This is a genomic window from Streptomyces marianii (assembly GCF_005795905.1).
Lineage (GTDB): Bacteria > Actinomycetota > Actinomycetes > Streptomycetales > Streptomycetaceae > Streptomyces > Streptomyces marianii.
Map to the genome: position 1 here is coordinate 2,713,124 of NZ_VAWE01000001.1, position 57,671 is coordinate 2,770,794.

Below are 57,671 nucleotides of genomic sequence, written 5' to 3' on the forward strand. Positions count from 1 at the left end.
GCCCGCCTGGCATGCCGAAGCAGACCTGCTTGCCGGGCCCGGTGAGGGCGGGGCCGACGATCACGTTGCCCTTGCCCCATGCCTTCTCGGCCAGTACGGCGTCGGCGGGCGTGTTGGTGTAGCCCATGGCGACCTGCTGCTTGCCGAGCGCCTGGTCGGTGAAGAGGTTGGCGTTGTTCATGGCGGACCTCGGCACGGCCCCGCTCCTGTACAGGTCGACGAGGAAGGACAGCGCCTCGACGCCCTCGGGACCGTTGAAGGCGGCCTTCTTGCCGCCGTCGTCGAAGACCCTGCCGCCCGCCTGCCAGAGCAGCGGGTAGAAGCTCATGTTGAGCGAGGCCTCGTTGCTCGCGGAGTAGTCGAGCGTGGACGCGCCGGCCTGCTTCAGCTTCGGGGCCGCGGCCCTGATGGCGTCCCAGGTCGCGGGCGGCTCGGCGATGCCCGCCTTCTCCAGCAGCTTCTTGTTGTAGAGAGTGCTGGTGACGGTGTGATAGATCGGTGCAGCGTACACCTTGCCGTCCTGGCTCATCGCCTCCAGGGCGTTCGGGCGGAAGGCGCTCCTGGCCTTCTCGATGGCCCGGTCGACCGGGCGGATCGCGCCGTTCGCCTGGTACTGCGGAATCTGGTCGGGCCCGAGCAGGACCACGTCCGGGCCCTTGCCGCTGCCGAAGGCGGTGGCGAGCTTCTGGTCGCGGTTCTCCCAGGGCAGCTGTTCGATGCGGAGGTCGACGCCCTTCTCCTTCGTTTCGAACCCTCTCTCGATCCCGTCCCAGTACGCCGCATTGGCCTTCGGATCCATGATCACCGGGTACATCCACACGGTGACCTTCTTGGACTCGGCGCCGCTGTCGCCGCCGCATCCGGCGACCGTGAGCGTGGTGAGCGTGAGCAGTGCGAGAGGAGCGGTGGCGCGCTTGAACCCTGTCTTCATGGGGGCCTCCGGAAGCCCTGGGGACCTGGGGAAACGAGCGAAGAGCCCGGCACTTTCGGCCTGGGCCGAAAGTAACCGGGCAGTTTTGGGCTGTCAATGCTCCCTCAACACCTGCTCCGCGTGCAGGTGTTACGGCATCGGCCGAAAGGCGTAGTGCGAACGCCGCGGCAGGGGCGGCCGTGCCCGAGCACGTTCTCCCGGAGCGGCTGCGCACCGACGGGCGGGAGTGGGGGCGGGGGCGGGGGCGGGGCAGGCAGGACCGGGGAGCGGGGGCGGGAGGGCGCACGGTCCGGGCGGCCGCGCCGGGGCCCCCTGCGCCGGCGGGAGTCCGTACCCGGGCGGCGGCACCTCGGCGCCAGCACCCGGGACGAGCACCGGCCCCGACGCCCGTGACCCGAACGGCACCCCGGGCGACCGCCCGCCACGGAGCTTTCAGGACGCGCGCTTCCTGGCGGCGGCCTTCTTCGCCGCCGTCTTCTTGGCCGAGGACTTCGAGGACGCCGCCTTCGACGAGCCGGCCGCGGCCGTCTTCTTCGCCGCCGCCTTCTTGGCCGCCGGTCCGGCGGCCGTCTTCTTCGCCGCCTCCTTCGACGCGGTCTTCTTCGCCGCCGCCTTCTTGCGCGACTTCAGCTCCGTGACCGGTGCGGAGACCTCCGCCGCCTCGTCACCGCGGGCCTCCTTCGCCGCCCGCACGCTGCTCTCCAGTGCGGCCATCAGGTCGATGACCCTGCCGCCGCCCGTCGGCGCGGGCTGGGGCTCCAGTTCGACGCCCTCCGCCTTCGCGGCGATCAGCTCCTCCACCGCCTGCCGGTAGTCGTCGTGGAGCGAGTCGAGGTCGACGTCGCCGAGCGTGTCCATCAGCGCGTCGGCCAGGTCGAGTTCCGCGTCGCGGATCGTGACGTCCGTCTCGGGTGCGACCCCCTCCGGCCGGCGGACCTCGTCGGGCCAGAGCAGGCCGTGCATCGCGATCACGTCGTCGACGACGCGGAGCATGCCCAGCCGCTCCCGCCCCCGAAGGGCGAACTTGGCCAGTCCGACCTTCTTGCTCCGTTTGAGGGCTTCCCGCAGCAGCGTGTACGGCTTGGCCGCGGGCACGCCGTTCGCCGCGAGGTAGTACGCGCCGTCGATCTGGAGCGGATCGATCTCCGAGGCCGGGACGAAGGCGACGATGTCGATCGTCTTCGTGGTCGGCAGCGGCAGCGAGGCCAGGTCCTCGTCGGTGATGGGGATCATCGTCCCGTCCGCGTCCTCGTACGCCTTCCCGATCTCCGCCTGCGGTACTTCCTGGTCGTCCAGCTCACAGACCTTGCGGTACCGGATGCGCCCGCCGTCCTGGGTGTGGATCTGACGGAAGGAGACCGAGCGGCTCTCCGTGGCGTTCACGAGCTTGATCGGAATGCTGACCAGCCCGAAGGAGATCGCGCCGTTCCAGATGGATCGCACCGTTCCATCCCTTTCATCCGATACATAGGGATTCATGGGATTCTCATCGTATGACGCCCATCACCGAGGTGGAGGGGCGGCGTCTGGCCCTCAGCAATCTGGAGAAGGTGCTCCATCCGGCCACCGGGACCACCAAGGGCGAGGTGCTGCACTACTACGCCACCATCGCGGATGCGATCCTCACGCATCTGCGGGACCGGCCGCTGTCCTTCCTCCGCTATCCCGACGGCCCGGACGGCCAGCTGTTCTTCACCAAGAACCCGCCACCCGGCACCCCCGACTGGGTGGAGGTCGCCGAGGTGCCGCGCTCCTCCCGCGAGACCGGCGAGCAGGTGGTCGTCCAGGACCTGCCGTCCCTGATGTGGGCGGCGAACCTGGTCGTGGAGTTCCACACGCCCCAGTGGAAGGCGGACCGGCCGGCCTGGGCCGACCGGATGGTCCTCGATCTCGACCCCGGGGCTCCCGCCACCGTCGTGGAGTGCTGCGACGTGGCGCTGTGGCTGCGGGAGCGGCTGGCGGCCGACGGCCTGGGCGCGTACGCGAAGACCTCCGGCTCGAAGGGTCTGCACCTTCTGGTGCCGCTGGAGCCGACCCCGTCCGATGAGGTCTCGACGTATGCCAAGGGCCTGGCCGTGGAGGCCGAGGCGGCGCTGGGGGAACTGGTCGTGCACCGGATGGCGCGCGCCCTGCGACCGGGCAAGGTCTTCGTCGACCACAGCCAGAACTCCGCGGCCAAGACCACCGCCACGCCCTACACCCTGCGCGCCCGCACCGAGCCGACCGCGTCCGCGCCCGTCACCTGGGACGAGGTCGAGGGCTGCGGGTCGCCCGACGATCTGGTCCTCCGTCTGGGCGACATCCCGGCGAGGCTCGACCGGTACGGGGATCTGCTCGCGCCGCTGGCCGACCCCGCCGCGGCGGGCACGCTGCCGTGACCCCCGCCCCGGGGGGACTGCGGCCCCGATGAAGCCCGCGCTCGCCCTCGCTACGCGGCGACACCAGCCGTGACCTGCGCGTTCGACACGACGACTCTCCGCCTTGCGATGCACCGCATCTGACGCCGCGCGCTGGTCCCCCAGGATTGCGGGACGGCCCTTTGCCCAGGTCACACTCCCGCCGGAGGCAGCGACACCCGGCATGCCTCGCTATGACCTCGAACGGGTCACCCAGGCCGGTTTCACCATCACGCCAGTTACGGAATCACGTGGCACTCCAGCCTGATGCACCCGCCGGTACACGGTTGCGCGAAGGTCCGCGAGGAGGGTGAAGCACTCGAAAACCCTTGGATGAAACAGCCATTGACTCACCTCGGGTCATGAGGTCCACCCCTCAGTACAGCTCACCCACACACCAACAGTCGAAATCATCCGCTCAACTATCGACCGACCTCCGGCTCCCAAGCGATCAATATCGCTCATGGGTTACCAATTCCTCATGTTCATTGACGAGAACGCCGAGCCACCGGTCGTCGAATGGTATTCAGAGCCGAATGTCTGACTCGATATGACACCTGTGAGGGGGAGTCCAGATGGTGAATCCACTACACGCGAACGACCCATCCGAACTGCACGGATACATCCTGCGGGGCAGAATTGGACAGGGTGGAATGGGTGTGGTCTACCTGGCGCGGGATTCGACAGGCAATGAGGTCGCGGTGAAGACCATTCTGCCGTCGCGGGAGGTTGACGAAGAGTTTCAGAAGCGCTTCGCTCGCGAGACCCGAATCCTGCAGACACTTCGGGACCCCCGCATCGTCTCGGTTCTCGCCGCATTCTCCGGGCCGGGAAAACCGTGCCTGGTCACCGAATACGTTCCCGGCCCAACTCTTGCGGACCGGCTCCGTGAGGGTCCTCTGCCCCCGGACGCGGTACGGAAGCTGGCGCTCGATCTGGCTGGAGCGCTCGAGGCCGCCCACTCGCGCGGCGTGGTGCACCGCGACCTCAAGCCGTCCAACGTGTTGCTCGGTCCGCACGGCACCAAGGTCATCGACTTCGGCATCGCCCGGTTCGTCGACGGCGGGCAGCTTACCGAGGAGCAGCTCACAAAGGCAGGGCACGTCCTGGGCACCCTGCCGTATCTGGCCCCTGAACAGCTCAGGCGGGACAGCCCTCCGGCCGGCCCTCCGGCCGATGTCTGGGCCTGGGCGCTGACCGTCGGCTGCGCTGCACGCGGGCGAGGCTGCTTCGTGTTGCCGGACGGAACGGAGCATCCGTATCCCGGCCCGGACGAGTCGCCTGATCTCAGCGGCCTGTCGGACGACCTCCTCCCGCTGCTCGGTGCCGCGCTGGACAGGGACCCGGCGAAGAGGCCCACGAGCAGGGACTTGGTGAACGCCTTGCGTCCCACGGTCGAGCCACCGCCCCTACGGGCCCCGCGAGTACGGCGGGTGCGGAAGTGGCGGGCGGTGAGCGCGGGAGCGGCAGCGGCGGTACTGGTCCCTGCCCTGATCGTGATCAGCCAGGTTGACATCCCAGGCGCGCCACCGCCGAGCACCGACTGTGTCAGCGAACTGACGCTGAAAGGTTCCGAATGCGTCGGTGTCGCCGACCCGATCATCCGCTCCGACGCCTTCGGCCCCGAACTCAGGACGATTGTGGGGAAGATTGCACAGGAGAACCAGCGAGTTGCCGAGGCAGCGGCCTCGGACAAGCGGAAGCCGTTTGTCCGAGTCGCGCTCGTGATGCCGTACTCGGCGAACGACAACAGTCCGCTGTCGTGGACTGCCATCCGCGAGAGCCTGGCCGGCGCCTATACCGCCCAGTGCCGCGCCAACGCCTGCCCCGGACTGAAGGAACGGAGTACGACAGGCCTGCCCGGCACGGTCCCCGGTGTGCAACTTCTTCTGGCCAACGAGGGAAGCAGACAGCAGCACTGGGAAACGGTCGCGGATCAGCTGGCCGGAATGAGGTCGGGCAACCATCCGGTCGTCGGGGCCGTCGGCCTCGGAGTCAGCCTTCCGGAGACGCAGCGACTGGCGGACCGGCTGTCCGAACTGAAGATCCCGGCGGTCGGCGGACCCCTGACGGCCACGAGTCTCCAATCGCCCTACCTCTTCAAGACGTCTCCCTCGAACCTCGAGCACATCACCGCAGTGCGAAAACACCTCGGGCGCCTGGGGGACGAGCAACAAGGATTCCTCGTCTACGACAACAACGACGACCTCTACGTGAAGACCCTCCGAGAAGCTTTCGACCAAGAATTCAAGAAGATCATCGGTACACGCCGCACCGGATACTCGGGGACGAACGCGGGGAAAGATGTGGTTCCAAATCTCTTCGGGCAGTCCGTGCAGAACATCTGCTACTCGAACTCGGACCTGGTCTTCTACGCGGGCCGGGACAACGACTTCCCCGAGTTCATCAAGGCCCTGGCCAATCGCGGACTCTGCGACCAAGCAGGCGTCCTGAGCCCGATCACGATCGTGACATGCTGGTCGGGGCGCTCGGCCCTCAGCGGGAACCCACAGCGCGTGAAGAAACTTGCCCGCGACAAGATCACAGTGGTCGACGTGTCCGTACTCAGCCCGGAGAGCTGGAAGACGAGCGGCAGCAACCCGCCCGGCTTCACCTCATTCCGGACGAGTTTCAAGGAACTCGGACACACCGACAATGAACTCGGTGACGGGTACGCCATCATGAACCACGATGCCGTACTGACAGTGGCGTGGGCCGCAGAGTCCTTCGCCAATCAGACCGGAGGCTCCGTACCCAGTTCCCAGGACGTGTACAACCAGATCATCAATCTGCACGGGGCCAACTGGGTGGCCGCCGCCAGCGGCAACCTTGAGTTCTTCGACCCGCAGTACCCGCCGTACGGCTGGGCAAAGGGAGCGCAGCTCACCATCAGCGAATTCGGATAGCAGCCACCTGCCGGAACTCCGGCCCACGGCCTCGCCGGCCCTGGCCCGGACGAAGGCTTCCCAAGGAGCCACGCCAACGTCATCCGGTGGGACACCCTGGTGCCGGTCTCCAGACAAGCTGCTGAGTCCTGACGTGAGGGCTACTGGCCGGAGGGGAATGGTGCACGGTTGAAACAACCCCCTCCCGCCAGTCGTTCGAGACATCGTCAAAGGCTCGGCGAGGCGCGCCGCAAGCTCCGTACGAACCGTCAGGAACGCCGCCGGTTCCAGGACCGGTTCGACGCGGCGGCCACGGTGATCACGGCTGTGCCGGCGGAGAACGCCGTTCTTCGCGAACAGCTTGCCGAGACCAGCCGTCGTCGTACCCCCCTCGATCGCGCGCACGCCGTCCGCGAACGATGCTCGCGTGGCCCATGAGGCCGTCCCGGTGACGGGCCAACGAGGGTGGCGAGCCCCTCCCAGCCCTGAGAACCGCACGGGTTGAACCTGGCTGCATGGATCAGAGCTCGCCGAGAGTGGCCCTTCTCCCGCCAGTCGACGTCATGCGCCCCCGGCCGGCGGACGAGATCCCCGAGCACGACAGCACGCCCGGGGGCTATCAGTACTCCCTCAAGCTCGATGGATTCCGCGCCCTCGCCTTCGTCCTGGACGGCGGACGGGTCTTCCTGCAGTCACGCTCACGAAGGGATCTCTCCGGGGAGTTCCCCGAGATTGCCGCATACCTGCGAGACCATCTGCCACCCGGAATCGTGTTGGACGGTGAATTGTGCGCCTACCGGGAGGGGCGACTGAGCTTCACCGACCTGCTCCGGTCCCACAGCGATCGCGAGCGGATGGGAGTCCCGGTGTCCTACATCGCGTTCGACATTCTCGCCATTCCGGGCCGGGACGTCAGGGCTCTGCCTCTGAGGGACCGGTGGGAGCTGCTCGGAGCGGCGCTGCGGGACGTCGGCCCACCACTTCAGCGTGTGCTGGTAACGCTGGATGAGGAAACAGCCCACGGCTGGTTCCGTGACATGAGGGCCCTGGGCGTCGAAGGGACCGTGGCGAAAGCGCTGAACTCGCCCTATCGGGCAGGAGCTACCTGGGCCTGGAGGAAGATCCGGCATTCCGATACGCGAGACGGCGCACTGCTCGGCGTCTTCGGCCCGGTGGATCGGCCGCGGGCACTTCTTGTCCGGCTCCCCGATGATCGAACCGTGAAGACGTCGCCTCAGCTGACCTCGACGCAGTCACGGCAGGTTGGCGAACTGGTACGCGGTCATCTGGGAGAGCTGACGGAGCACCCGGACCACGGGCCCGTGCGGATGCTCACCGAGCCTCTCGCCGTTGAACTGCGCCAGGCGACCGGACGCCACGAGGCCGCCCGGTTCGTGCGCGTACGGCCCGAGGGGTGAGCAGCGGGCTTGGCCCTCAGGCTACGTCGACCTCACCGCCGATGGACGCTTCGGAGGTCAGGCCTTCGACGGATGAAGGGAAGTCCGGGGCAAGTCGCAGCCCCACAGCAGGCTCGTCCGTGAGCACCGCCCGGTGCAGTTCGGCGCCAAGCGGGTCGGCTGGTCCCGGTCAGGCGGCCGGGGCGGCTGGGGCGGTCAGGACGGCCTTGGCCGCGAGCCGGAGATTCCTGATCATCGGATTCGGGTCGCCCTTGCGGCTGAGCAGGACGACCTGGCTGGCGGGAGCGCCCTCGATCGGGACGGTGACGAGGTCGGGACGCAGTGAGCTACGCCGATCGCCGACCGGAAGCACGGCGATCGCCCTGCCGTCCGCGACGGGTTCGAGCTTGTCCTCGTAGCTCTCGATCGGCGGCACGCCGGCCCCGAGGATCCGGTAGGACGTCCAGTCCACGGTCTCGAACGGGCACGGCGCCGCCTCCTCTCCGGCCAGTTCTTCCGCGGTCACCGACGCGCGGTCGGCCAAGGGATGGCCGCGCGGGACCACGAGCATCCGGGACTCCTCGTACAGCGCGGTGGAGCCCGGGCTGGTGGCCGAGGTAGAGCGGGGCACCGCCCGGCACGCCGTCGTCACGGTCCACCGGCTCCGGAGCGACCTCATTAATCAAGTTTGACTAAATGCATCGGCGGGAATACGGTCTCCATTAGTCAAGTTTGACGAGCCTCTCACGTCTGCGCGAAGGAGCGTGTGTGCCCCAGCTTCCCGACACCGGGTACCTCCCGACCCCCGACGAACTCGCCTCGATCCAGGCGTGGTTCACCGAGTACGACGCGGCGGCAGCGCGCCGTGACATCGAGCGGATGGCCGACATGGCCGTCTTCCCGCTCAATCTGGTCAGCGACGACTCCGCGGGCAGCGGTGCCTCCGCCCAGTGGGACCGCGAGCAGTACGTCCGGACCATGGCCCAGGTCATGGGGGACGGGTCCGACGACATCGCCTTCGAGTCGGTGCGTACGCCCGTCTTCCTCGGCCCGGCGATGGCGGTCGTCTTCACCGACTCCACCATGACGGCGGGCGGCACGACCCAGCAGCTGCGGTACGCGGACGTCCTGATCAGACGGGACGGGCGGTGGGCCTTCCAGACCATGCTGCAGAGCGGCTGGGGCGACAACCTGCGCTGAGCCCCGCCCGCACCGTGCGGTCCCGCGCCCGCAGCCGTGTCGACGGCTGCGGGCGCTCATGCGTCCGGGTACGACCGGGGCGCGCTCCCGCGCCGTAGGCGGCCGCGGGCCGTACGCGCCCCCGGAGTCCGAGGGCGCCGGCACCCGCCGGACTGCCGGCGGAGAGACCAAGAGGCGTGAACGCCGGTACGCACTTTCCGGTGTGACGCGCAGTCCGGTCGTCGCCCCCTCCCACCGCTCCCCACCCCACCGGCCACCTTGCCGCTCACCTCGCCGGTCACCGGTGACCGGCGGCGCCCGGCAAGGCCGGCACAGCCCGCTGCCCGTCCGGCGAACGCGTTCATCCGGCTCAGTTGCGCGGGGTGGGTTTCCGCCGTCCTGGTGCACACTCTCCCCAGGCATCCGGCTCACGGAAGGGAACGGCGTGTTCACGGGGATGGACGAGGTCGACTGGGCCTCGATGGGGCATGCGTACGGTCCGGCTGACGACGTACCGGGGCTGCTGAGGTCGCTCGCCTCCGCGGATCCGGCCGAGCGGGAGACCGCGCTCGACGGGATGTACACCGCGGTACACCACCAAGGCGACGTGTACGACTCCACGCTGGCCTGCATCCCCTTCCTCCTGGAACTCGTCGCCAGCCCCGAGGTGCAGGACCGCGGCGCCATCGTGGAGTTGCTGACCAGCATCGGCGGCATCGACCTCGACGACGACGAACTCGACCCGGAGGACGAGGAGTTCGAGGACGCCGCGAACTACGCGATGGCCGCCGCCGCGGTGGCCGCAGGGGCTGACGTGTTCGTCGGGTTGCTGGGCGACCCGGACGCCGGGGTCCGGCTCGCGGCGCCGTGCGCCCTCGCGATGCTCCACGGCGACCCGGCGCGGGTACTGGCCCTCCTGAGGACCCGGCTGGAGGGGGAACGGGACACGGAGGTACGGCTCGCACTCGTCGAGGCGGTCGGGCGGATCGCGCTGCGCCACGAGCCGCTCCGCGCCGAGTCGGTGAGCTGGCTGACCACGCTGCTCGCCCCGGACCGGCCGCCCGGGTTGCGGCTTTCCGCACTGACCCAGCTGGCACGCTGCGCACCCGGCCTCCTGCCCGACGACGTGGCGTCGACGGCGACCGCGCTGCTGCGGGCCACGGACGAGGCCGCGGCGGGCGCCGGGCCGGGGGCCAGGTCCGGGCCGGGGGCCAGGTCCGGGGCGGAGGCCAGGTCCGGCCCGGGGGCCGGGTCCGGGGCGGAGGCCAGGTCCGGGGCGGAGGCCAGGTCCGGGGCGGAGGCCAGGTCCGGGCCGGGGGCCGGGTCCGGGCCGGGGGCCGGGTCCGGGGCGGAGGCCGGGTCCGGGGCGGAGGCCAGGTCCGGGGCGGAGGCCAGGTCCGGGGCGGAGGCCAGGTCCGGGGCGGAGGCCGGGTCCGGGCCGGGGGCCGGGTCCGGGCCGGGGGCCGGGTCCGGGGCGGAGGCCGGGTCCGGCCCGGGGGCCGGGTCCGGGGCGGAGGCCGGGTCCGGGGCGGAGGCCGGGTCCGGGGCGGAGGCGGCGGGGGACGACCGCCGGCCGGGCGCGCCCTGGGCGGATGACCTGCTGCGGACGCTCCACTCCGCTCTCGGTGACCGCGTCGACGACCGGATCGCGCTGCTCACCGGCCAGCTGACCAGCGCCGATCCTGACCAGCGCACGGACGCCGTGTGGATGTGCCACGGGCTGATCCGGGCCTGGCGCGGGCCGTACGACGAGGTGGTGCGACTCGTCGGCACGCAGCTCGGCGACCCCGATCCGCTGCTGCACGGCGCGGCGGTCAGCCTCCTGGAGAGCCTCTTCGGGCTGGCGCTGCCCGCGGCCGACGCGCTCGCGGAGCGGGTGAGGAGCGCCGGCGGGGAACGGCCGGCGGACCGTCGCGCGCTCGTCGCCCTCGCCCGGCTCGGTGACGCGCGTGCCGTCCCGGCGCTCGCCCGCGCACTGGAGCAGCCGGATCTGCCGCGCGACGCGGCGTTCGCCGTTCCGTACCTCGGCGACCGGGCCGCTCCTCTCGTGCCGGTGCTGCGGCGGCGACTCGGCGAGGTGGGCCTGGACGAGCAGCTCTACGACCGGGCGGTACCACTGCTGACCGGACTCGCCGGCGTACGGGCGGCCGAGGCGCTGCCCGAGGTGCTGCGGGTGCTGCGGGTGCTGCGCGGCGCGCCGGCGCGGGGCGGCGAGTGGGTGACCGAGGCGGCGCTGCGGGCCCTCACGACGTTCGGGGCCGCCGCCCTTCCGGCGGCACCGGAGCTCCGCGCACTGCTCGGCGGCGCGTCCTCGCACCCGTCCTCGTCGGTCGTCGCAGCCGCGGCGCGGGCGCTGTGGGCGGCGACGGGGGACGTGGCCGAGGTGGTGCCGGTGCTCCGCGAGCTGCTCACGGCGGACGGTCCGGACGAGCGCCGCGCCGCCGCCGCGGCCCTCGGCGCGGTCGGCCGGGCGGCGGCCGACGCGGCGCCCGCGCTGCGTGGCCTGCTCGCCTCGCCGGAACGCTGGCTCCGGATGGACGCGGCGGTCGCCCTGTGGCGGGTCACGGGTGAGGCCCGGGAATCCCTGCCGGTGCTGCGGACCGCGTGGGAGGAGAACCGCTACGGACGGGTCGAGATCGCCGAGTGCCTCGCCGAGATGGGCCCGTCGGCGGGTCCGGCCGCGCCCCTGCTGCGTGCGGAGCTCGCGCGGCCCCGGCGGCACAACGTGCTGGACGGGGGGTCCGGAAGCCACGACATCGAGCAGGACGAACGCCTGCTCACTCTCTGCCGCGCGGCACTGCGCCCGCACGCGTGACGCCCCGCCCCGGCGGCCGTCCCGCTCCGGTGGTGCGTGGCGCCGTCCATCCCTGCGGACCTCCCGCGGTCGGGCCCGGAACCCGTGCGGCCTCGCCGCGATCGCGATCGCCGCCGAGGCCGGCGCGGGCACCGGTGCGGAGCCTCCCGTCCGCCGCGGCGAAGCCCTGCGGCAACAGGGGCCGGGCACACGGCAGGTGCGGTGTACGGCGCCCCCCGCCGTGGGGCGTGTTCCGAGAGCCCCGTCCGGCCGGGAACGTCCGGCCCCACGGACAGGCAATCCCAAAACATCCAGAGACCCACCGCAAGGGGCAAAAAGGACTTCCGTACCCTGGAGGGCGGCCCGCATTCGAATCGACCCCTCCCAGGACTCCCGTTGCCACGCCATCGCGCCCCCCGCCCCGCGCTCGCCGCCGTCGCCGCCGCACTGCTGCTCGCCGGCTGCGACGACGCGGGCGGGCTGGAGAGCGCCGGGGCGACGCCGACCGCCGTCGGCCCGGTGCGGCTGTGGCCGGAACTGCCGGAGATATCCGCACCCCCGGTCGACTACGGCGAGAGCGACACCGAACACATCCGCGGGATCGCGGTTCCCGGCGGCGACGTCCACGCCGTGGACCCGGTCGCCGTCGTCCAGGCGGAGGTGGCCGCCCACCCGGGCCGGGTCACCGGCCCCGACGGGCTCTACGAGCAGACGGCCCGGCAGATCCGCGAGTGCCGGACGAAGCCGGCGAAGTGCCCGGTGCTGAAGCCGTACTACCGCGATCTCACCGGCGACGGGAAGGACGAGCTGATCGTCGGCATCACGATGCCCGAGCAGCAGACGGCGATCCGGGTGTACATGCCGGAGAAGGGCGGGCTGACGCGCATCATGTCCGACGCGGAGGCGATCGTCAGCGTCGAGCTCGCCGGCCGGGACCTGATCCTGCGGGCCGTGTCCGCGGGCATTCCCGGCTACGAGTACCGCACGGCATGGTCCTGGGACGAGCGGCAGCGGGCGATGCTCCCCGCGCGCGACGAGATCGTCCGGGTCAAGCCGTCCCGGCCCGCACCCGAGTCGTCGGCGGACGCACGATGACCGGCAGCACGCCGTTCCGCCGTGGCCGGCCGCGGCTGCGCCGGCCGGCCTGGACCGCCACGCTCACCTGGAAGGCCGCGGTCTTCATCACCGTGATGTGCTGCGCGCTGGCGGCGCTGCTCGGTGCGCTGGTGCATGTGTCGGTGACCCGCCAGACCGTGGAACAGGCCCGCGAGAAGGCGCTGTCGAGGCTGGAGGACGCGACCGAGGCGTACGAGGCGGGCGAGCCGATGGGGCGGTACGGCGCCCTGGACCCGCAGGCGCTGCCGTCCGGGCTGCGGGCGCTGGCGCTGCGCGGGCAGCGCGGCACGGTGGTCTCGGACGTCGACGGCCGGCCGACGATGTGGGCCGCGGGCCCGGCGGACGGCCGCGCCCTGGCGGTGCGGATCGACTACACGCTGAGCGCGCAGACCATCGTGGGCCTCGACCGGGCCATCGTCGGCTCCTCCGCACTGGCGATCGGCGCGACGCTGCTGGCGGGAGCCTTCTCGGTGACCCGGGTGACCCGCCGGCTGCATCTGACCGCGCAGGTGGCGCGACGGATCAGCGCGGGCGATCTGGACGCGCGCGTCAACGACCCCCGCACGAAGGACCCGGCGCGCTGCGAGGACGAGGTGGCCACGGTCTCCGGCGCGCTGGACACCATGGCCTCCACCCTCCAGGGCAAGCTGCTGAGCGAGCAGCGCTTCACCGCCGATGTGGCGCACGAGCTGCGCACCCCCTTGACGGGCCTGTCCGCGGCGGCCGAGCTGTTGCCGCCGGGGCGCCCGTCGGAGCTGGTGCAGGACCGGGTGCGCAGGATGCGGACGCTGACGGAGGACCTGCTGGAGATATCGCGGCTCGACGCGGGCCGGGAGAAGGTCGACCTCGACATCCGTGAACTGGCGCCGTTGGCCGAGCGGGTGGTGCGGATGGCGCGTTCCACCGGCTCGGAGACGGAACTGCTGGTCGTCCGAGGCACGAGCGTCGAGACGGACAAGCGGCGGCTGGAACGTGTGCTCGGCAATCTGATCGCCAACGCGCACAGGCACGGTGCGGGGCCGGTGGTGGTGACCGTGGACGGGCCGGTGGTGTCGGTCCGGGACCACGGGGAGGGGTATCCGGAGTACCTGCTGGAGCACGGGCCGCAGCGGTTCCGTACCGAGTCGGGCGGCAAGGGCCACGGTCTCGGTCTGACGATCGCGGTGGGCCAGGCCGCGGTGATGGGCGCGCGGCTGGAGTTCGGGAACGCTCCGGGGGGCGGGGCGCTCGCCCGGCTGACGCTGCCCGAGTACGTGCATCTCGCCGACCGCCCGGACGGGGGTGGCGCGGCCTCGCCGGACACGGCCGGCGGATACCCGGCGGCGCCCGGCCCGGACGCCGGACCTCGGACCGCGCCCGATACGGACGGCGGGTCCCCGGCGGCGCCCGGCCCGGATGCCGCTCCCGGCACCGACATGCTGCACACGAAGCCCACAGATAAGCGGACGTAAGACCCCTGCTTGCTACGTTGCGTCGCATGACCGCAACGGCAGCGGAGTCCCTCCCACCCGAACGGCCTCCTACGGCGCGACGGCGGGGCGTCGAGCTCTCGCTCCTCGTGTGCGCCGTCCTCATCTCCGTGTACGGCTATGCCGACGTGGGTCTGGCCAGGAGCGGAGCCGTTCCGCCCGACGCCCTCGCCTACGGTGCGGGCCTCGGTCTGCTCGCACTGCTCGCCCATCTCGCCGTGCGACTGCGGGCGCCCTACGCGGACCCGCTGCTGCTGCCGATCGCGGTCCTCCTCAACGGGGTGGGCCTCGTCCTCATCTACCGCCTCGACCTCGAGACCCCGGCCGACCGCGCCGCCCCGGCCCAGCTGATCTGGTCCACCCTGGGCGTCGCGCTGTTCATCGCGGTCGTCGTACTGCTGCGTGACCACCGCGTGCTGCAGCGCTACGGATACCTCTCGGTCGTCACCGCGCTCGCCCTGATGATCGTGCCGATCCTCTTCCCCGCGGTGAACGGCGCCCGGATCTGGATCCGGATCGGAGGTCTCTCGTTCCAGCCGGGCGAGTTCGCCAAGATCCTGCTGGCGGTGTTCTTCGCCGCGTACCTGGCCGCGAACCGCCATGCACTCGCCCACACGGGCCGCCGGATCGGGCCCCTGCAACTGCCCGCCGGCCGGGTGCTCGGCCCGGTCGTGGCCATCTGGCTGATCAGTGTGGTCGTACTGGTGCTGGAGCGGGACCTCGGCACCTCGCTGCTGTTCTTCGGGCTCTTCGTGGTCATGCTCTACGTCGCCACGGGCCGGACCGGCTGGATCGTGGTGGGGCTGCTGCTCGCGGGCGTCGGTGCGTTCGCCGTCGGCACCCTGGAGCCGCACGTGCACAGCCGGGTCGAGTCCTGGATCGACCCGTACGCGTCCATCACGGCCGGCGACGGGCCGAGCCAGCTCGCCCAGTCGCTGTTCGCCTTCGCGTCGGGAGGGGTCCTGGGCACCGGCCTCGGCGCGGGGCACTCGATCCTGATCGGCTTCGCCGCCAAGTCCGACTTCATCCTGGCGACGGCCGGCGAGGAACTGGGGCTGGCCGGGCTGACGGCGCTCTTCCTGCTCTACACACTGCTGGTGGCGCGGGGCTACCGCGCGGGACTCGACCTGCGCGACCCCTTCGGGGGGCTGCTCTCCGTGGGCCTCGCCGCGATCGTCGCCGTACAGGTCTTCGTCATCGCGGGCGGGGTGACGGGCCTCATCCCGCTGACCGGTATGGCCATGCCCTTCCTGGCGCAGGGGGGTTCGTCCGTCGTCACCAACTGGATCATCGTGGCGCTGCTGATCCGGCTGAGCGACTCGGCCCGTGAGCCGCACCCGGAGCCGGTGGAGGCGGGGGTGATCGCACCCGCCGCGCCCCCGGCGGCCCGGACAGTACGGACGGACACGGGACCGGCGGAACCCGCGGTCCCGACGGAGGCGGCAGCGCGGACGGATCCGCCGGGACCGGCCGCGGAGGGGACGCGGTGACGCGGTACATCCGGCGCGCCGCCGCGCTGAGCCTGTTCCTCCTCGCCGCGTTGTTCGTGAACGCCGTTCGCATCCAGGTGCTGCAGGCCGACGGCCTCAACGGCAGCCCCGCGAACCGTCGTGCGGCCATCGCGCGCTACGACGAACCGCGCGGGACCATCGTCGTCGGCGGCCGGCCGGTCACGGGCTCGAAGGACACCGGCGAGCAGCTGCGGTACGAACGCACCTATCCGGACGGTCCCCTCTACGCGCCGGTCACCGGCTACTCCTCGCAGACGTACGGCACGACCCTGCTCGAGCACGCGGAGGACGGGGTGCTGTCGGGCACCGACCCGAGGCTCGCCCCGCTGCCGTTCTGGAACGAGTTCACCCGCTCCGAGCGGCCCGGCGGCAAGGTCCTGACCACGATCCGGCCGTCCGTGCAGCAGGCGGCGTACCGAGGGCTCGACGGCAGGCGCGGGGCGGTCGCGGCGATCGAGCCGTCGACGGGGAGGATCCTGGCGCTCGTCAGCAGCCCCTCGTACGACCCCGGGCTGCTGTCCGGCAACAGCCCCGAGGTCACCGCGGCATGGCGGCGGCTCAACGGTGCGGAGACCCGTCCGATGCTCAACCGGGCCATCCGGCAGACGTATCCGCCCGGCTCCACGTTCAAGATCGTGACGGCCGCGGCCGCGCTGGAGGCGCGGGTCGTCACGGACGCGGACGCCCCCACGGACACACCGGACCCGTTCGTCATCCCGGGCACCAGGACGACGCTGCCCAACCCCGTGCCGGGCTGCCGCAACGCGTCCCTGGTGTACGCGATCAAGTGGTCGTGCAACACGGTGCTGGCGAACCTGGGCGCGAAGGTGGGGCTGAAGGGGATGCTGGAGACGGCGGGCCGCTTCGGCTTCAACGACGCGTCGCTGCGGATCCCGTCCGGCGTGGCGGTGTCCAACTTCGACCGCCGCATGAGCGTGGACCAGCTGGCGCTGTCGTCCATCGGCCAGTTCGACACCACGGCCACGCCCCTGCAGATGGCGATGGTGGCCGCGGCCGTCGCCAACGGCGGCGAGCTGGCCCACCCGTACCTGGTGGACCGCACGACCACCCGGGACGGGGACACGGTGAGGGAGACACCGCGCCGGTCCTACCGTCGCGCGATGTTCCCGGCGACCGCGCTGGAACTGCGGCGGATGATGGTGGAGGCGGCGGAGAAGGGCACGGGAACGCGGGCGCTCATCGACGGGGTGACCGTGGGCGGCAAGACCGGCACGGCGCAGCACGGCGTCGGCAACGCGGGTACGCCGTACGCCTGGTTCATCGCCTGGGCGCAGCTCCCTGAGGCGCCGCGGCCCGCCGTGGCGGTCGCGGTGGTCGTCGAGGACCCGGAGGCGGCGGGCGGCGAGATCAGCGGCGGCGGCGATGCGGCGCCGATCGCACGGGCGGTGATGGTCGAGGCGCTGAAGGCGGCGAAGCCCTGAGCGACGGGCCCGGCGCCCTGACCGGTGCGGGACCGCTCAGGCTCGGGACCCCCGCTGGTTGATCGCGGTCAGGTCGATTGATCGACGGCTCGTGGCACGAGCGGCCGCGCTCAGTTCGCCCCGTCCGCGATCGCCTCCTCGACCTCGGCCACCCGCTCCGCCTCCTCCGCCGCGAAGCGCTCCCGGTCCAGGCGCTCCGCGAGTTCCTCGTCCTGGGTCATCAGCAGATCGAGGTTGGAGTCGCCGAGTTCGAAGACGCCCATGTCGACGTACGCCTTCTGGAGCCGTTCGCCCCAGAGCCCGATGTCCTTGACGCAGGGCACGATCCGGCTGAAGAGCAGCTTGCGGAAGAGGTGCAGGAACTCGGACTGCTCGGTGTACTCCTCGGCCTCCCGGCGCGGGATGCCGAAGTCCTCCAGGACCTCCAGCCCGCGGATCCGGTCCCGCATGAGGTAGCAGCCCTCGATGACGAACTCCTCGCGCTCGCGCAGCTCCGCGTCCGTGAGCTGCTTGTAGTAGTCGCGGAGCGCCATGCGCCCGAAGGCGACGTGCCGGGCCTCGTCCTGCATCACGTACGCCAGGATCTGCTTGGGGAGCGGCTTGTCGGTGGTGTCGCGGATCATGCCGAACGCGGCGAGCGCCAGGCCCTCGATGAGCACCTGCATACCGAGGTACGGCATGTCCCAGCGGGAGTCGCGGAGGGTGTCGCCGAGCAGGCCCTGGAGGTTGTCGTTGATCGGGTACAGCATCCCGATCTTCTCGTGCAGGAAGCGGCCGTAGATCTCGGCGTGCCGGGCCTCGTCCATGACCTGGGTGGCGGAGTAGAACTTCGCGTCGAGGTCGGGAACGGACTCGACGATCCGCGCCGCGCACACCATCGCGCCCTGCTCCCCGTGCAGGAACTGGCTGAACTGCCAGGAGGAGTAGTGCCGGCGCAGATCGCCCTTGTCCTTCTCGGTCATCCTGGCCCAGTGGCGCGTCCCGTAGAGGCTGAGGGCCTCGTCGGGGGTGCCGAGGGGGTCGTACGGGTCGACCTCGAGATCCCAGTCGATGCGCTTGGCGCCGTCCCACTGCTTGTCCTTGCCCTTCTGGTAGAGGGCGAGCAGCCGGTCTCGGCCGGAGCCGTACTCCCAGCTGAAGCGGGCCGCGCCGGTGGCCGGGACGGCCCAGACGGGTTGCCGGGGCGGGCTGGTGTAGTGGTCATACGTCGACACGAAAGGCTCCCTCGCCTCGCACTGACGAACTGACGGTCTGTTGGCAGGCTCACACGTTGGTAGACGCGTAGTCAACAAGTGCCGCACAGGGGATTGACGGGCTTACTGACGCACAGTCTCATCATTGACATGACGACTGTGTCCGAACGCGATCTCACGCTCCTCCGCGATGCCCTCGGGCCCCTGCGGGACCGCGAGCAGGTCGCCGCGCGCCTGCTCGAGTCCTCGGCCAAGCACTCCTTCGACCCCGACGAGGAGCTCGACTGGGACGCCCCGGTCGAGGAGGGCAAGTGGTTCTGGCCGCCGGAGCTGGTGTCCCTCTACGACACCCCGCTGTGGCGGCGGATGTCCGAGGAGCAGCGGATGGACCTGGCCCGGCACGAGGCGGCGTCCCTCGCCTCGCTCGGCATCTGGTTCGAGATCATCCTGATGCAACTGCTGGTGCGGCATATCTACGACAAGCCCGTGACCAGCAATCATGTGCGCTACGCCCTCACCGAGATAGCGGACGAGTGCCGCCACTCGATGATGTTCGCGAAGATGATCCAGAAGGGCGGCGCCCCCGCGTACCCGGTGCCGCGGGTGTACCACAACCTCGCCCGCGTCCTGAAGACCGTCTCCACGACTCCGGGCTCCTTCGCGGCCACGCTGCTCGGCGAGGAGATCCTCGACTGGATGCAGCGCCTGACCTTCCCGGACGAGCGCGTCCAGACGCTGGTCCGCGGAGTGACGCGGATCCACGTGGTGGAGGAGGCGCGGCACGTACGCTACGCGCGTGAGGAGCTGCGCCGCCAGATGGTGACCGCGCCGCGCTGGGAGCAGGAGTTCACCCGGCTCGGCTGCGGCGAGGCGGCCCGGGTCTTCTCCGTGTGCTTCATCAACCCCGACGTCTACGAGAACGTCGGCCTGGACCGGCGCGAGGCCGTCGCCCAGGTGAAGGCGAGCGGACACCGCCGTGAGGTGATGCAGTCGGGCGCCAGGCGCCTCACGGACTTCCTCGACGACATCGGCGTCCTCCGGGGCCCGGGCCGCCGGCTGTGGAAGAGCTCGGGACTCCTCGCCTGAGGGTGGCCGGGTACCGGGGCACGGTGCGCCGCGGGAGGCGGAAGCGGGCGCGTTCCGGCCGGGCGCGCCTCCCTCGCCCGGGACCGGCACACCCGTCCGGCGCAGGCGGCCCTCCCAGGCCACACACGTCCGGACTCCGGCCACCGGTCCGGACGGCATCCCGGCTCCGGGAGGCGGCGGTTAGGCTGCCCGTATGACCTCGAGTGCTCCCGCGACGCGCGCGTACCGGCGCCTGAGTGTGGAGGAGCGGCGTGACCAGCTCCTCCGCGCCGCCCTCACGCTGTTCGCACACCGGGCGCCGGAGGACGTGTCGCTCGACGACGTGGCCGAGACCGCCGGGGTGTCCAGGCCGCTCGTGTACCGGTACTTCCCGGGCGGCAAGCAGCAGTTGTACGAGGCCGCGCTGCGCAGCTCCGCAGACGCGCTCGTGCTGTGCTTCGCGGAAGCTCCCGCCGGACCGCCGACCGAACGGCTGGGCCGGGTCCTGGACCGCTACCTCGACTTCGTCGACGAGCACGACGCCGGGTTCAGCGCGCTGATGCGCGGCGGCAGCGTCGCCGAGACGTCCCGGACCTGCGCGATCGTGGACGAGGTGCGACGTGCGGCCGCCGAGCAGATCCTGGTCCACCTCGGCGTACCGGAACCCGGGGCGCGCGTGCGCATGATGGTGCGCACCTGGATCGCCGCGGTGGAGGCGGCCTCGCTGATCTGGCTGGACGAGGACAAGCGCCCGTCCGCCGGGGAGCTCCGGGACTGGCTCGTCGACCATCTCGTCGCCCTGCTCGCGGCGACCGCGGCCACGGACGAGGAGACCGCGGGCGTCGTCCGGGAACTGCTCGCCCTGGAGACCCCGTCCGGCCCGGTGGGGACGCTCGCCCGGCGGGTACTGCCCCTCGCGGGCGACGCCGGGCACCTGCTCCAGGACGTGTCGCGAAAGTAGTCCGTCCGCCCGCAGGGCGGGCCTGCGGCGTCCGGTGCGTGCCATCGCACGGCGGAGGACCGCCCTCGTACGGGACGCGCCCCGGTGTGATGCGGAACGCAGCGGGACGCCGTTCGGGGCGTCGCGAGCCGGTGGACCCGGCACGGGTGTCCGGCACCCTCGGGCACGGGTTTCCGGGCCGTCCGGTGCGCGTCGCGTGCCGTCCGGTACGGGGCCCGGGACCGCCCCGGGAAGGACGGGGCGGCGCCGCTGCGCGAGACTGGAAGGGTGAGAAGCGAGAACACCCCCTTCGTCGGCGGTCCGCTCGACGGGCGGGTCCTGCCCGTCCTGGTCGGCCCCACCGGCAACCCGCCGCTCTGGTACGAGGTACCGGTGCCGGACGAGGACGGTGGCCCGCACACCGTGTACGCCTACCGCCGGGTCACCGCCGGACACTCCAGGCGGCTCGGGCTGCCCCGCGGCTGGAAGTACGAGTACGCGCCGGAGGGGCGGGAGCGCCGCAGGCTCAACTGGCCCTGGTCGAAGCCGAAGCGGGCCGAATAGGATCAACGGCGTTCGACGACCCACGGGGGGGGAGCTTCGCCGATGGAGGCACTGCGGGAGGCGCTGCAGGACGGGGATCCGCGCCGAATCGGCCCGTACACGACGCTGGCTCGGCTCCGCGCGACCGCGAGCGCCGTCCAGTACGTGGGGCGCGACGAGGCGGCCGGCGGCGAACCGGTGGTCCTCTCCCTCGCCCGGGAGGAGCTCGCGGCGCTGCCGGCGTTCCGCTCGCGATTCTCGGCGGAGGCGCGCACCGCGGAGGGGCTGGCGGGAGGATGGGTCACCGCCCCTCTCGACCTGTCCACGGACGGTTCCGAGCTGTGGACCGCGTACGCCTACGTGCCCGCTGTGACCCTCAGCGAGGCGATCGCCCTCGCCGGGCCGCTCCCGGAGCGTGCCGTACGGACGCTGGGCGCGGGGCTCGCCGAGACCCTGTCCCGCGTCCACGCGGCGGGCACGGTACTGCACGGTCTCGCCCCGGCGACCGTGCTGCTGGTCTCCGACGGGCCCCGGCTGTCGGCCTTCGGCGCCCTGGGCGCGGCCGCGCACGCCGAACCCGCCCCCGGCGGCGGGCTGTCCGTACGGCTGGGCTACCTCACCCCCGAGCAACTGGCCGGCGAGCCGCCCGGCACGGCCTCCGACCTCTTCGTCCTCGGCCTCCTCCTCGCCTATGCCGCCACCGGCACCACGCCGTTCCCGGACGGCCGGGCCATCGCCGGCGCCGCACCCGAACTGGACGGCGTTCCTGACCGGTTGCGGGACGTGGTGGCGTCCTGCCTCGCCAAGTCCCCCGCCGACCGGCCGACCGCGGGCGGCGCCGCGGCGGCGCTCGCCCTGGAAGGCGCGGCGGCGCTGGCGAAGGAGGGCTGGCTGCCGGAGCCGGTGCTGACGGCCCTGTCCGGTCAGGCCGACGCGGTGGCCCGGCTCGCCCGGGGCGACCGAGCGGCCGTCCCCCGGGACGCGTCGCCCGTCGCGCAGGCGCTGTCACCCGGCGGCACGGCGGGCGCGGAAGCTCCCCCGCAGGACGCCGACGCGAGCGGGCAGACATCCGCCACGGCCGTCATCCGCGAGGGCGGGCAGGCAACCGCCACGGCCGCCACCGACGCGAGCGGGCAGACAACCGCCACGGCACCGGGCGACGCGAGCGGGCAGGCAACCGCCACGGCACCGGGCGACGCGAGCGGGCAGGCAACCGCCACGGCACCGGGCGACGCGAGCGGGCAGGCAACCGCCACGGCACCGGGCGACGCGAGCGGGCAGGCAACCGCCACGGCACCGGGCGACGCGAGCGGGCAGGCAACCGCCACGGCACCGGGCGACGCGAGCCGCACCGCGCTGCCCGCGCAGGACGCGACCGGGCAGACAACCGCCACGGCACCGGGCGACGCGACCGGGCAGACAACCGCCACGGCACCGGGCGACGCGACCGGGCAGACAACCGCCACGGCACCGGGCGACGCGAGCCGCACCGCGCTGCCCGCGCAGGACGCGGGTGGGGGCCGCCCCGCGCCGCTCGCCGCCCCGTCCGGCGACGCGACCGGCGCCGGCCTTCCCCCGCAGGACGCCCCGGGCACGGGGCCTGAGGACGGACGCGGCCGGGACACCCCGGCCCTCTCCCCCGCCGACGTGCGCCGCGTCGACAGGGTGACTGCGGCGCTGGGCATTCCCCGGGTCCGGAGCGCCCCGGAGGACGCCACGGCAGGCCGGGCACGCTCGGCCGCGCCGGGTGTCCTGCCGGTAGGCGGGTCCCATGCTGCGACCATCGCGCCGGACGCCCCACCGGCCCACGGAGCCGAGCCGGTCACCGCCGCGCAGGGGGCCCTCCCTGCCGCGGCCCCCGACCCGGTGCCTCCGGCACCGGAGGCACCCGCCGGACAGGCGGTCCGGCTCACGGACACGGCCCCCGCCGCGCCGGACGGCGGCGACGCGCCCAAGTCCGCCCTCACCGCATCGGTGCTCGCGGCCAAGGCGGGCGCTGAGCGGCGGGCGTTGGTGCTAGGAGCCGCCGCGGGCACCGTCGGACTGCTGGTCGGGGGTGGCGTCGGCGCGGCGCTCGCGGGCGGGGACGAGGACGAGACGACGCCCGCCGCCCCGCCCGGGCCGGCTCCGGCCGCGAAGCCGCTGCCCGGTGTGCCGCCGGCGCCGCTGTGGGCGTACCGCCACGCCGGCGACGGCTCGGCACAGGCCACCGCCTGGCGCGACCGGGTGCTGGTCGTGTCGGACGACAAGGGCTGCACGGGTGTGGATCTGCGCACGGGCCGCCGGCTGTGGAACCAGCCCGCGGCCGCGAGCGCGGGACACCGCCCCGTGGTCGCGGGCGACGGCCTCTTCGTGATCGGTGCCACGCACTTCCTCTGGCTGTCGCCGCAGGACGGTACGGTCCGCCATCGGATCGCGGCGCCCGCGCATGTCAGCGCGGTGACGGGCACCGAGGGACCGGTGGTCTGGTTCACGGGGACTGCGGGCGCCGGGACGTTCCTCGTCGCCTACGACGCCGTCGCCCGGAAGGAGTTGTGGCGCGCCCAGGTCCCGAACGGCCGCGCCCGGAACGCCGTACCCCGGTACCAGGGTGTCGCGGTCCGCCCCGACGGACTCCTCGTACGGCAGGACGGCGGCTCGCTCACCCCCCAGCAGCAGAAGGCGAACAAGGGCCGCGGACTGTTCGCCCTCTACGACAGAACCGGCGGCAAGCGTCTGTGGGGCAAGCACTTCGGCACCGTCCACCAGAGCGCACCCGTCTTCGGCGATGCCGCGGGCCGGCTGTTCGCCCTCGCGGGACCGGATCTGCACGCCTACGACACCCGCAGCGGCAGGCAACTGTGGCGGGCCGCCGGCGCGGCGGGCGAGGGGAGCGTCCACGGCGGCACCCTCTTCGTGCCGACGGCCGGGCACCGGCTGTTCGCACTCGACGCGGCGTCCGGCGCCACGCGGTGGACGCGGTCGACGGAGGCCGGCAGCGGGGGCGGTCAGCCGCGCGTGCTGCTGACCACCGGCGGGCGTACCGCGCTGGTACTGGAGTCCACCCAGGTCACAGCGTTCTCCACGGCCGACGGCAGCCGGCTGTGGAAGTTCCAGGACGCAGGCGGCCCCGATCCGGTGACCGGCTACCGGGGCGTGGTGGCCGGTCGCACCGCCGTCGTGTGGCGCGGCCGGGCCTTCTACGGGCTGCCCCTCGGGCGCTGACGGACCTCGGGCCGCCAGTCGACACGCCGCACGGCGGGCGGGGCCGCCCGCAACGGGTGACGGTGTTGGTCCGGACCGACCCCTCGGGCGGCCTTCATACGGGCCGCGCCGCATCATCGCCGACGGAGTCCGTGGGCAACCGGAGGTGATGACGTGTCAGGCAGCACACTGCGAGCTCTCCGCGCGACGGCACTGGTCGCGGTGGCGGCGCTCGGGGCCACAGGGTTCGAGCCGACCGCAGCCGGACCGACGGCGGCCGGGGCAGCGCTCGCCGGAGGTTCGGCCGCCGCATCCGCCGTCGCACCGGAGTCGTCCCGGGGACCGACCGCGGGACCGGGTACCGGACCGAGTACCGGACCGAGTACCGAGCACGACGGCGACGGCACGGAGCCCGGCGGCGCCGCGCCCCTGCCCGGGACAGCGGGGAAACCCGCCCGAGCGCCAGGAAGACCGGCCGCGGCACCCGGGAGGCCCGCCGCGGCTCCGGGGAGACCGGCGATCGGGCCGGTGGTCGGTGCGGTACCCGCGAGGGTGTCCCAGGCCCTCACCCGGCTACAGGATCTGTTCCGGCAGGCGGCGGAAGCGAGCGAGGCGTACAGCGCCTCCCGGGACATGCTCGTCGAGCAGGCCGCCGAGACCGGACGGCTCAACACCGCCCTCGCCGATGCGCGCAGCGCCCTCGCCCGCAGCCGGGACGAGGCGGGACGGCTGGCCCGGCGGCAGTACCAGGGCAGGACCGAACTGTCCCCGTACCTCCGGCTCCTACTCGCCCGCGACCCTCGGAGCGCTCTGGAGCAGGGCCGTCTCCTGTCGCGCGCGGCGGACAGCAGTCGCGCGACGATCGCACGGCTGGAGACGCGAGCGCGCCGGGCGGACACACTGGCGGCGGCCTCCCGCCGGGCCTTCGACGAGCAGCGTGCCCTCGCCGAGCGGCAGCGCGCGCAACGGGACACGCTGCGGGACCGCCTGAACGACGTGGAGGAGGTGCTGGCCTCGCTCTCACCGGAGGAACTCTCCGTTCTGGCTCCGGAGTCCTAGCCTGCGCCGGAAGTTCCTAGGTCGTTCCAGCGCAGGCTCGAACGGCCAACGCGCTTGATCGGCGTCCGGAACCCCGGTCGCAGAGGCGCGGCAGATCTACCGACGGATTACTGGCGCGACACGCAAGACGAACAGCGCTACGCGTGTCAGACGTCCTGTCCAGAACGGCTGGTGCGGAGGCGTTCCCGGAGGCCGACCACGTACACGTGCAGGGCCTCCTCGGCCGCCTCGGCGGTCAGGTGCCCTACGAGCACATGGCCGGTCAGGCCGTCCGAGAGGGCGAGCAGGGCCCGGGCCTCACGCTGCGGATCGAGCATCGCCGCACCGTCGCCGACCGGGCCGCTCTCACCGGCTTCCGCGATGAGGCCGCCGAGGAGGTCCTGGAGAGCCGCGTAACCGACTCTGAGTCTGGCGGCGAGTGGCTCGCTGACGGCGGCCTGGGCGACCTGTGCCTGGACGCAGCCCAGCATGTCGAGGACCGCCTCGGAGTGCTCACGCCGATCGACCCCCGCCCGGAAGTCCCGGCGGTCGCGCGGTAGGCGGTGCTGCGACAGGGACGGCGCCTCCCTCCTGGCCGAAGTGTCGGCGGACGGGCGTCTGCCGACCGGCACCCGCCGGGAGGTCCGAACGGGCCCCGGACAGGGCTCCGCCCCGGTCCCGGGCGTCCGGGGCCGGGGCTGGGCGTCCGGAGCCGGGGCTGGGGCCGGGGCGGAGCCGTTGGGCGTCAGGCCGTCGCACCGCCGACCGAGGCCAGGTACGCCGACGTCCTCTCGGGGTCGAAGAAGAAGTTCTCGAAGTCCGACGGGTCGTCGAAGCCGTTCGCGAAGCGGTCGGCGACCGGCTGGAGCTGCCCCGCCGCGCCGATCAGGTTGAGCACGTGCTCCGGCGGAACGCCCAGCATCGCGTTGGTCCACTTGGTGACGTGCTGAGCCGTCTCCCAGTAGCCGTCGAACGTCGTCCGCATCCACTCCTCGTCGAACGGCCTGTCGCCGTGCCCCACGATCGAGTCGAGGTAGGAAGCTGCGCACTTCGAGGCCGAGTTGGAGCCCTGGCCGGTGATCGGGTCGTTCGCGACGACCACGTCCGCGACGCCGAGCACCAGGCCGCCGCCGGGCAGTCGGCCGATCGGGTTGCGCACGGTCGGGGCGTAGCGGCCGGCCAGTGTGCCGTTGGCGTCCGTCAGCTCCACCTTCGTCGCGCGGGCGTACTCCCACGGCGTGTACTTCTCCATCAGTTCCAACGTGAGGGAGAGGTGTTCGGCCGGGTCCTTCACGCCCTGGAAGACGTCGAGCGGGCCGCCCGGAACCCCTTCCCAGAACAGGATGTCCGCACGGCCCGAGAGGGTCAGGGTCGGCATGATGAACAGCTCGCCGACACCCGGGACCAGGTTGCAGCGGACCGCGTCGTACTCGGGGTGCTCGGGGCGCGGGCCGAGACCGTGGACATAAGAGACGGCGAGGGCGCGCTGGGGCTCGCTGTACGGGGAGCGCGAGGCGTCGCGGCCGAACATGGAGACGAGTTCGCCCTTGCCCGCCGAGACGAGCACCAGGTCGTAGGCGCGGGCGAAGTAGTCGAGGTCGGAGACGGCCGCGCCGTGGATCACGAGCTGGCCGCCGCGCTGGGCGAAGGTCTCCATCCAGCCGGCCATCTTCAGCCGCTGGTCGACGGACTGGGCGTAGCCGTCGAGCTTGCCGACCCAGTCGATCAGCCGCTGGGACTCGGGACCGGCCACCGAGACGCCCAGGCCCTCGATCCTCGGGGCCTGCGACTCCCAGAAGTTGATCTGAAGATCGCGCTCGTGCTGGAGCGCGGTGTGGAACATGCACTGCGTGGACATGACCCGGCCGGACCGGATCTCGTCCGCCGTGCGGTTGGACATCAGGGTGACTTCGTAGCCCTGGGCCTGGAGTCCGAGGGCGAGCTGGAGTCCGGACTGACCGGCGCCGACAATGAGGATCTTCCGCATGGCGCGTCTCTTTCTGGACGTACGGGGATGGAGACGTACGGGAATCGGGGGACGACGGGAGGCTATTCGGGAGTGACGTCGAGCGCGTGGCCCACGAGTGCGAGCAGTGACTCGATCACCGTGATCCGGTGGCGTGCGTCCATGACCACAACCGGGACGTGCCGGGGTACGGTCAGGGCCTCCCGTACGTCCTCGGCCTCGTAGGACGGGGTCCCCTCGAAGTGGTTGACGGCGACGACGTACGGGATCCCGCAGCTCTCGAAGTAGTCGAGTGCCGGGAAGCAGTCCTTCAGCCGCCGGGTGTCGGCCATCACGATCGCGCCGATCGCGCCGCGCACCAGGTCGTCCCACATGAACCAGAATCTCTGCTGGCCCGGGGTGCCGAAGAGGTACAGCACGAGGTCGTCGTCGAGGGTGATCCGTCCGAAGTCCATCGCGACGGTCGTGGTGAGCTTCTCGGGCGTGGCGGTGAGATCGTCGGTCCCCTCGCTCGCCTGCGTCATCAGCGCCTCGGTCTGCAGGGGCGTGATCTCGGAGACCGATCCGACGAAGGTCGTCTTGCCCACGCCGAAGCCCCCCGCGACAACGATCTTGGTGGCGATCGGTGCGCGGGTGTGGTCGTTCTGCCAGGCCTGTACGTTCTCGTCATCCGGGGCGGTGGGGAGGTCAGAGACGGCGGAGTCCACTCAGCACCCTTTCGAGCAGCGCGCGGTCCGGGCGGCCGTCGCCGTGCCCGGTGCCGTACACGCGTATTCTTCCCTGGTCCGCGAGGTCGCTGAGCAGCACCCGGACCACGCCCAAGGGCATCTTCAGCAGCGCGGAGATCTCGGCGACCGTCCGCATCCGGCGGCAGAGTTCGACGATGGCCCGCATCTCCGGCATCACACGGGTCGTGAGGTTGCCGTTCGTCAGCTCCCTGCTTCCCCTGCCTCCGGCGGGGAGACCCCATTCCTCGCCCGCCTCCAGGGCCGCGACGAACGTCTCGACGAGGAGCACGTGGCCGAAGCGGGTGCGGCCTCCGGTGAGCGAGTAAGGGCGGACGCGGGCGGTGCGTTTGCCCTCACCCCGGACAGGAAGCCTGGGGGCGGGTTGGGCGGCGGACGTCACTTGGCGCTCTCCAACGATTTGCGCAGCTCACTGCGGACTTCGGGGGTGAGTACGTGTCCGGCGCGGCCCACGAAGAGCGCCATGTGGTACGCGACGACACTCATGTCGCAGTCCGCGGTGGCGTCCACGCCGAGCAGCGAGCCGTCGCTGATCGACATCACGAAGAGGCTGCCCTCCTCCATCGCGACCATGGTCTGCTTGACGCCGCCGCCGTCCATGAGCTTGGCCGCACCGATGGTGAGGCTGCCGATGCCCGAGACGATGGTGGCGAGGTCGGCACTGGAACCGCGCGGGCCGTCCTGGCGGGGTGCCGTGACGGGGGCGGCGTTCCGGGCCGGGTCGGAGGAGAGCAGGAGCAGCCCGTCGGACGAGACGACGGCGACGGCGCGCACCCCCGGTACCTCCTCGACGAGGTTGCCCAACAGCCAGTGAAGGTTACGGGCCTCACTGCTCAGCCCGAAGGTTCCTGTCGCGGTCAACTGTGTGCCTCCTCGACGGTGTCCCCCGATTCCTCGCTCTGCGACTTCTGTTCCGTGCCGTGTGTCCGGGCGGTGTCGGCGAGCTCCGCCGCCACGTCGCGGCGGCCGTCCTTGGCGCCCTGGTGGAAGCCGCCGAGCCGACGGCGCAGTTCCTCTGCGTCGACGGACCTGCGCCGCTCCTTCTGGCCACCGAGCGGGGCGACGGCCTTGGGCGTCCGCTTGGGCAGCCCCTTGTCGGTGACGGGCTCGGGTGTCACCGCGGGGTCGGCGGGCGCGGTGGTCTCCGTGACGGCGCCGGTGTCCGGCGTCTCGTGTGCGGCGGCGTCCGCGCCGTCGGCGGCGCTCCCGCCGTGCCTGCGGCCGGGGGCCGCCCCCGCCTCGTCGCGCTCGTGGGCGTCGGGCTCCGGCATGGGGTGGGGCAGCCGGACCTGGAGCGTGGTCTCCGGGGTGGAGGTGACGGGCTCGTCGGTGTGGGCGTCCTCCTCGGCGTGCCCGTACGGGTTCTCGTCGGCGGCACGGGAACCGGCCTCGGGCCGGAAGCCGCTCGGAGCGTCCGTGGGCCCGGGCGCGAAGGGCGAGCGCTCGGGCGCGGCGTCATGGGCGTCGGGGGCGGAGGCGCCCACGCCGGACGGGGCCGTGAAGCCCTCGGGACCGGGAAGGGGGTCGGCCCCGGAAGCGCCCGGCGCGTACGCACCGGCGGCCGCCTCTGGCGCGAAGGGCGAGCGCTCGGGCACGGCCTCGGCGGCGCCGCCCACCGGCGGCGCCCCGGACTCCGGCTCGAAGGCCCCGGTGCCGGACGTGGTCGCCCCGGTGCCGACGCCCGCCCCGGTGCCGGACGTGGTCGCCCCGGTGCCGACGCCCGCCCCGGTCTCCGCCTCCGGTGACTGCCGGGGGCCCGGCACGACGGGCGTGGTCCGCGGTGCGACGGCCGCGGCCTCCGGCTCGCCGGCACCGGCGTCCCGGACGGCCTTCTCCGCGGCGGCGACCAGCGGATCGCCGGCTGCGGGGCGACGGCCGGGCAGCGCGTTGGAGTTGGCCTCCGCGACCGAGCCGGGAAGGTTGACCGCCGGACCGGCTCCCGGCACCGGAGCCGTCTGCCTCGTGGCGGTCGCCGCCCCCTCGGGCAGCAGCCCCTGTGGGAGGACCACGACGGCGGCGATCCCGCCGCCCTTCTGCTCGCGCAGCTGGACGCGCGCACCGTGGCGGCGGGCGAGCAGACCGGCCACCCTCAGACCCAGTCCCTCGCCGCCCTCACCGGGGTCGAGGTCGTCGGCCCGCTCGGTGGACGCCAGCCGCGCGTTGAGCTCCTTGAGCCGGTCGGGGGACATTCCTATGCCCTCGTCCTGGACGGAGAGCATGATCTCGCCGCTCTCCAGCAGCCATCCGGAGAGCTGGACCTGGGCGTCCGGGGGCGAGAAGGAGGCGGCGTTCTCCAGCAGTTCCGCCACGAGGTGGCTCAGGTCGTCGGCGGCGAACCCCGCGACATGGGCGTGTGGCGGCAGCGACTGGATGGTGACGCGCTCGTACCGTTCGATCTCGCTGACCGCGGCCCGCATGACGTCGACCAGCGGGACCGGGCCGGGGTGGCTGTGGCCGTGCTCGGCACCGGCGAGGACCAGCAGGTTCTCACTGTGCCGGCGCATCACCGTGGCCATGTGGTCGAGCTTGAAGAGGGTGGCGAGCCGGTCCGGGTCCTGCTCGCGCTCCTCCAGGCTCTCGATGACGCCCAGCTGACGCTCGACGAGACCGAGGGTGCGCAGGGAGAGGTTGACGAAGGTGTGGCCCACGGTGCGGCGCAGCCTGTCCAGCTGCTCGGTGACCTCGGCGGTGCGCTCACGGAGTTCCGCGCGCTGGGCGGCGAACTCCTCCCGGGCGGCCGCCAGTTCCCCGTGTTCGGCGTCCAGGTGCCGGCCTCGGGCCGCGAGGTCCACCAGTCTGCCGTGCAGGGTGTTGAGGGACCGTACGACCTGGGCGAACTCGTCGTTGCGGCCGGTGAAGCGGATCGGTTCCTCGCCCTCGGGCGCGCCGGCGAGGCGGGCGGCGCCGATACGGAGCACGGCGAGCGGGCGCGTGAGGGAGCGGGCGACGGCGGCGGAGATGCCGACCACAACGAGGAGGCAGCCGCCGAGCAGGGCGATGCGCAGTTCCAGGGCGGTGACGTCGTCGTCGCGGAGCTGCTCAAGACGCTCGACCTGGGCGGAGGCGAGCGCCGACTCGACGCCGCGCATCTGCTCGATCCTGGCGGACAGCGAGGAGTCGACCTTCTCGCGGTCCGACTTGAGGTCCTTCTCGGAGAGTTCGGGCTGGTCGGTGAGCCGGGCGAGATAGGACTCGGCCGTCCTGACGTCGGGCCCGGTGACGGTGCCGGTCAGCTGTCCGCGGGCCGAGGCGCTCGCGGCCTGGTCGAAGTCGGCGAGTGCGGCGAGCTCGCGGACGCGGGCCTGCTGCGCTGCGGAGCTCAGGACGGTCCGTGCGGCCTCGGACTCGGCGCGGTCCTCGTCCTCCACGGGCAGTCCCGTGACCGGGTCGAAGGAGGGACCGTCGCTCGCGGGGCCGGGCACGGACAGTGCGGCGAGCAGCAGACCCCGGGTGGCGGACGCCTGCTCGACGGCGTGGCCGAGGGCGGCGGGTGCGCGGGTGGCGTCGGCGGCGCGGGCCGGGGTCTTCTCGGCGAGCTCGTCGGCGAGTGCGTGCAGCCCCTCGACGATGGCGTTGTACGCCTTGTGTGCCTCGAGTGCGGTGCCCTTGCCGGTGAGAGCGGTGCGCCGGACGGAGTTCACGGCGCCGAGGTCGCGGCGCAGGTCCGCGTGGGCGGCCGGGACGTTTCCGCGGATCTCGTCTATCTGCCGGTCGACGCGGGCGCTGAGGTTGGCGGAGACCTCGCGGCGGTCCTTCTTGCCGCCCTGCTGGTCCTCGCGACCGGCCGCGATGTACGCGGTGACCTCGTCGCGCTCGTCGGCGAGGGAGTGGGCCAGGGTCACGGCCTGCCGGTTGAGCTCGGCGAGGGTGACGAGCCGCTGGGACTCGGTCAGGTCGCCGGAGGCGAGGAGGATCGCCGGAGCACCGGCCGCCGCGACCGTGAGGGTCACCGCGGCGACGCCCGCGACCAGCCGGCGGCGCACCCGCACGGGCCGTCCGCCGGGGAGGAGCGCGGGGTCGGAGGCCGCACGGGCCTCGGCCGACGGCTCCGTGAACGCCGGGGGCACGGGGTTGGCAGGGCCTTCCGACGTCGCCGAGGGGATCGCGGGCGCCGGAGGCACCTGAGGTGCCACGGGCCCCGAAGAGGCCGTACTGCCCATGCTGCCCTTGCCCCGAGGCCGCTTCTTCTGCACCGGTGCTCGCATTCCTGACTCGTCCGCCCATGAAGCAGAGGTGACGGCTGGTCATCATGAGAGTCCCCCACCCCTGGCACGGTCCACGACCATTCCAGCGGCTTCAAGAGGGGGACGCGCATCGGCCGCTCCGCCACACGAACGAGTGAACATCACTCCGGAGTTGGCAAACAACTCATTCGCGATCGCACTTCCCACCCTCACGGAGGGTCGGTTGGACCTTGGGCCCAGGCTTTGGCAGGATGCCCGCCCGCAGCTCGGCGGGAAGTCGATTCCACGGAGAAGTCCCAGGTCGAGCCGGTGGTGGAGACCAATTGGAGGCACTGGCAGGCTTCGTGAAGGAATCGTGTCGGCTCATGCAGACTGGGATCATGCGCTTCGAACTCGTCACCGTGCCCGGCACCGCCGAACGCCCGAACGAGGACTGGGCGTCACTCGCCCTCCCCGCTTCGGGCCAGGGCGGATCGCTGGTCGTCCTGGACGGGGTGACGCCGCCCCGCGGCGACGACGGTTGTGTGCACGGCGTCCCCTGGTTCACCTCGCGCCTGGGCGGAGCGCTGCTCGAACTGTCCGGTTCGCGGAGGGATATGCCCCTGACCGAGGTTCTGGCCCTGTCCATTCGGCGTACCGCCGACACACATCGCGACACGTGTGACCTTTCTCACGTCCGCACGCCTCAAGCAACCGTCGTCGTCGTGCGCTGGGACGCGGAAGCGGTCGAGCACCTGGTCCTCTCGGACTCGACGCTGCTGACGGAATCGCCGGACGGCCTCGTGCGCGCCGTGCTGGACGACCGGCTGGACCGCATCCCGCGGGAGGTCCTTCGCTCGGTCAGCGCGACGGACGCCCTGCGCAACCAGGACGGCGGCTTCTTCACGGCGGCCGCGGACCCGGGGGTGGCGGTGCACGCGGTCACCGGCACGACCCCGCGCACCGAGGTGCGGGCGGTGGCGGCGCTCACCGACGGGGCGTCCCGCTGGACCGACCTCTTCGAGGAGGGGAGCTGGGCCGACCTCATGGCGCTGCTGCGCAAGGAGGGGCCGAACGGGCTGGTCGGCCGTGTTCGGGCGCTGGAGTCCGCGGACGCGCTGCGGGGCGGGGCGGGGCGCTGGAAGACCCACGACGACGCGACGGTGGTGTACGCGGAGCTTCAGGACCCGGCCGCCGAAGGCCCGCGGGCCTGACCGTCGCCCCGGCCGGCCGGCGACCGGCCGGGAACCGCGGGACGACCCTCAGCCCTCCTCGGAGCGGGCGTTGAGCTGGTGCAGCAGACGGGCCAACTCGGCCACCTCTCCGCGGTCCCAACCGGCCAGCTTCCGTACGTACCGGTCGCGCCGGGCCTTCCGTACGGCCCGGAACCTGGTGAGTCCCTCGTCGGTCAGGGCGACGAGGGAGGCACGCCCGTCGGCCGGATCGGGCTCGCGGGTGACCAGTCCCAGCTCCTCCAGCGCGCGGAGTTGCCGGCTCATGGTGGCCTTGCCGACCCCGAAGTAGCCGGCGAGATCGGTCGCGCGCTGGGCTCCGGACTCCTCCAGCCGTACGAGCAGTCCGTACGCGGCGGGCTCCAGTTCGGGATGGACCTCGCGGGCCATCTCGCCGGAGCTCGCCCGGGCCCGGCGCAGGAAGACAGCCAACTCCCTTTCCAGAGCGAGGAATACCGAGACCCCCTGGTCCACGCCGTTCCCTCCCCTCGGCTCGGGTCCGTTCCCCGTACCGCTTCCGTGCACGTCAGCACCCTTCGCGCGCTTTCCCGGCGATGAAAGTTTCCTTCGGCGGCCGCCGTCGCCGCAGCTCGTCCAGTATTTCGCAGGCGTGGGCCAACGGCAGGCGCGGGCTCCCGGGCCGCCCCGTCCCTCCGACCCGGGGCTTGCTTCTGCCATGTTCACATCGTGCCGCTTTCCGCCCCTCGACCGCGGTTCGCACGGCACCGGAGCACCGGACCGCGTCGGGGCACGCACCGACGGCCCGACCCCGGACCCGCCGGCCCCCGGAGCGTGTTCCGAGAGTCCCGTCCGGCCGGGAAGCCGCGGTCCGCGTGCGGAGCCCCCGGTGCGGCAGCGCCGCACCGGGGGCTCCGGTCAACGGGATCGATCAGCCGCAGCGGCCCGCGGGGCGGGTGCGGGTGACCAGGTCGGTGAAGCCGGTCGTGCCGTCCAGCCACACGACCTGCCTGCCGGACACCGCGGCGGGCGAGATCTGCTCACCGCGGTTGCAGGAGACGCGCTCCAGCCGGCTGCCGTCCGTGGTCAGCTGCCACAGCTTCGACAGCGTCTCGTTGCGCCACTGGGTGTCGGGCGTCTGGCTGCTGACGGTGACGGCGTCCTCGGACACGGTCAGGTCGACGCCGTGCAGTGCCCGCGGCTTCGCCTCGGGAGCGATGTCGAAGACGCTGCCCCCGTCGAGATCCGCGCGGCGCACACCCATCTGGCCGGTGTCGTTGAGGTTCTCGTCGGTCAGCCAGAAGACGTGCTTGCCGTTGATGCCGGTCTGGCCGAGGCTCTGGGGCTCGCCGAGCTGCCCCGTCAGCGTCTTGGTGCCGGTCTTCAGGTCCAGGACCTCGACGCCGAGCAGGTAGCCGGTCTCACCCGGGTAGAGCTTGGCGTAGGCGATCCTGCCCTGCGAGATCGACGGGAGCGCCGTGGCCAGGAAGAAGCTGCCGCCGTCGGCGTAGGTGGGCCGGGTGTCGCCGGGCCGGAGGTAGGCGACGTGCCGATCGCCGAAGAAGCCGAAGCTCTCGAAGACCACGACGCCGTTCTCGACCCGCAGCCCCGAGATGTCGCCGGTCGAGGTGTACAGCTTCTTGATCGGGCCGCCGGCGAGCGGACGGGAGAGGATGTCCAGGCTCGTGGTGCCGTAGGCCACCCAGACGACGTTCCTGCCGTCCGTCGCCGGGTACACGTGGAAGCGCCCGTCGTTCGGGCTGATCAGCTTCGGATGGCCGGAGCCGTCCGCCCGGCCCGCGTAGACCGAGTAGGGCTCGGAGCCGTCGTCGTTGGACTGCGACGCGGTCCACCAGCCGCCGCCGGCCTGGGCTCCCGTGCCGCTGATGTTCAGCTTGCCGAGGAGCCGGTCGGTGTCGACGCCGAGCGCGTCCTCCCAGCCGGGCACGATGCCGTGGGCACTGAAGGACCGTTTCACCACGTTCCGCTGCTTCGCGGTGACGCCGAGGTCCTTCGCCGCGGCCAGCACCGCGTTGCGGCCCTCGGTGAAGCCGTCGAGCGGCGTCATGTACTCGGACAGCGCCTTGTACACGATCCGGTCGGCGAGTTCTCCTCCGAGGTCCTGGCGCATGTCCCACAGTGCGCCCGAGAAGATGGTGGAGTTGAGGTGGACGCCGCCGTTGTCGGTGCCGAACGTCACCCCGAGGAAGTTCTTGGAGGTGGTCGCGCCGTCGTCGAGGTCGCGCAGGGCGCAGTCCCGCGCGCTCTTGGTGCGGCACAGGTCCTCGCCGATGAGGCCCGCGTCCGGGTCGTCCATGGACCGCCCGGAGGCGGTGACGTCGATCGCGTTGCCGAAGTAGTCGGCGACGGCCTCGTTCAGCGCGCCGGACTGGCCGGCGTAGACGAGGTTGGCCGTGTTCTCCACAACTCCGTGGGTCATCTCGTGGCCCACGACGTCCAGATCGGCGGAGAGCGGCTTGAACTCCTCGTCGCCCGAGCCGTACACCATCTTCTGACCGTCCCAGAAGGCGTTGACGTACGAGCCTCCGAAGAGGGTCACGCCGACCAGCGAGTTCACGGTGGAACCCCGGCCGTCGAGTCCGTTCCGGCCGTGCTGCTTCCTGTAGTAGTCGTAGACCTGTCCGGCCGCCCAGTGCGCGTCGACGGCGCCCGCTTCGGTGGCCGCCTTGCCGAACTCGGCGGTCGCGGACTCGAACACCTTGATGCCGCTGGGCCACTGGCCGGAGACGTCGCCGACGTCCTGGCTGGAGGCGTCCCAGGTGCTGAGGGTGTTCTTGCTGGTGTCGGCCATGCGGGCGTGGTCGATCATGCCGTACCGGCCGGTCGCCGCGTCGAGGCTGAGCTCCAGGTCGACCCTGGCGCCGTCCAGGCGCAGACCGCTGCCCTTGGCGGCGGGGGCCGCGGGCTCGTCGGCCGCAGCCGGCGCGGTACCCGCCCGGGCCGGGCGGGCGGCCGCGGCCATCGGCCCGGTGACGGACTTGATGCCGCTGTACTGCAGCACCGGGAAGCCGGACCGCGCGTCGACGTACACCTCCTCCAGCACCGGCTCGCCGGTCACCGGGTTCGTGCCGCGCACCGTCACATGGCGGGCCAGGACTCCGTCTCCCCGCGGGATGACGACGAGGCCGCCCGCGGTGCCGGTGAGCGCCTGCGCCTTCTGCGACTTCTCGCCCTCCTTGCGGATGGCGTCGGCCTCGGTGAGCCGGGAGTTGCCGAGCCGGGCCGCGGTGGCGCTCACCGCGCGGCGCACCGCCACGTCCTCGGTGACCGCGGCTTCGGTGCCGGTGGTCAGCCCCGTGAAGTACTTGCCGGAGGTGCCGGTGACGACGCGCTTGCCGCCGGAGGTCTCCATCCGCACCACGTACTGGCCGCCGAGGACCGGTACCCCCCGGTGCTTCTGCTGGAGCCGTACGGCTTCGTCCGCGCCCCGCTTCAGCGTGCGGACGGGTGCGAGGTCCCGTCCCGGTTCGGCGATGCGGTAGCGGCCCTCCTTGGCCGCGAGGTGCCCGCGGGCCGCGTCCGCCGGAGCGGCCTTGGCGTCCACGGGCTCGCGCAGCCCCTCGACGAGAGCGGGTGTCGCGGTGTCCTCCCCGGGGACGACCTCGACGGGCGGTGCCGGCGGCGGGGTCGCCGCCTGGGCCGGGACCGCGGTGATCAGGAGACCGGCAGCGGCCAGGAGCGCCGCGGCCCCTGTCCCCCTGGTGACGCCGAGTGCCGGTCTTGCCTGGTTGTGCCTGGGCTTGCGCACAGTACGTACCCCTCCCACGTGCTGGTAAGCCGGTTCAGGTGGTCATGGCCATGCAACCCGTGAGGCGTCAACCGATCAATGCGGCGGGTGCGTTGAGAAGTGGACATGCCCACTTGTGTGTCCTGTGAAGGCGGAGTGAGAATCCCCGCATGATCGAGGCGGAGTTGCACTACCTCGGTTTGGGGGCGACCGAGGAGCGCGCGTACGAAGCCCTGCTGGAGGAACGGGCGGAGGGGGCCGAGGACCTGGCCCTGCACCTCCGGCTGCCGAGGGACGAGGTGGACGCGGCGCTCCACCGGCTCGTGGAGCACGGGCTCGCACTGCCGCCGCTCGGGGGCGGGACGCTGCCCCGTCCGACCGCGCCGGCCGCCGCGATCCGCACCCTCATCCACCGCCGTCAGGCCGAACTGCACATGAAATCGGCCGAACTGGAGCGATTACGGATGACCGCCGATCAGCTGGCGGGACGTCTGACGGCGGGATCGCCGGCCGTTCCGGGGAGCGGCATCGAAGTGATCACGGGGCAGCGCGCGATCGGGGAGCGGGCCGACGACCTGCTCGCGTCCGCGGAACGCGAAGTGGTCGTCCTGGACCGCCCGCCTTACGTCAGGGGCCGACCGGGATACGGGATCTTCCGTATGCCGGGGTCCGGCATCGGGGGACTGCTGGACCGGGGGGTGAGCGTACGGGCCGTCCTGGACCGGGACGGTCTCGCCGCGCCGGAGCGCGTCCGGACGCTCAACGCGCTGGTGGCGCGGGGGCTTCGGGCCCGGGTCGCCCCGTCCGTACCGACCCGGCTGATCGCCGTCGACCGGCGGACCGCACTGCTGCCCCCGGGGGACGCGGCGGACCCCCGGGCATCCGCACTGGTGGTCGGGGACGCGCTGCTGCGCCACGCGCTCGTGCCGCTCTTCGAGACGGTGTGGGACCGGGCGGCCCCGGCGGGCGGGGCGCTGCCCCCGGAGCCTCCACCGGCGGGCGGGGCGCTGCCCGCCGAGCAGAGGGAACTGCTGGCCCTGCTGGCGGCCGGGCTCAAGGACGAGGCGATCGCACGCCGGCTGGGCGTCCATGTGCACACCGCGCGGCGGCGGATCAGCAGGCTGCTGGAGTCGCTCGGCGCCGAGACCCGCTTCCAGGCCGGGGCCCGGGCGAGCCTGCGGGGCTGGCTCGACGGCTCGTGACGGTGTGCCGGAAGCCACGCGGAACCGGTGCTGCTGCGACCCGCCGTGCCGTCGGCCCGGAGCACCGGGGACGAGGCGCCGTTCGGCGCGGCAATGCGTACCGGCCGCCCTCTCCCCGTTCCCCCTTGTTCCTCCCTTCCGGCACCCGGCGGCATGACTGCCGTCCCCGTGGCGCTCCGGGCATCCTGACGTGGTGCCGGTCGGGCACGGCTCGGTGCGGGGGACCCTGGCCGGCGGACCACGTCGATCCGGCCCGGCCCGGGCGGGTGATCGGCGTGCTGAGCGGGGGCGACACGGACACGGAGTCGACGGCGGTGCTGTTCGGCGCACGGGCCAGGGCCCTCTACGACGAGGCGGTCCGCGTGCGGGTGCCGGCGGGCACCGCCCGTTGAACGGAGGGAGCGGGCCCCGCCCGTGGAAACGGAGGGAGCGGCGGCCGGGCCGGACACTGATGCCCACTCAACGAGCCGAACCGGCCCACGGGGCGGACAGCCCGCCCGCTGCACGGGCCGCACCGCCCCGACGCGCACGCCCGCCCCGCCCGCTCAAGAGCCCAGACCTCCGGTCCCGGTGCGGAGGGCCCGGAAAGGCGGTCGCCGTACACGGCCCGCGGGAGCGGGCCCGTGTACGGCGACCCCGTGAAGGGCCGTGCCCCGCGGCTCACGCCGCGGCCGGCACCTGCACCTCTGCCGGGGACAGGGCGATCCCCAGAACCTGGCGGACGTCCGTCACGGGGTGGACCTCCAGCTTCTCCAGGACCTCGGCGGGGACGTCGTCCAGATCGGCCTCGTTGCGCTTGGGGATCACGACGGTGGTGATCCCGGCACGGTGCGCGGCGAGGAGCTTCTGCTTCACGCCGCCGATGGGCAGTACCCGTCCGGTCAGCGACACCTCACCGGTCATCGCCACGTCCGTGCGGACCAGCCGCCCGGAGAGCAGCGACGCCAGCGCGGTCGTCATCGTGATGCCCGCGCTCGGCCCGTCCTTCGGGACCGCACCCGCCGGGAAGTGGATGTGCACGCCGCGGTCCTTCAGATCTCCGACGGGCAGCTCCAGTTCCGCGCCGTGCGAGCGGAGGAAGCTGAGCGCGATCTGTGCGGACTCCTTCATGACGTCGCCGAGCTGACCGGTCAGGGTCAGTCCGGAGGCGCCGGTCTCCGGGTCGGCCAGCGACGCCTCGACGTACAGGACGTCGCCCCCGGCGCCGGTGACCGCGAGCCCCGTGGCCACGCCCGGCACCGCGGTGCGGCGCTCGGCCGGGTCCTGGGCGGACTCGGGCACGTGGTGCGGGCGGCCGATCAGCGCGCGGAGTTCACCGTCGGTGACCGTGAACGGGAGTGCGCGCTCGCCCAGTTCGTGCTGGGCCGCGACCTTCCGCAGCAGCCTGGCGACCGCGCGCTCGAGGTTGCGTACGCCCGCCTCGCGGGTGTACTCGCCCGCCAGCCTCCGCAGCGCGGACTCGTCGAGGGTCACCTCGCCCGGTTCCAGACCGGCCCGCTCCAGCTGGCGCGGGAGCAGGTGGTCGCGGGCGATGACGACCTTCTCGTCCTCGGTGTAGCCGTCGAGCCTGACCAGCTCCATCCGGTCGAGCAGTGCCTCCGGGATGGACTCCAGGACGTTGGCCGTGGCCAGGAAGACCACGTCCGACAGGTCGAGCTCGACCTCCAGGTAGTGGTCGCGGAACGTGTGGTTCTGCGCCGGGTCCAGGACCTCGAGCAGCGCCGCCGCCGGGTCCCCGCGGAAATCGGAGCCCACCTTGTCGATCTCGTCGAGGAGGACCACCGGGTTCATGGACCCGGCCTCCTTGACGGCACGGACGATCCGGCCGGGCAGCGCGCCGACGTAGGTGCGCCGGTGGCCGCGGATCTCGGCCTCGTCCCGGACGCCGCCGAGCGCGACGCGGACGAACTCGCGTCCCATCGCACGGGCGACGGACTCGCCGAGCGAGGTCTTCCCGACGCCGGGCGGGCCGACGAGCGCGAGGACCGCGCCGCCGCGCCGGCCGCCGACCACGCCGAGCCCGCGGTCGGAGCGCCGTTTGCGAACCGCCAGGTACTCGATGATCCGTTCCTTCACGTCGTCCAGGCCGGCGTGCTCGGCGTCCAGGACCGCCTTGGCGCCCAGGATGTCGTACGCGTCCTCCGTACGTTCGTTCCACGGCAGTTCGAGGACGGTGTCGAGCCAGGTGCGGATCCAGGAGCCCTCGGGGCTCTGGTCGCTGGACCGCTCGAGCTTCTCGACCTCCTTGAGGGCGGCCTCGCGGACGTTCTCGGGGAGTTCGGCGGCCTCGACGCGCGCACGGTAGTCGTCGGGCTCGTCGCCGTCGGACTCGCCCCCCAGCTCGCGCAGCTCCCTGCGCACGGCGTCCAGCTGGCGGCGCAGCAGGAACTCGCGCTGTTGCTTGTCGACGCCCTCCTGGACGTCCTTGGCGATGGACTCGGCCACGTCCTGTTCGGCGAGGTGCTCGCGGAGCTGCTCGGTGGCGAGCCCGAGCCGGGCGACCGGGTCGCTGGTCTCCAGCAGCTCGACCTTCTGCGCGATGCTCAGGAAGGGCGAGTAGCCGGCGTTGTCGGCGAGTGCGGGAACGTCGTCGATCTGCTGGACGCGGTCCACGACCTGCCAGGCTCCGCGCTTGCGCAGCCAGCTGGTGGCGAGGGCCTTGTACTCCTTCACGAGCTCGGTGACCGAGCCCGGCAGCGGGTCGGGCAGGCTCTCGTCGATGAGGGTGCCGTGGATCCAGAGGGCGGCACCGGGGCCGGTCGTGCCGGCCCCGACGCGTACCCGGCGGTGGCCCCTGATCAGGGCGCCCGGGTCTCCGTCGGAAAGCCGTCCCACCTGCTCGACGGTGCCGAGCACACCGGTCGCGGCGTAGGTGCCGTCGATCCGGGGCACGAGCAGCACCCGCGGCTTCCCGGGCTCCGCCCGGGCTGCCGCCTGGGCGGCCTCCACCGCGGCCCGTACGTCGTTGTCCGACAGGTCGAGCGGTACCACCATCCCCGGCAGCACGACCTCGTCGTCGAGTGGCAGCACGGGCAGGGTGAGCGGTGCGGACGTCGAAGCCATGATCTCCCCTTCGGCAGTCAAGTTGAGTTACACGGACTCAATGCAAAGGGACTCACCGATGTTCCCCCGGGGGCGTTCGCCGTGAGCGATACCACCTGCCGCCCACGGCGCCCGACCGGACGCGATAGGCACGATGTAATAGGCATTTGAGATATGCACCTATTACATAGGCTGTATCTATGACACAGGCCGGCCAGGCCTGGGGGGACGGCTGGGTCGCTCCTCCGGAGCGGCGAAGCCGGTCGCCGAGCCCTGAGGCCTCCGCCCCGCCTTCCCCACGGGCGGACGGAGCCCCGGCCCCCGTACGCCGGGCTCAGCGGGCCTCACCTCCCCCGGGGGGCGGCGCTCCCTGCGGCAGTGTCACGAGCACGTGCCCACCGGCGCACCGCCGGGCGGCTCGCCGGACCGGAGAGCACGGCCGGGGGATGGCCCAGTTGCCCAGCGGGGCCTCGTAGGCGAGCAGGTCCAGCACCAGGAGCAGCGACACGCCCGCGAGCAGGGAGGCCCCGGACCCGGCGGGCGCGCGGCGACGGCCACGGCGCCTCGCCGCGTTGTCGAATCGCCCGAACGCACCCGGCACGAGGGCGACTCTCCGCCCTGCGACGCACCGCATCCGACGCCGCGCCCCGGTTCCGCAGGGATTGCGGGGCAGCCCTTAGCCTGGGGGTCCATGGAGCCTCTCAGCCAAGACGCCGCCCCACGGACCCTCGACCGGCGCTCAGGACCGTTCGGCGAAGTCGTCCTGCGCGAACGCGGCGGCCCCGACGGGGAGATCCACGAGATCATCGCCAACGGCTGCTTCCTGATGGACACATCGGACGGCCGCTCCGAGCGGCTCCTCATGGACGCCGCGTACGAGGCCCTCGACGGCCGACCGGACCCGTCCGTGCTGATCGGCGGACTGGGGGTCGGCTTCTCCCTGGCCCGCGCGGCCGCCGAGCCCGGCTGGTCGCGGATCGCCGTCGCCGAGCGGGAACAGGCGATCATCGAATGGCACACGTCGGGCCCGCTGAAGCGCATCTCCGCCGCGGCACTGGCCGATCCGCGCACCACCGTCCTGCACACGGACCTGGTGGGGTACCTCCATAACACTTCGGACACGTATGACGCGCTCTGCCTCGACATCGACAACGGCCCGGACTGGACCGTCACCGAGGACAACGGCAGCCTCTACTCGCCGGTCGGACTGGCCGCCTGTGCACGGTGTTTGAGCCCCGGAGGCGTCCTCGCCGTCTGGTCGGCGCAGCCTTCCCGAAATTTCGAGGACTCATTGCGGAATGCCGGATTCAGCGGGGTAAGAACCGAAGAGATCCGGGTTGCCCGAGGCGTACCTGACGTGGTCCACCTGGCAGTTCGCCCTGCGTAGCCGGGACCTGGTCGGTGCCTTTACGCTGCCTACCTGACACACCGATCTACACGCAGCTCGCAGTGCGCGACAGGGGCGGGGCGATGGAGCAGACACACACCAGCAGCAACGGCGCGGCGGCGCAGCCGACCGGAAGTGCCCAGCGCCGGGTGCTGGTGGTCGAGGACGACACCACCATCGTCGACGCCATCTCGGCCCGTCTGCGCGCCGAGGGCTTCCTCGTCCAGACCGCGAACGACGGCCCCGCGGCGGTCGACGCCGCGGAGGCCTGGCAGCCGGACCTGATGATCCTCGACGTGATGCTGCCCGGCTTCGACGGCCTCGAGGTGTGCCGCCGCGTGCAGGCACAGCGGCCCGTCCCGGTGCTGATGCTCACCGCCCGCGACGACGAGACCGACATGCTGGTCGGGCTCGGCGTGGGTGCCGACGACTACATGACCAAGCCGTTCTCCATGCGCGAACTGGCCGCCCGGGTGCACGTCCTGCTCCGCCGGGTGGAGCGCGCCGCGCTGGCCGCCGTGACGCCCCGCAGCGGCATCCTGCGCCTCGGTGAGCTGGAGATCGACCACGCCCAGCGCCGCGTCCGCGTCCGGAACGAGGACGTGCACCTCACGCCGACCGAGTTCGACCTGCTCGTGTGCCTGGCCAACACCCCGCGTGCGGTCCTCTCCCGCGAGCAGCTGCTCGCCGAGGTCTGGGACTGGGCGGACGCCTCCGGCACCCGCACGGTCGACAGCCACATCAAGGCGCTGCGCCGCAAGATCGGCGCCGAGCGGATCCGTACCGTGCACGGTGTCGGGTACGCCCTGGAGACCCCGGCGCCATGATCCGGCGAAGCCGGCTCCGGTCCCGGCTGAGGGCGGTGGAGATCTCGATCAAGACCAAACTCGGCGCCTTGGTCGTCGCGGCCGTGCTGATCACGACCGGGCTGGCACTGGTCGCCTTCCGCACCGGGGCGGAGCTGCGCTACATCACGGTCTTCGCCATGATCACCACGCTGCTGATCACCCAGTTCGTGGCGCACGGGCTGACCGCTCCGCTGGACGAGATGAACACCGTCGCGAAGTCGATCTCCCACGGCGACTTCACCCGCCGGGTGCGGGGCGACGGCCGCCGCGACGAGCTGGGCGACCTCGCCTCCACGATCAACCGCATGGCGGACGACCTGGAGGCCGTGGACCGGCACCGCAAGGAGCTGGTCGCCAATGTCTCGCACGAGCTGCGCACGCCCATCGCGGCGCTGCGCGCGGTGCTGGAGAACGTCGTGGACGGCGTCTCGGCGGCCGATCCCGAGACGATGCGCACCGCGCTGAAGCAGACGGAGCGGCTGTCCCGGCTGGTCGAGACGCTGCTCGACCTCTCCCGGCTGGACAACGGCGTCGTGACGCTCAAGGCCCGGCGCTTCGAGGTCTGGCCCTATCTGTCCGGGGTGCTGAAGGAGGCCAACCTGGCCGCCGGGCAGCGCAGGCTGTCCTCCGGATCCGGCAGCCACACCCGCAAGGACGTCCATCTGCACCTGGACGTGTTCCCGCCCGAGCTGACCGCGCACGCGGACGCCGAGCGGCTGCACCAGGTCGTGGCGAATCTCATCGACAACGCGGTCAAGCACTCCCCTCCGCACGGCAGGGTCACGGTCCGTGCCCGCAGGGGTCTCCAGGCCGAGTCCCTGGACCTCGAGGTCCAGGACGAAGGACCCGGGATCCCCGAGTCCGAGTGGCACAAGGTCTTCGAGCGCTTCAACCGGGGCAGCGCCCCGTCGAAGCAGGGCTCGGGCAGCGACGGGGGCACGGGTCTGGGCCTGGCCATCGCGCGCTGGGCGGTGGAGTTGCACGGCGGCCGCATCGGCGTGGCCGAATCGACACGAGGCTGCCGCATCAGGGTCACTCTTCCGGGGAACCCCGCGCCGTGCGGTTGACGTAGGGTTCGAAGAGGAGCGAAGCCCGTGGCGAACCGGACAGGCGCGTCCTGCGTCCATACGTCCGGGGAGCAGGACAAGGGTGCGGCCCGCGGGGCCGCAGCCGTGTTCCGCTGTACCCAGTCCGCAGGGGAACCACGTTTGTTTCCCGCCATTTCCTACGCCGAAACCGGTTGCCAGGTGTGACTTAGGCGACGATGACCACGCCCGGCCTGCACCTCCCCGCCGCGTAGGCGTAGCCTTTATTTCCGCTGTCCATCACCTTGTGAAGCGGAAGAGGGCGGTTGCCGCCGTGTCGTCTCAGTCCCCCAGTAACTCGAGTACTTCGACCGACCCCGACGGGCAGGGGAAGAACCCCGCCGCCGCGTTCGGTGCCAATGAGTGGCTCGTCGACGAGATCTACCAGCAGTACCTCCAGGACCCGAATTCGGTCGACCGCGCCTGGTGGGACTTCTTCGCCGACTACAAGCCGGGCGGCGGGGCCGCCGGCGAGACCGCGCCACCGGCCGCGACGGCCACCGAGACGCCGGGCACCGCACAGGCTCCGGCTCCCAAGGCCCCCGCCGCCCAGGCACCCGCAGCACCGGCCCAGGCGCCTGCCGCTCCCGCGCAGCCCGCCGCCGCGGCACCGGCGCCGGCGCCGGCGAAGCCCGCCGCGCCCGCGAAGCCCGCCGCCGCTCCGGCCAAGCCCGCCGCCAAGGCCGCTCCGGCCGCGGGGGCACCCGACGGTCCCGAGATGCTGCCGCTGCGCGGCCCCTCCGCCGCGGTCGCGAAGAACATGAACGCCTCGCTGGAGCTGCCGACGGCGACGTCCGTCCGCGCCGTCCCGGTGAAGCTGCTCTTCGACAACCGGATCGTCATCAACAACCACCTGAAGCGCGCCCGCGGCGGGAAGATCTCCTTCACGCACATCATCGGGTACGCGATGGTGCAGGCGATCAAGGCCATGCCGTCGATGAACTGGTCGTACGGCGAGAAGGACGGCAAGCCCGTCCTGGTCAAGCCCCCGCACGTGAACCTCGGCCTCGCCATCGACCTGGTGAAGCCGAACGGCGACCGGCAGCTCGTCGTCGCGGCCATCAAGAAGGCCGAGACCATGAACTTCTTCGAGTTCTGGCAGGCCTACGAGGACATCGTCCGCCGCGCCCGCAGCAACAAGCTGACGATGGACGACTTCAGCGGCGTCACCGTCTCGCTCACCAACCCCGGTGGCCTCGGCACCGTCCACTCCGTGCCGCGGCTGATGCCCGGACAGTCGGTGATCATGGGCGTCGGCTCGATGGACTACCCGGCCGAGTTCCAGGGCACCTCCCAGGACACCCTGAACAAGCTGGGCGTCTCCAAGGTCATGACCCTGACCTCGACGTACGACCACCGGGTCATCCAGGGCGCCGCGTCCGGCGAGTTCCTGCGGATCGTCGCCAACCTCCTCCTCGGGGAGGACGGCTTCTACGACGACGTCTTCGAGGCGCTGCGCATCCCCTACGAGCCGGTCCGCTGGCTCAAGGACATCGACGCCTCGCACGACGACGACGTCACCAAGGCCGCCCGGGTCTTCGAGCTGATCCACTCCTACCGGGTCCGCGGCCACGTCATGGCCGACACCGACCCGCTGGAGTACCGCCAGCGCAAGCACCCCGACCTGGACATCACCGAGCACGGGCTCACCCTGTGGGACCTGGAGCGCGAGTTCGCGGTCGGCGGCTTCGGCGGCAAGTCGATGATGAAGCTGCGCGACATCCTCGGCGTCCTGCGCGACTCGTACTGCCGCACCACCGGCATCGAGTTCATGCACATCCAGGACCCGAAGCAGCGCAAGTGGATCCAGGACCGCGTGGAGCGCCCGCACGCCAAGCCGGAGCGCGAGGAGCAGCTGCGCATCCTGCGCCGGCTGAACGCGGCGGAGGCGTTCGAGACCTTCCTGCAGACCAAGTACGTCGGCCAGAAGCGCTTCTCGCTGGAGGGCGGCGAGTCCGTCATCCCGCTGCTCGACGCGGTCATCGACTCGGCGGCCGAGTCCCGCCTCGACGAGGTCGTCATCGGCATGGCCCACCGCGGCCGGCTGAACGTCCTGGCGAACATCGTCGGCAAGTCGTACGCCCAGATCTTCCGCGAGTTCGAGGGCAACCTCGACCCGAAGTCGATGCACGGCTCCGGCGACGTGAAGTACCACCTGGGCGCCGAGGGCACCTTCACCGGCCTCGACGGCGAGCAGATCAAGGTGTCGCTGGTCGCCAACCCGTCGCACCTGGAGGCCGTCGACCCGGTCCTCGAGGGCGTCGTGCGCGCCAAGCAGGACATCATCAACAAGGGCGGCACGGACTTCACCGTCCTGCCGGTCGCCCTGCACGGCGACGCGGCCTTCGCCGGACAGGGCGTCGTCGCCGAGACCCTGAACATGTCGCAGCTGCGCGGGTACCGCACCGGCGGCACGGTCCACATCGTCATCAACAACCAGGTCGGCTTCACCGCCGCCCCGGAGTCGTCGCGTTCGTCGATGTACGCGACCGACGTGGCGCGCATGATCGAGGCGCCGATCTTCCACGTGAACGGCGACGACCCGGAGGCGTGCGTCCGGGTGGCGCGGCTCGCCTTCGAGTTCCGCCAGACGTTCAACAAGGACGTCGTGATCGACCTCATCTGCTACCGCCGCCGCGGTCACAACGAGGGCGACAACCCGCAGTTCACCAACCCTCAGATGGTGAACCTGATCGACAAGAAGCGCTCGGTGCGCAAGCTCTACACCGAGTCGCTCATCGGCCGCGGCGACATCACGCTGGAAGAGGCCGAGCAGGCGCTGCAGGACTTCCAGGGCCAGCTGGAGAAGGTCTTCGCGGAGGTCCGCGAGGCCACCAGTCACCCGGCCCCGGCCCATGTCCCGGACGCCCAGGCCGAGTTCCCGGTGTCCGTCATCACGGGGATCTCCCAGGAGGTCGTCAAGCGGATCGCGGAGTCCCAGGTCAACGTCCCCGACAACATCACCGTCCACCCGCGGCTGCTGCCACAGCTGCAGCGCCGTGCGGCCTCGGTCGAGGACGGCACGATCGACTGGGGCATGGGCGAGACCCTCGCCATCGGCTCGCTGCTGATGGAGGGCACCCCGGTCCGGCTCGCCGGCCAGGACACCCGCCGGGGCACCTTCGGCCAGCGCCACGCGGTGCTGGTGCACCAGGAGACCAACGACGACTACACCCCGCTGCTCTACCTGTCCGACGACCAGGCCCGCTACAACGTCTACGACTCGCTGCTCAGCGAGTACGCGGCGATGGGCTTCGAGTACGGCTACTCGCTGGCCCGCCCGGAGTCGCTGGTCATGTGGGAGGCCCAGTTCGGTGACTTCGTCAACGGCGCCCAGACCGTCGTCGACGAGTTCATCTCCTCCGCCGAGCAGAAGTGGGGCCAGACCTCCGGCGTCACGCTGCTCCTGCCGCACGGCTACGAGGGCCAGGGCCCGGACCACTCGTCCGCCCGCCCGGAGCGCTTCCTCCAGCTGTGCGCGCAGAACAACATGACGGTCGCCATGCCGACTCTGCCGTCGAACTACTTCCACCTGCTGCGCTGGCAGGTCCACAACCCGCACCACAAGCCGCTCATCGTCTTCACCCCGAAGTCGATGCTGCGTCTGAAGGCCGCGGCGTCCAAGGTGGATGAGTTCACCACCGGCGGCTTCCGCCCGGTCATCGGCGACACCGCGGTCGATTCAGGAGCGGTGAACGCGGCCGACGTCCGCAAGGTCGTCTTCTGCTCCGGCAAGGTCTACTACGACCTCGAGGCCGAGCGGCAGAAGCGCGGAGCCATGGACACGGCGATCATCCGGCTCGAGCGCCTGTACCCGCTGCCGGGTGCGGAACTGCAGGCCGAGATCGCCAAGTTCCCGAACACCGAGAAGTACCTGTGGGTCCAGGAGGAGCCGGCGAACCAGGGTGCCTGGCCGTTCATCGCCCTCAACCTGATCGACCACCTGGACCTGGCGGTCGGCGCGGACATCCCGCACGGCGAGCGCCTGCGCCGCATCTCCCGCCCCCACTCGTCGTCCCCGGCAGTGGGCTCGGCGAAGCGGCACCAGGTGGAGCAGCAGCAGCTGGTGAACGAGGTCTTCGACGCCTGACACCGCTGAGGCGGTACGCACGGGACGGAGGGCCCGGCACCACGCGAGCGATCGCGAGGGGCCGGGCCCTCCGGCGTGTGGGCGACGGGCCGCTGGGGCGAGTGCGCCCGACGCGAGCCGTTCTGTCTACTCAGAGCCCTCGGCGGCCCGGGCCGCTTCGGCGGCCTTACCGTCCTGGGCGTTCTTGCCGCCCTCGGCAGCCTTGGTGTCCTCAGCGCCCTCGGCGTTCTTGTCGCCGTCCTCCGGCTCCCCCTCGGCCGAACGCGCCCCGCCCCGTGCCGCGGGGACCCGGATGAGCACGACCCCGCTGCCCAGGTCTATCGGCCCCCGCCCGGGATCGGCGTCACCGGCCTCCTCGAGCGTGAGCTCCTGACGGCGCCGCTCCTCCTCGGTGTGCCGCCGCCCAGGAGCGAACAGCTCGTTCAACGCACCGCCGAACATGGTTGCTCCTGTCTGTTTGGGTTTGCCCCTCATCGTACGAACGGTTGCGGGGCTGTGGAGGGGACGGAGGCGTGCGGTGCCCCACAGCTTGGCGACTGCGGCTCAGCTCTCCCTCAGCTGCAGCGCGATCTGCGCGCACAGCTCGACGTACACCTGGCGCCCGGTGAGCTCCAGGTTCGCCACATCGTCCCCCCACCGAGGCTCAGCGGCACCTTGTACCCGACGACCTGGTCGAACCCGACGTGTCCCGCGCCGGGGTTGGCCTTCCGCCACTCGACGAAGTAGTCGAAGGCGAGCGCGTCCTCGTCCTCGTCGGCGACCACGACCCAGAACTCGTCGAGCCCCAGATCCGTGGTGTAGTGCTCGCCCTCCTCCGGATCCACCATGATCACGTACCGGGGCCGCGCCTCGGGATCACGGATGTCGAAGAGCAGCTCACGCCCGTTCCAGTCAAAGGCGAAGGGGAAAGAGCGGGTCTTCAAAGCTATGCCGGACACACAAGGACGTCACTGCCAGTCTGGATTGCGACTCGGCGGAAAGGGTCCGAACAGGCTCTCGTACTCTCCGGTCTCATCCAAGAACACATCGCCCGGATCGGCGCTCCGCACGGCCGCGTGAAGGCGGTCCACCAGCGTCGGCACGGATTCAATCGTCAGGCCGAGCGCGCCGGCTACTCGGGACTGCGCTGTAACGATTTCCGAATCACTCGCGAGCATATCGCGCTGCAGAAAAGCCGCGGCCGCTTGCATCGAAGCCACGTCGCCATCTTCGGAGTATTTGAGACAGTCCCGCCAGTACGGCAGGCCAACCACGAGACCAAGGGCCCCGGAGAGATCCGAAGCAATGAGTCCGGCCTCACCCTCACTGCTTGCGTACAGCATCGGGCGGTCAGGCCCCTCGCCGCACAGGTAGAACTTTCCACCCGTGAAATCTCCCGCGACCACCTCAAGGGAAATTCCTGACATAAGACGCGGCGCGTCGACGTAATCAGCGCGTCGGATATCAAATTCAAACGGATACGAAAGAAGCTCCACGAGCGCCGGGTCGTCACGTAGACGCCGGAGCAGATCAGCAGACCGAGACATGCGGCAACGATAGCAGAAGGCAAAACCACCCGAATGCTCCATCGAAGAACGCCTGCGGCGAGGATCGATTCCTACGCCGCAGGCGTCCATCCGAACTAGATCTTGCCTATCCTGCGGTAATACGTCAGCAGCCTTCGGATTCCCGTGTTGTAGTAGCCGGGATCGCCGTACTGCAACTGCCCGATTCTGCGCATGTCCCAAATGTCACGTGCAAGAACGGTGCGGAACGAAAGGCCGGCCTCAAGCCGCTTCGTCCTGCGGCCCCGGCTCTTGTAGGTCCTCGTCAGAGCGTGGTCGGCAGCCTTCATTACGATCGCTCCGCCCTCGTTCCTGGGGAGGTGTCCAAGGCCGTCCTGGGGCATGTGGTGGGCTTCCAGGCCATCACCGGGCTGACCCGGATTGAGGTCCCCGAAGCGTCCTGCGTCGTTCTCTGCGACGGTCTTGCACTTGGCGTTGTGCACCAGAACCGGCGTGGCCCCCGCCAGCACGTAGTACGTGTGGACATCGGTAACCGTGAGGTTGTGGACCGTCGCCTTGTGCGCCGTCCACGCCTCCACCGTGCTGATCTGGATCCAGGCTCCCGAAGACGCCTGGACCCACTGGCCCGGATTCAGCGCACCCGCGTCGACCCACACCCGCAGGGACGGCACCCAGAAGGGGTGTCCGGCCGTGGCTGTGACCGTGGTGGTCCTGGGTTCGGTGGAGGTTGAGCCGTCATGGACCTTCAGTGTGATGCGGACCAGGTCCTTGCTGCCCTTGCCCACGATCGTCGCCGCGGCCGTCTGGACGGAGGTTTTCCCCGTCTTCGGGTCGGTGGCGACGACTTGGTCGCCGGCCTTGACCTTCTCGATCGGCTTGGTGGAGCCGTCGGCCATCAGCACCAGCGTTCCGGGCCCGAAGCTGTTGAACTCGCATGTCCCGCTCTCGACCTGAGTCTGGACCTCCTCCTTTGCGCCTTCCTTGGCCTCCGACTTGGCTTCCTCCGCCGCCCGCCGAGTGGCCTTCTGCGCCGGCCGCTTGGCCTGCGAAGGCTTCGGCTTGGCCTTGGGCTGACTCCTCGGTTTCGGTCTGGGCTTCGGCCGGGCCGCCGCCTTTCGAGCGGCTGCACGCTTGGCCGCCGCCCGCTTGGCCGCCGCGCGCTGTGCCTTGGCGCGCGCCTGCGCAGCTGCCCTGCGTTGCGCCGCGCGCTTCGCAGCCGCCCGCTGTGCGGCGCGCTTGGCTGCGGCGCGCTTGGCTGCGGCTGCCTTGCGTGCAGCTTCGCGCTTCGCTCTGGCGGCCGCACGACGCTTGGCCGCCTCGATGGCGCGCTTGCGGGCCAGGGCCGCGGCACGACGCGCTGCCGCCTGGGCCGCCTTACGGGCCGCGATGATCGCCGCACGGCGGGCCGCGGCGCGGATGGCCGCCTGGATGGCGATGCGGGCCGCGATGCCGATCAGGATCGGGAAGAACAGCCCGTCCGGGTCGGAGAACGTCGCCGGTGCGTTGTTGCTGTAGGCGTACGGGTTCATCGTCGCCGGCTGGGTGTAGTCGACCATCGGGTCGACGGAGATGAACCTGCCGGTCGCCGGGTCGTAGTCCCGGGCACCGAGCCTGGTGAGGCCGGTCTCCTTGTCGACCGTGCCACCGACGAAGCCTCGCTGTCCGGGCCAGGTGGAGGGCTGTGCCCCCCGCTCTTCTCCGAACGGCAGGAGTTTGCGCCGAGTGACACCCATGCCCGTGTCGATCATGTCGACAACGGTGTTGGACGAGCCGTGGTGGTCGGACAGCATGAGCTGCCGGACCCCGCCGGTGGCCCTGACGGTGACCGCGCCGTCAGGATGCGCGTAGAAGCGCTCCGCCTTCTTGGTCGTCAGATCGGCAGTGACGGTCAGCTCCGCCTCACCCAAGTACAGCGTCTTGCTGCCGTCGGCGCCGGTGCGGATGAGTCGTTCGCCGTCCGCGCCGTGGAGGTAGGAAGTGGTCTTGGTACCGCCGCCCTCCACGGGCTCCGACACCGACTCCAACTCTCCCTCAACGTTCCATTTGAGCGTTTGGGTGGTGCCGTTGTCCTGCCGCGTCGTGGTGTTGCCTGCCTTGTCGTACGCGAACGTGTTGATGTTCTGGCCCGCAGGTCCTGTGGACTTGACCTCCGCGAGTGCGTTCGGACCGCCTACACCCGTCTTGCCATAGGTGTAGGTACGGGTGACGTCTTTGGTGGTGTCACCGGTGGTGTCGTGCTCCACGAGCTTGGTGCGGTTGCCCGCATCGTCGAACTCGTAGCTCTGCCAGTACGCGTCCGGACCGCCGACCGCCTCCTTGGAGGGACCGGCCGCGCAGTCGTCGGTCTTCGCCGACCAGGCAGAGGTCATCTGCCGCAGTTGGTCGTAGACGAAGCACTGGGTGTCTGTCCTGCCGGAGTCCGGGGCGGCGGCTCCAGGGGTGTCCGTGATCTTGGTGACGTTGCCGGCCTGGTCGTACGAGTAAGCGGTGTCACTGACTCGGCCGGGTGCGATCGAGCGGTCGACGGTCGACTGCATGAGCCGACGGGTGAACTCGTCGTAGAAGTACGAGCCGTAGACCTTCTTGCCGGCGGGGCCGGCTTCGGTGCGCAGGATCTCGCCGAATGCTGAGTACTGGACGTCTCCGAGGTAGGTGGAAGCACCGCTGATCGAGAGCGGCAGGTCGTCGGAGTTGTAGCGGAACACGACCCTTTCGGTGGTGAGGCCGCCGAGGCCGGGGACCTGCACCCAGGCGATATTGCCAGTCGGCGTATAGGAATAGTCGTATTGGTAGGTACCGCCCAGGCCGGTCTCCTCGGCCGGGATAACCGTCTTGGTCGACTTCACCCTGTAGGCGTTGTCGTACGCGGTGACCTCGTCGCGGTACTCGCGGCCGTTCTCATATCGGATCGCGGCGGTCGGCAGGCCCTTGGCAAGGGTGTCGTACGTCCACTCGATCCGCTTCGGTCCGGCGTCACTGCCCTCGCGGAGGGAGGTGGGGCGGCCACCCGCGTCGTACGTCGTGACCAGGGTGTTGCCGAGCGGGTCCGTGGAAGCGGTCACATTGTCCGTGTCGTCGTACGTGAGCTTCGTCCGGCCCCCGTCCGGGTCCGTCACCGCGGTCTGCCGACCCCGCCCGTCGTACTCGAAGGTGGTCACTGCACCACCGGGTGCCGTGACCTTCCTGACGTTGTCGAGATGGTCGTACTCATAGACCGTGTCTCGCCACGTCGTACGGGCGTCGTTGGTGTACTCCCGCAGCCTGGAGGTGCGTCCCTCCGCGTCGTCGAAAACCGCAGTGACGGTGTCGCCCTTTGGCGGGACGGTCGTGGTGACATCCCCGTCCACTTCTGTGGTCGTCCGGAGCTTCTCCACCCCCCGGAAGTACGTCACCTCCGCGACGGGCTCGCCCATGCCGTTGAACGTCGTCCGGTTCTGCGACGGGACCTCGTTGTCGCCGACCTGGAGGAGCTTTGCTTCGGGCTCCAGGTCGTTGTAGTAGCCGTCGTTCTCCTTCCACTTCCGGCCCGCCGTGTCGTAGAAGGTGTCGTTGACGATGCGGCCCGCGCCCACGGCTTCGTCCTGGGTCTGCCGCTCGCGCAGCAGGCCGTCGAGGATCTCGTAGGAGACGGCGTACTGGCCGTTGTCCTTCAGGGTCTTCGTCGTCACGATGGTCGGGCCGTCACGGCGCACGGTGTAGCCGTACTCCGCGGTCGGCGTCTGCGTCGCCGGGTCGCGGTCGATCTCCCAGACCTTCAGCAGCCGGCCCAGCGGGTCGTACTGCATCGTGGCCTTCTTGCCGTTGGCGTCGGTCTCGACGAGCGGCATGCCGCGCACGGCGTCGAAGTCGGTCGTCTCCGTGTGACCCAGCGGGTCGGTGGAGACCTGCTTGGTCGGGCGGGCGACCGTCGTCGGCGTGTAGACCACCGAGGTCTTGCGGTTCTCGGCGTCCCACGTCGCGGTCTCGCGGCCGTGGACGTCGTACGCGGTCCTGTCGATCGTGATGTAGCCGTCGCCCTCGGCGTTCAGTTCCTGGACCTCGGTGGCGAGACCCTTCGTCGGCGCGGCGCCGAAGGCCAGGTTGTCGTAGAGGGTACGGGTGTCCTCGATGACCTCGCCGCCCGTGGTGCCGCAGGCGCCGAGGGTGGTGAGGTCACGGGACTCGGACTCCAGCAGGTACGCCGCGGTGTTGCGGGCGTACGTGGTCGTGGAGCACATGCGCTTGCCGCCGGGCGTCGTCTCGTCCACCTGGTACGGCAGGCCGTAGCTGTCGTACTTGGTGGTCTCGGTCGACGTGCGCCAGGTCTCGCCCTTGACCCGCTCGCGGGTCCGGACGGTCTCCGGGCGGGTCATCCACGCCTCCAGCGGCGTGGTGCCGGTGCGGGCGCGTGTGGCTGTCTTCACCGACCAGGCGGTGGTGAGCGTCGAGGAGTCGACGGCGCCGCCGTCGGACTCGTAGGCGATCTGCTCGCGCAACTGGCCCTGGTACTGGGGCAGGTCGTTGACGGTGCCGCCCTGGGAGTCCTCGATGACCGAGGTCCGGGTGCCACTGGGCAGCTTGTCGCCGTGCATGCCGCGGAAGTAGCGGTGCTCGGAGAGCTGCTTGACGTCGTCGCCGGCGCCGAGGCGGGTGCGAACCCGCTCGTAGCCGCGGTACTGGGACCAGGTGCGGTGCTTGTTCTCGGTGAACTCGCTCTCGTCGTAGGCCCAGGCGGCGCCGCCGATGAACTCGTACGAGGTGACCTTGGCCGGGCTGTCGGTGACCAGGTCCTCCTCGCGCACCTCGGTGACGAGGTACTTGTGGAACCAGTCCTGGACGGGCTTCAGCGCGCCCTTGGGGGTCCAGTACTGCGGGAAGCAGCGCATGGTGTTGGTCTCGGGCGAGGCCGGCATGCGGCGCGGTTCCAGCACCTGGCAGTCGCGCGGAGAGTAGGACACGCCGATGCGGCCGCCGGTCTCCGTGTCGATCGCGTTGATGCGCAGTCGCGAGAAGGGCGGCAGGCCCTCGACGCCGTCGACGCGGTTGTCGAGCTGGACGCCCGAGAAGCTGACCTTCGGCATGGCCGCGGTCGAGCCCGCGCCGTGGCCGGTGCGGGTGAGGGAGTTCAGCCAGAGCGCCGGTGACGTGCCGTCACCGGTGTCCGGGTAGGAGCTCTCCAGCGCCCAGGAGTCGACGTTGGTCAGCGCGGACCCGGCCAGCACCTGTGTGCTGATCTTGGTGAGGCGCTTGGTGGACCAGAACGTCGGGGAGTACTTGTCGGTGCACTTGGCGCCGGACAGACACTCCTGGTCGAGCGGGGTGTCCGGCCAGCGCGAGGCGTTGGCGGTGGTCCGCTTGGACTCCGCACAGTCGAACGTCGCGTTCGGAGTACAGCGTTCGGAGACGGTGAAGGCGACCCGGCCGGCGGGCTGCGCAGTGAACAGGGTGTCCGAGCGCTGGCCGTAGTCGATACGGGCGAGGTCGGCGGAGCGCACGTACGAGATCTGCTGGTCGGCCTTCATGTTCTGGCCGTAGAAGTTCGTGTGCTTGTTCCACCACAGGGTCATGGCGTCGCCGAGCGGGTCGACGACGTAGTCCAGGTTCCAGCGGTAGGCCTGGGTGCAGTCGGAGTCCATGAACGCCGTGGCATGGCAGGGCTCACCGGGGTGGTTGCCGAACACCGGTACCGTAAGGACCGAGTTGGTGGTCTGCGTCGTGGCGTTCGGCAGCTTGTTCAGACCGAAGTGGTACTTGACGCCGTCGGTGCCGGTGACGATCCAGTACTCACCGCTCTTGGTGCCGTTGACCGCGCCGGTCTTCTGCTCGATCTTGGTGCCGTCGTCGTCGGCGGGGCGCCACTTGCCGGTGGTGTCGTCCTTGACGAGCTCGGTGGTGTTGCCGCCCAGCGACATCACCACGTGGTCGGAGCCCCAGCACAGGTCGCCGTTGTCGGTGGTGTTGTTCGGCGCCTTGTCGTCGACCTTGCCCTTGTCGTCGGAGCAGGAACGGTACTTGCGCTCGATGAAGCCGGGCTCGTAGTCCCAGCCCTCGGCGAGCCACGACGACTGGGCGTTCGTGGAGGCGGTGCGGCCGTCGACGGACTGCGAGGAGTACGAGAGCTCGATCTCCGGCTGCGGTCCGCCCGGGACCTCGGGTGCCTCGATCGGGTACGTCCACGAGAAGCCACCGGAGGAACTGCCCGCCATCCATGAGCCGGACGGCGACAGCGAGGTCGCCTCGTGGCTTCCGCCGGGACCGGACGCTGCCGCGGTGGCGGCGAGGACCATCGGGGCGGCCGCGGCGCTGCGGGCGGCGAAGCCCTGCACGGGCGCCGAGCCCAGGTCCACGGTGGCGTCGACGGTGTGGTCCGCCGGGTCGTTGGAGCCGTGCAGCTCGGTGCGGGTGCGGCACTCCGTCTTCTGAGGACTCGTCAGCGCACAGGCGGGCAGCTGGACCAGGCGGAGCCGGGAACCCCAGTCACCACCGAAGGTGTCCTTGATCGCGGTGTAGTCGAGCTCGACCTCCACGGCGCCGGACGCGGCAGCGGCGGTACCGTCCTCCGCGGCCGCCGGGGTGGCGGTGAAGAGGACGCCCTCCACACCTGCCCTGCGGGCGGTGGCGGCATCCTTGACCTGGACCCGGGCCGCCGAACCGGCTGCGGCCTTGGGCGCGTTGGCGCGGGCGCCCTTGGACCGGGGGGCGTCCTGCGCCCGGCGGAGAGTCACGGGAAGCTTGGCGAGGGCCTCCGGGGCCTTGCCGAGCGCGGGGCCGGAGGCGGCTCCCAGGCGCTGCTTGGCGGCCTTCTTCGAAGTGGTCGTGCCCTGTGGGTCCGTGACCTGGACCAGGTAGTCGCCGGCCGGGACCTTGTCCGTCGACGGCTGCCAGTCCTTCGCGGCGGCGTTCCTGGCCTCGCGACGCTCCTTGGAGAACGCCCGGCCGGCGACCGAGCGGTCGCGCTTGAGCTCTTCGAGATCCGTGCCTCGGCCTGCGGCGGCCGCCGGATCGTCCGGTATCAGAGTGATCATCATCGCCATGAAGGCGACGAACGAAACGGATCTATGCCAGTGCCCCAAGTAGCGCAACTGGCGTAGGAGTTGTTGCACGAGCTATCCCCACCCTACGCAACTGAACAATTGATCGAAGTGACCCTAAGGCGCAAGAATCCCTGCCCGCAACACAAGCTTTTGCAATGACACAACCCCTCGTTTCGCCACAAGTGGGCAAAACTCTGTCATCGGGTCCCGTGTACTGTTCCGCCGGAGTCGCTTGAGATCGACTTCACGACCGAACGAACCTGGGGGGTTCAACTACATGTCAGAGATAGGTGCGTGGAGACGGGGGGCGAGACGTTCCGCGCGCACGGCGCTCGCGGCCGCTCTCGTCGGAGGCTCGCTGGGCCTCACCCCGCTCGGCCTCGCCTCCTCGGCCGGCGCCGAGGACAAGACCTCCTCCGCTCCGGCCGGCTCCGAGGCGCACGCCCTGCAGCAGGCCAAGGAGACCGGCGAGCAGGTCGAAGTGCTCTCGGAGCGCAGCGAGACCAGCGAGACGTACGCCCTGCCCAGCGGCAACCTGCGGCGCGTCCAGCACACCGTGCCGCAGCGGGTGAAGCGCGAGGGCGCGTGGACCCCGATCGACACC

Annotated in this window: 39 protein-coding genes (2 of these 39 running past the window's edge); 21 read left to right on the forward strand and 18 right to left on the reverse strand. The window is 71.4% G+C overall.

Translation table 11 applies throughout. The features are described 5' to 3' along the window. Positions 1-931, reverse strand: the 5' portion of a protein-coding gene (locus tag FEF34_RS12130) for an ABC transporter substrate-binding protein (RefSeq protein WP_138053195.1). The gene continues 332 nt to the left of window position 1, outside the view; 931 of the gene's 1,263 nt are visible here — the first part of the coding sequence; its start codon is at positions 929-931; its stop codon lies off the left edge, out of view. A gap of 432 nt (positions 932-1,363) precedes the next feature. Then, positions 1,364-2,374, reverse strand: coding sequence for a non-homologous end joining protein Ku (gene ku / locus FEF34_RS12135; RefSeq protein WP_138053196.1), 1,011 nt, complete (start codon positions 2,372-2,374; stop codon positions 1,364-1,366). Between the two features lie 50 nt (positions 2,375-2,424). Here ku and ligD point away from each other — a divergent pair, with 50 nt between their 5' ends. From ligD to FEF34_RS12150, 3 genes are all read left to right on the forward strand, one after another. After that, a complete protein-coding gene (gene ligD / locus FEF34_RS12140) occupies positions 2,425-3,309 on the forward strand; it encodes a non-homologous end-joining DNA ligase (RefSeq protein ID WP_138053197.1) in 885 nt (294 codons plus the stop codon). Positions 3,310-3,902: 593 nt separating this feature from the next. Next, positions 3,903-6,233, forward strand: coding sequence for a bifunctional serine/threonine-protein kinase/ABC transporter substrate-binding protein (locus tag FEF34_RS12145; RefSeq protein WP_138053198.1), 2,331 nt, complete (start codon positions 3,903-3,905; stop codon positions 6,231-6,233). Positions 6,234-6,727: 494 nt separating this feature from the next. Then, a complete protein-coding gene (locus FEF34_RS12150; protein WP_234042365.1) occupies positions 6,728-7,630 on the forward strand; it encodes an ATP-dependent DNA ligase in 903 nt (300 codons plus the stop codon). A gap of 169 nt (positions 7,631-7,799) precedes the next feature. On the opposite strand, the gene FEF34_RS12155 is transcribed toward FEF34_RS12150, so the two are convergent. Next, the gene (locus FEF34_RS12155; protein WP_234042366.1) at positions 7,800-8,288 is read right to left on the reverse strand and encodes a LysR substrate-binding domain-containing protein; all 489 of its coding nucleotides are present in this window, start codon (positions 8,286-8,288) and stop codon (positions 7,800-7,802) included. An 89-nt stretch (positions 8,289-8,377) separates the two neighbouring features. Here FEF34_RS12155 and FEF34_RS12160 point away from each other — a divergent pair, with 89 nt between their 5' ends. The 6 genes from FEF34_RS12160 (at position 8,378) to FEF34_RS12185 (ending at position 17,120) form a co-directional block, all read left to right on the forward strand. Continuing rightward, positions 8,378-8,809: a nuclear transport factor 2 family protein gene (locus FEF34_RS12160; protein WP_138053199.1), complete on the forward strand. Its 432-nt coding sequence runs from the start codon at positions 8,378-8,380 to the stop codon at positions 8,807-8,809. A 424-nt stretch (positions 8,810-9,233) separates the two neighbouring features. Then, positions 9,234-11,603, forward strand: a complete 2,370-nt coding sequence (locus FEF34_RS12165) for a HEAT repeat domain-containing protein (RefSeq protein ID WP_138053200.1) — start codon at positions 9,234-9,236, stop codon at positions 11,601-11,603. Between the two features lie 375 nt (positions 11,604-11,978). Beyond that, positions 11,979-12,677, forward strand: coding sequence for a hypothetical protein (locus tag FEF34_RS12170; RefSeq protein ID WP_138053201.1), 699 nt, complete (start codon positions 11,979-11,981; stop codon positions 12,675-12,677). Then, positions 12,674-14,149: a sensor histidine kinase gene (locus tag FEF34_RS12175; RefSeq protein ID WP_138053202.1), complete on the forward strand. Its 1,476-nt coding sequence runs from the start codon at positions 12,674-12,676 to the stop codon at positions 14,147-14,149. Before FEF34_RS12170 ends, FEF34_RS12175 begins: the two co-directional genes overlap by 4 nt. 26 nt (positions 14,150-14,175) lie before the next feature. After that, positions 14,176-15,657, forward strand: a complete 1,482-nt coding sequence (locus tag FEF34_RS12180) for an FtsW/RodA/SpoVE family cell cycle protein (RefSeq protein ID WP_234042367.1) — start codon at positions 14,176-14,178, stop codon at positions 15,655-15,657. Then, positions 15,654-17,120 (forward strand): penicillin-binding transpeptidase domain-containing protein, encoded by a 1,467-nt coding sequence (locus FEF34_RS12185; RefSeq protein ID WP_138053203.1) that lies wholly within the window; start codon positions 15,654-15,656, stop codon positions 17,118-17,120. Before FEF34_RS12180 ends, FEF34_RS12185 begins: the two co-directional genes overlap by 4 nt. A gap of 110 nt (positions 17,121-17,230) precedes the next feature. On the opposite strand, the gene FEF34_RS12190 is transcribed toward FEF34_RS12185, so the two are convergent. Next, a complete protein-coding gene (locus FEF34_RS12190) occupies positions 17,231-18,334 on the reverse strand; it encodes a ferritin-like domain-containing protein (RefSeq protein WP_138053204.1) in 1,104 nt (367 codons plus the stop codon). 129 nt (positions 18,335-18,463) lie between these two features. Here FEF34_RS12190 and FEF34_RS12195 point away from each other — a divergent pair, with 129 nt between their 5' ends. From FEF34_RS12195 to FEF34_RS12215, 5 genes are all read left to right on the forward strand, one after another. Beyond that, the gene (locus tag FEF34_RS12195) at positions 18,464-19,399 is read left to right on the forward strand and encodes an AurF N-oxygenase family protein (RefSeq protein WP_138053205.1); all 936 of its coding nucleotides are present in this window, start codon (positions 18,464-18,466) and stop codon (positions 19,397-19,399) included. Positions 19,400-19,592: 193 nt separating this feature from the next. Then, positions 19,593-20,339, forward strand: a complete 747-nt coding sequence (locus FEF34_RS12200) for a TetR/AcrR family transcriptional regulator (protein WP_138053206.1) — start codon at positions 19,593-19,595, stop codon at positions 20,337-20,339. A gap of 267 nt (positions 20,340-20,606) precedes the next feature. Then, positions 20,607-20,882 (forward strand): hypothetical protein, encoded by a 276-nt coding sequence (locus FEF34_RS12205; RefSeq protein WP_138053207.1) that lies wholly within the window; start codon positions 20,607-20,609, stop codon positions 20,880-20,882. A gap of 42 nt (positions 20,883-20,924) precedes the next feature. Next, positions 20,925-24,065, forward strand: a complete 3,141-nt coding sequence (locus FEF34_RS12210; protein WP_138053208.1) for an outer membrane protein assembly factor BamB family protein — start codon at positions 20,925-20,927, stop codon at positions 24,063-24,065. Between the two features lie 531 nt (positions 24,066-24,596). Beyond that, positions 24,597-25,103: a coiled-coil domain-containing protein gene (locus tag FEF34_RS12215; RefSeq protein ID WP_138053209.1), complete on the forward strand. Its 507-nt coding sequence runs from the start codon at positions 24,597-24,599 to the stop codon at positions 25,101-25,103. Positions 25,104-25,249: 146 nt separating this feature from the next. Here FEF34_RS12215 and FEF34_RS12220 read toward each other — a convergent pair whose 3' ends face one another. The 6 genes from FEF34_RS12220 to FEF34_RS12245 all read right to left on the reverse strand — a co-directional run bounded on the left by FEF34_RS12220 (position 25,250) and on the right by FEF34_RS12245 (position 31,987). Continuing rightward, entirely contained in the window at positions 25,250-25,573 is a 324-nt protein-coding gene (locus FEF34_RS12220; protein WP_138057432.1) for a TetR family transcriptional regulator C-terminal domain-containing protein, read from the reverse strand. Positions 25,574-25,827: 254 nt separating this feature from the next. Continuing rightward, positions 25,828-27,069, reverse strand: a complete 1,242-nt coding sequence (locus FEF34_RS12225) for a styrene monooxygenase/indole monooxygenase family protein (protein WP_138053210.1) — start codon at positions 27,067-27,069, stop codon at positions 25,828-25,830. A 62-nt stretch (positions 27,070-27,131) separates the two neighbouring features. Beyond that, positions 27,132-27,755: a GTP-binding protein gene (locus tag FEF34_RS12230; RefSeq protein WP_138053211.1), complete on the reverse strand. Its 624-nt coding sequence runs from the start codon at positions 27,753-27,755 to the stop codon at positions 27,132-27,134. After that, positions 27,736-28,176, reverse strand: coding sequence for a DUF742 domain-containing protein (locus tag FEF34_RS12235; protein WP_138053212.1), 441 nt, complete (start codon positions 28,174-28,176; stop codon positions 27,736-27,738). The genes FEF34_RS12230 and FEF34_RS12235 overlap by 20 nt, the downstream gene beginning before the upstream one ends. After that, a complete protein-coding gene (locus tag FEF34_RS12240; RefSeq protein ID WP_138053213.1) occupies positions 28,173-28,655 on the reverse strand; it encodes a roadblock/LC7 domain-containing protein in 483 nt (160 codons plus the stop codon). The genes FEF34_RS12235 and FEF34_RS12240 overlap by 4 nt, the downstream gene beginning before the upstream one ends. Further along, a complete protein-coding gene (locus FEF34_RS12245) occupies positions 28,652-31,987 on the reverse strand; it encodes a sensor histidine kinase (RefSeq protein WP_234042368.1) in 3,336 nt (1,111 codons plus the stop codon). The genes FEF34_RS12240 and FEF34_RS12245 overlap by 4 nt, the downstream gene beginning before the upstream one ends. A gap of 371 nt (positions 31,988-32,358) precedes the next feature. Between FEF34_RS12245 and FEF34_RS12250 the strand changes: the two genes are divergently transcribed. Further along, positions 32,359-33,171, forward strand: a complete 813-nt coding sequence (locus tag FEF34_RS12250) for a protein phosphatase 2C domain-containing protein (protein WP_138057434.1) — start codon at positions 32,359-32,361, stop codon at positions 33,169-33,171. 48 nt (positions 33,172-33,219) lie between these two features. Here the strand turns inward: FEF34_RS12250 and FEF34_RS12255 are convergent, their stop codons facing one another. Beyond that, positions 33,220-33,714, reverse strand: coding sequence for a MarR family winged helix-turn-helix transcriptional regulator (locus tag FEF34_RS12255; protein ID WP_138053214.1), 495 nt, complete (start codon positions 33,712-33,714; stop codon positions 33,220-33,222). A 364-nt stretch (positions 33,715-34,078) separates the two neighbouring features. Beyond that, positions 34,079-36,916, reverse strand: a complete 2,838-nt coding sequence (locus FEF34_RS12260) for a M4 family metallopeptidase (protein WP_138053215.1) — start codon at positions 36,914-36,916, stop codon at positions 34,079-34,081. Between the two features lie 149 nt (positions 36,917-37,065). Between FEF34_RS12260 and FEF34_RS12265 the strand changes: the two genes are divergently transcribed. Next, positions 37,066-38,097 carry a helix-turn-helix domain-containing protein gene (locus FEF34_RS12265; protein WP_138053216.1) on the forward strand — a complete coding sequence of 344 codons (1,032 nt, stop codon included), beginning with the start codon at positions 37,066-37,068 and terminating at the stop codon, positions 38,095-38,097. 660 nt (positions 38,098-38,757) lie between these two features. On the opposite strand, the gene lon is transcribed toward FEF34_RS12265, so the two are convergent. Next, on the reverse strand, positions 38,758-41,160 hold the full coding sequence (gene lon / locus FEF34_RS12270; RefSeq protein WP_138053217.1) for an endopeptidase La: 2,403 nt from the start codon (positions 41,158-41,160) through the stop codon (positions 38,758-38,760). A gap of 313 nt (positions 41,161-41,473) precedes the next feature. Continuing rightward, complete coding sequence (locus FEF34_RS12275) at positions 41,474-41,740, reverse strand: hypothetical protein (RefSeq protein ID WP_138053218.1); 267 nt, start codon at positions 41,738-41,740, stop codon at positions 41,474-41,476. Positions 41,741-41,830: 90 nt separating this feature from the next. Between FEF34_RS12275 and FEF34_RS12280 the strand changes: the two genes are divergently transcribed. From FEF34_RS12280 to FEF34_RS12295, 4 genes are all read left to right on the forward strand, one after another. Beyond that, positions 41,831-42,526: a spermidine synthase family protein gene (locus tag FEF34_RS12280; protein WP_138053219.1), complete on the forward strand. Its 696-nt coding sequence runs from the start codon at positions 41,831-41,833 to the stop codon at positions 42,524-42,526. 83 nt (positions 42,527-42,609) lie between these two features. Further along, the gene (locus FEF34_RS12285) at positions 42,610-43,353 is read left to right on the forward strand and encodes a response regulator transcription factor (RefSeq protein ID WP_138053220.1); all 744 of its coding nucleotides are present in this window, start codon (positions 42,610-42,612) and stop codon (positions 43,351-43,353) included. Continuing rightward, entirely contained in the window at positions 43,350-44,441 is a 1,092-nt protein-coding gene (locus tag FEF34_RS12290) for a sensor histidine kinase (protein WP_138053221.1), read from the forward strand. The genes FEF34_RS12285 and FEF34_RS12290 overlap by 4 nt, the downstream gene beginning before the upstream one ends. 292 nt (positions 44,442-44,733) lie before the next feature. Then, positions 44,734-48,549: a multifunctional oxoglutarate decarboxylase/oxoglutarate dehydrogenase thiamine pyrophosphate-binding subunit/dihydrolipoyllysine-residue succinyltransferase subunit gene (locus FEF34_RS12295; RefSeq protein ID WP_138053222.1), complete on the forward strand. Its 3,816-nt coding sequence runs from the start codon at positions 44,734-44,736 to the stop codon at positions 48,547-48,549. 126 nt (positions 48,550-48,675) lie between these two features. Here FEF34_RS12295 and FEF34_RS12300 read toward each other — a convergent pair whose 3' ends face one another. The 4 genes from FEF34_RS12300 to FEF34_RS12315 form a co-directional block, all read right to left on the reverse strand. Beyond that, positions 48,676-48,990, reverse strand: a complete 315-nt coding sequence (locus FEF34_RS12300) for a DUF6191 domain-containing protein (protein ID WP_138053223.1) — start codon at positions 48,988-48,990, stop codon at positions 48,676-48,678. Between the two features lie 113 nt (positions 48,991-49,103). Next, entirely contained in the window at positions 49,104-49,487 is a 384-nt protein-coding gene (locus tag FEF34_RS12305) for a hypothetical protein (RefSeq protein ID WP_138053224.1), read from the reverse strand. Positions 49,488-49,496: 9 nt separating this feature from the next. Continuing rightward, positions 49,497-50,075, reverse strand: a complete 579-nt coding sequence (locus tag FEF34_RS12310; protein WP_138053225.1) for a hypothetical protein — start codon at positions 50,073-50,075, stop codon at positions 49,497-49,499. 95 nt (positions 50,076-50,170) lie between these two features. Further along, positions 50,171-57,061, reverse strand: a complete 6,891-nt coding sequence (locus tag FEF34_RS12315) for a polymorphic toxin-type HINT domain-containing protein (RefSeq protein WP_234042370.1) — start codon at positions 57,059-57,061, stop codon at positions 50,171-50,173. Positions 57,062-57,344: 283 nt separating this feature from the next. On the opposite strand from FEF34_RS12315, the gene FEF34_RS12320 reads away from it, so the two are divergent. Further along, positions 57,345-57,671 carry the beginning of a VCBS repeat-containing protein gene (locus FEF34_RS12320; protein WP_234042371.1) on the forward strand. It continues 2,799 nt past the right edge of the window, so 327 of the gene's 3,126 nt are visible here — the first part of the coding sequence; the start codon lies at positions 57,345-57,347; its stop codon lies beyond the right edge, outside the window.

Coding starts and splice junctions, on each gene's coding strand:
- ligD (WP_138053197.1), top strand. CDS start 2,425: ATGACGCCCATCACCGAGGTGGAGGGGCGGCGTCTGGCCCTCAGCAAT.
- FEF34_RS12145 (WP_138053198.1), top strand. CDS start 3,903: ATGGTGAATCCACTACACGCGAACGACCCATCCGAACTGCACGGATAC.
- FEF34_RS12150 (WP_234042365.1), top strand. CDS start 6,728: ATGGATCAGAGCTCGCCGAGAGTGGCCCTTCTCCCGCCAGTCGACGTC.
- FEF34_RS12155 (WP_234042366.1), bottom strand. CDS start 8,288: ATGAGGTCGCTCCGGAGCCGGTGGACCGTGACGACGGCGTGCCGGGCG.
- FEF34_RS12175 (WP_138053202.1), top strand. CDS start 12,674: ATGACCGGCAGCACGCCGTTCCGCCGTGGCCGGCCGCGGCTGCGCCGG.
- FEF34_RS12180 (WP_234042367.1), top strand. CDS start 14,176: ATGACCGCAACGGCAGCGGAGTCCCTCCCACCCGAACGGCCTCCTACG.
- FEF34_RS12195 (WP_138053205.1), top strand. CDS start 18,464: ATGACGACTGTGTCCGAACGCGATCTCACGCTCCTCCGCGATGCCCTC.
- FEF34_RS12200 (WP_138053206.1), top strand. CDS start 19,593: ATGACCTCGAGTGCTCCCGCGACGCGCGCGTACCGGCGCCTGAGTGTG.
- FEF34_RS12210 (WP_138053208.1), top strand. CDS start 20,925: ATGGAGGCACTGCGGGAGGCGCTGCAGGACGGGGATCCGCGCCGAATC.
- FEF34_RS12220 (WP_138057432.1), bottom strand. CDS start 25,573: ATGCTGGGCTGCGTCCAGGCACAGGTCGCCCAGGCCGCCGTCAGCGAG.
- FEF34_RS12225 (WP_138053210.1), bottom strand. CDS start 27,069: ATGCGGAAGATCCTCATTGTCGGCGCCGGTCAGTCCGGACTCCAGCTC.
- FEF34_RS12250 (WP_138057434.1), top strand. CDS start 32,359: ATGCGCTTCGAACTCGTCACCGTGCCCGGCACCGCCGAACGCCCGAAC.
- FEF34_RS12265 (WP_138053216.1), top strand. CDS start 37,066: ATGATCGAGGCGGAGTTGCACTACCTCGGTTTGGGGGCGACCGAGGAG.
- lon (WP_138053217.1), bottom strand. CDS start 41,160: ATGGCTTCGACGTCCGCACCGCTCACCCTGCCCGTGCTGCCACTCGAC.
- FEF34_RS12280 (WP_138053219.1), top strand. CDS start 41,831: ATGGAGCCTCTCAGCCAAGACGCCGCCCCACGGACCCTCGACCGGCGC.
- FEF34_RS12285 (WP_138053220.1), top strand. CDS start 42,610: ATGGAGCAGACACACACCAGCAGCAACGGCGCGGCGGCGCAGCCGACC.
- FEF34_RS12290 (WP_138053221.1), top strand. CDS start 43,350: ATGATCCGGCGAAGCCGGCTCCGGTCCCGGCTGAGGGCGGTGGAGATC.
- FEF34_RS12300 (WP_138053223.1), bottom strand. CDS start 48,990: ATGTTCGGCGGTGCGTTGAACGAGCTGTTCGCTCCTGGGCGGCGGCAC.
- FEF34_RS12310 (WP_138053225.1), bottom strand. CDS start 50,075: ATGTCTCGGTCTGCTGATCTGCTCCGGCGTCTACGTGACGACCCGGCG.
- FEF34_RS12315 (WP_234042370.1), bottom strand. CDS start 57,061: ATGATGATCACTCTGATACCGGACGATCCGGCGGCCGCCGCAGGCCGA.